This window comes from Oceanicola granulosus HTCC2516 (genome assembly GCF_000153305.1).
GTDB lineage: Bacteria > Pseudomonadota > Alphaproteobacteria > Rhodobacterales > Rhodobacteraceae > Oceanicola > Oceanicola granulosus.
On record NZ_CH724107.1, the window covers coordinates 630,511 to 686,288 of the forward strand.

General features: G+C 70.5%; 53 protein-coding genes (1 of these 53 running past the window's edge). 33 read left to right on the forward strand and 20 right to left on the reverse strand.

The genetic code is table 11. The annotated features are described in order from the left end of the window. Positions 1-451: 451 nt before the first annotated feature. The 5 genes from OG2516_RS20845 to mnmA all read right to left on the reverse strand — a co-directional run bounded on the left by OG2516_RS20845 (position 452) and on the right by mnmA (position 7,216). A complete protein-coding gene (locus OG2516_RS20845; protein ID WP_007254143.1) occupies positions 452-574 on the reverse strand; it encodes a hypothetical protein in 123 nt (40 codons plus the stop codon). A gap of 103 nt (positions 575-677) precedes the next feature. Beyond that, entirely contained in the window at positions 678-2,768 is a 2,091-nt protein-coding gene (gene recG / locus OG2516_RS03045) for an ATP-dependent DNA helicase RecG (RefSeq protein WP_007254144.1), read from the reverse strand. Continuing rightward, entirely contained in the window at positions 2,765-4,984 is a 2,220-nt protein-coding gene (gene ligA, locus OG2516_RS03050; protein ID WP_007254145.1) for an NAD-dependent DNA ligase LigA, read from the reverse strand. Before ligA ends, recG begins: the two co-directional genes overlap by 4 nt. Positions 4,985-5,164: 180 nt before the next feature. Continuing rightward, positions 5,165-6,028: a hypothetical protein gene (locus OG2516_RS03055; protein ID WP_007254146.1), complete on the reverse strand. Its 864-nt coding sequence runs from the start codon at positions 6,026-6,028 to the stop codon at positions 5,165-5,167. 48 nt (positions 6,029-6,076) lie between these two features. Further along, positions 6,077-7,216 carry a tRNA 2-thiouridine(34) synthase MnmA gene (gene mnmA, locus OG2516_RS03060; RefSeq protein ID WP_007254147.1) on the reverse strand — a complete coding sequence of 380 codons (1,140 nt, stop codon included), beginning with the start codon at positions 7,214-7,216 and terminating at the stop codon, positions 6,077-6,079. Positions 7,217-7,340: 124 nt separating this feature from the next. Here mnmA and sciP point away from each other — a divergent pair, with 124 nt between their 5' ends. From sciP to OG2516_RS03095, 7 genes are all read left to right on the forward strand, one after another. After that, positions 7,341-7,619: a CtrA inhibitor SciP gene (gene sciP / locus OG2516_RS03065; protein WP_040615402.1), complete on the forward strand. Its 279-nt coding sequence runs from the start codon at positions 7,341-7,343 to the stop codon at positions 7,617-7,619. Positions 7,620-7,710: 91 nt separating this feature from the next. After that, the gene (ctrA, locus tag OG2516_RS03070; RefSeq protein ID WP_007254149.1) at positions 7,711-8,427 is read left to right on the forward strand and encodes a response regulator transcription factor CtrA; all 717 of its coding nucleotides are present in this window, start codon (positions 7,711-7,713) and stop codon (positions 8,425-8,427) included. A 531-nt stretch (positions 8,428-8,958) separates the two neighbouring features. Next, on the forward strand, positions 8,959-9,903 hold the full coding sequence (locus OG2516_RS03075; RefSeq protein ID WP_007254150.1) for a homoserine O-succinyltransferase: 945 nt from the start codon (positions 8,959-8,961) through the stop codon (positions 9,901-9,903). Between the two features lie 49 nt (positions 9,904-9,952). Next, positions 9,953-10,894, forward strand: coding sequence for an alpha/beta fold hydrolase (locus tag OG2516_RS03080; protein ID WP_007254151.1), 942 nt, complete (start codon positions 9,953-9,955; stop codon positions 10,892-10,894). 46 nt (positions 10,895-10,940) lie between these two features. Further along, positions 10,941-11,810 (forward strand): polyphosphate kinase 2, encoded by an 870-nt coding sequence (gene ppk2 / locus OG2516_RS03085; RefSeq protein ID WP_007254152.1) that lies wholly within the window; start codon positions 10,941-10,943, stop codon positions 11,808-11,810. Beyond that, positions 11,803-12,420, forward strand: a complete 618-nt coding sequence (locus OG2516_RS03090) for a TetR/AcrR family transcriptional regulator (protein ID WP_007254153.1) — start codon at positions 11,803-11,805, stop codon at positions 12,418-12,420. Before ppk2 ends, OG2516_RS03090 begins: the two co-directional genes overlap by 8 nt. A 182-nt stretch (positions 12,421-12,602) precedes the next feature. Beyond that, positions 12,603-13,115: an acyloxyacyl hydrolase gene (locus OG2516_RS03095; RefSeq protein WP_007254154.1), complete on the forward strand. Its 513-nt coding sequence runs from the start codon at positions 12,603-12,605 to the stop codon at positions 13,113-13,115. Here OG2516_RS03095 and OG2516_RS03100 read toward each other — a convergent pair. From OG2516_RS03100 to OG2516_RS03130, 7 genes are all read right to left on the reverse strand, one after another. After that, positions 13,112-14,197, reverse strand: a complete 1,086-nt coding sequence (locus OG2516_RS03100; RefSeq protein WP_007254155.1) for an ABC transporter ATP-binding protein — start codon at positions 14,195-14,197, stop codon at positions 13,112-13,114. The genes OG2516_RS03095 and OG2516_RS03100 overlap by 4 nt on opposite strands. Continuing rightward, the gene (locus OG2516_RS03105) at positions 14,194-14,994 is read right to left on the reverse strand and encodes an ABC transporter permease (protein WP_007254156.1); all 801 of its coding nucleotides are present in this window, start codon (positions 14,992-14,994) and stop codon (positions 14,194-14,196) included. The genes OG2516_RS03100 and OG2516_RS03105 overlap by 4 nt, the downstream gene beginning before the upstream one ends. After that, on the reverse strand, positions 14,991-15,869 hold the full coding sequence (locus OG2516_RS03110; protein WP_007254157.1) for an ABC transporter permease: 879 nt from the start codon (positions 15,867-15,869) through the stop codon (positions 14,991-14,993). Before OG2516_RS03110 ends, OG2516_RS03105 begins: the two co-directional genes overlap by 4 nt. 127 nt (positions 15,870-15,996) lie before the next feature. After that, positions 15,997-17,331, reverse strand: coding sequence for a dimethylsulfonioproprionate lyase DddP (gene dddP / locus OG2516_RS03115; RefSeq protein WP_007254158.1), 1,335 nt, complete (start codon positions 17,329-17,331; stop codon positions 15,997-15,999). Positions 17,332-17,483: 152 nt separating this feature from the next. Beyond that, positions 17,484-17,984, reverse strand: a complete 501-nt coding sequence (rpsI, locus tag OG2516_RS03120) for a 30S ribosomal protein S9 (RefSeq protein WP_007254159.1) — start codon at positions 17,982-17,984, stop codon at positions 17,484-17,486. Next, positions 17,984-18,445, reverse strand: a complete 462-nt coding sequence (gene rplM / locus OG2516_RS03125) for a 50S ribosomal protein L13 (protein ID WP_007254160.1) — start codon at positions 18,443-18,445, stop codon at positions 17,984-17,986. Before rplM ends, rpsI begins: the two co-directional genes overlap by 1 nt. 148 nt (positions 18,446-18,593) lie before the next feature. Beyond that, complete coding sequence (locus tag OG2516_RS03130) at positions 18,594-19,019, reverse strand: PaaI family thioesterase (RefSeq protein WP_007254161.1); 426 nt, start codon at positions 19,017-19,019, stop codon at positions 18,594-18,596. A gap of 76 nt (positions 19,020-19,095) precedes the next feature. Between OG2516_RS03130 and OG2516_RS03135 the strand changes: the two genes are divergently transcribed. The 4 genes from OG2516_RS03135 to trpE are packed head-to-tail and all read left to right on the forward strand — an operon-like array spanning position 19,096 to position 24,106. Continuing rightward, positions 19,096-19,497 (forward strand): DoxX family protein, encoded by a 402-nt coding sequence (locus OG2516_RS03135; RefSeq protein WP_007254162.1) that lies wholly within the window; start codon positions 19,096-19,098, stop codon positions 19,495-19,497. A gap of 31 nt (positions 19,498-19,528) precedes the next feature. After that, positions 19,529-20,695 (forward strand): aminotransferase, encoded by a 1,167-nt coding sequence (locus OG2516_RS03140; RefSeq protein WP_040614932.1) that lies wholly within the window; start codon positions 19,529-19,531, stop codon positions 20,693-20,695. 53 nt (positions 20,696-20,748) lie between these two features. Then, entirely contained in the window at positions 20,749-22,590 is a 1,842-nt protein-coding gene (locus tag OG2516_RS03145; RefSeq protein WP_007254164.1) for a peptidylprolyl isomerase, read from the forward strand. A gap of 4 nt (positions 22,591-22,594) precedes the next feature. Beyond that, on the forward strand, positions 22,595-24,106 hold the full coding sequence (gene trpE, locus OG2516_RS03150; RefSeq protein WP_007254165.1) for an anthranilate synthase component I: 1,512 nt from the start codon (positions 22,595-22,597) through the stop codon (positions 24,104-24,106). A 47-nt stretch (positions 24,107-24,153) separates the two neighbouring features. Here the strand turns inward: trpE and OG2516_RS03155 are convergent, their stop codons facing one another. Both OG2516_RS03155 and OG2516_RS18850 read right to left on the reverse strand, forming a co-directional pair. Continuing rightward, entirely contained in the window at positions 24,154-24,723 is a 570-nt protein-coding gene (locus tag OG2516_RS03155; protein WP_007254166.1) for a hypothetical protein, read from the reverse strand. Between the two features lie 160 nt (positions 24,724-24,883). Continuing rightward, the gene (locus tag OG2516_RS18850; protein ID WP_007254167.1) at positions 24,884-27,016 is read right to left on the reverse strand and encodes a divergent polysaccharide deacteylase family protein; all 2,133 of its coding nucleotides are present in this window, start codon (positions 27,014-27,016) and stop codon (positions 24,884-24,886) included. A gap of 124 nt (positions 27,017-27,140) precedes the next feature. Between OG2516_RS18850 and OG2516_RS03165 the strand changes: the two genes are divergently transcribed. The 6 genes from OG2516_RS03165 to lexA all read left to right on the forward strand — a co-directional run bounded on the left by OG2516_RS03165 (position 27,141) and on the right by lexA (position 31,958). Beyond that, positions 27,141-27,722 carry an anthranilate synthase component II gene (locus OG2516_RS03165; protein ID WP_007254168.1) on the forward strand — a complete coding sequence of 194 codons (582 nt, stop codon included), beginning with the start codon at positions 27,141-27,143 and terminating at the stop codon, positions 27,720-27,722. Continuing rightward, positions 27,719-28,738, forward strand: coding sequence for an anthranilate phosphoribosyltransferase (gene trpD / locus OG2516_RS03170; RefSeq protein ID WP_040614934.1), 1,020 nt, complete (start codon positions 27,719-27,721; stop codon positions 28,736-28,738). Before OG2516_RS03165 ends, trpD begins: the two co-directional genes overlap by 4 nt. Beyond that, complete coding sequence (trpC, locus tag OG2516_RS03175; RefSeq protein ID WP_007254170.1) at positions 28,735-29,547, forward strand: indole-3-glycerol phosphate synthase TrpC; 813 nt, start codon at positions 28,735-28,737, stop codon at positions 29,545-29,547. The genes trpD and trpC overlap by 4 nt, the downstream gene beginning before the upstream one ends. Next, positions 29,548-30,021: a cyclic pyranopterin monophosphate synthase MoaC gene (gene moaC / locus OG2516_RS03180; protein WP_007254171.1), complete on the forward strand. Its 474-nt coding sequence runs from the start codon at positions 29,548-29,550 to the stop codon at positions 30,019-30,021. Then, positions 30,018-31,187 carry a molybdopterin molybdotransferase MoeA gene (locus OG2516_RS03185; RefSeq protein WP_007254172.1) on the forward strand — a complete coding sequence of 390 codons (1,170 nt, stop codon included), beginning with the start codon at positions 30,018-30,020 and terminating at the stop codon, positions 31,185-31,187. The genes moaC and OG2516_RS03185 overlap by 4 nt, the downstream gene beginning before the upstream one ends. A gap of 81 nt (positions 31,188-31,268) precedes the next feature. After that, positions 31,269-31,958: a transcriptional repressor LexA gene (gene lexA / locus OG2516_RS03190; protein ID WP_007254173.1), complete on the forward strand. Its 690-nt coding sequence runs from the start codon at positions 31,269-31,271 to the stop codon at positions 31,956-31,958. A 40-nt stretch (positions 31,959-31,998) separates the two neighbouring features. Here the strand turns inward: lexA and OG2516_RS03195 are convergent, their stop codons facing one another. Both OG2516_RS03195 and OG2516_RS03200 read right to left on the reverse strand, forming a co-directional pair. Then, entirely contained in the window at positions 31,999-32,658 is a 660-nt protein-coding gene (locus tag OG2516_RS03195; RefSeq protein ID WP_007254174.1) for a peptidylprolyl isomerase, read from the reverse strand. Further along, on the reverse strand, positions 32,651-33,157 hold the full coding sequence (locus OG2516_RS03200) for a peptidylprolyl isomerase (protein ID WP_007254175.1): 507 nt from the start codon (positions 33,155-33,157) through the stop codon (positions 32,651-32,653). Before OG2516_RS03200 ends, OG2516_RS03195 begins: the two co-directional genes overlap by 8 nt. A 156-nt stretch (positions 33,158-33,313) precedes the next feature. Here OG2516_RS03200 and OG2516_RS03205 point away from each other — a divergent pair, with 156 nt between their 5' ends. The 3 genes from OG2516_RS03205 to OG2516_RS03215 all read left to right on the forward strand — a co-directional run bounded on the left by OG2516_RS03205 (position 33,314) and on the right by OG2516_RS03215 (position 35,891). Beyond that, positions 33,314-34,489 (forward strand): phosphoglycerate kinase, encoded by a 1,176-nt coding sequence (locus tag OG2516_RS03205; protein ID WP_007254176.1) that lies wholly within the window; start codon positions 33,314-33,316, stop codon positions 34,487-34,489. 93 nt (positions 34,490-34,582) lie between these two features. Then, complete coding sequence (locus tag OG2516_RS03210) at positions 34,583-35,473, forward strand: fructose bisphosphate aldolase (RefSeq protein WP_007254177.1); 891 nt, start codon at positions 34,583-34,585, stop codon at positions 35,471-35,473. A 118-nt stretch (positions 35,474-35,591) separates the two neighbouring features. Beyond that, on the forward strand, positions 35,592-35,891 hold the full coding sequence (locus OG2516_RS03215) for an FtsB family cell division protein (protein WP_007254178.1): 300 nt from the start codon (positions 35,592-35,594) through the stop codon (positions 35,889-35,891). On the opposite strand, the gene OG2516_RS20625 is transcribed toward OG2516_RS03215, so the two are convergent. After that, positions 35,888-36,613: a hypothetical protein gene (locus OG2516_RS20625; protein ID WP_007254179.1), complete on the reverse strand. Its 726-nt coding sequence runs from the start codon at positions 36,611-36,613 to the stop codon at positions 35,888-35,890. The two genes, OG2516_RS03215 and OG2516_RS20625, sit on opposite strands and share 4 nt — an antisense overlap. Before the next feature lie 154 nt (positions 36,614-36,767). Here OG2516_RS20625 and pdhA point away from each other — a divergent pair, with 154 nt between their 5' ends. The 5 genes from pdhA to OG2516_RS03245 are packed head-to-tail and all read left to right on the forward strand — an operon-like array spanning position 36,768 to position 41,046. Beyond that, the gene (gene pdhA, locus OG2516_RS03225) at positions 36,768-37,784 is read left to right on the forward strand and encodes a pyruvate dehydrogenase (acetyl-transferring) E1 component subunit alpha (RefSeq protein WP_007254180.1); all 1,017 of its coding nucleotides are present in this window, start codon (positions 36,768-36,770) and stop codon (positions 37,782-37,784) included. Beyond that, positions 37,785-39,173, forward strand: a complete 1,389-nt coding sequence (locus OG2516_RS03230) for a pyruvate dehydrogenase complex E1 component subunit beta (RefSeq protein ID WP_007254181.1) — start codon at positions 37,785-37,787, stop codon at positions 39,171-39,173. Positions 39,174-39,177: 4 nt separating this feature from the next. Continuing rightward, on the forward strand, positions 39,178-39,435 hold the full coding sequence (locus OG2516_RS03235; protein WP_007254182.1) for a hypothetical protein: 258 nt from the start codon (positions 39,178-39,180) through the stop codon (positions 39,433-39,435). Further along, positions 39,422-39,688, forward strand: coding sequence for a hypothetical protein (locus OG2516_RS03240; protein ID WP_007254183.1), 267 nt, complete (start codon positions 39,422-39,424; stop codon positions 39,686-39,688). Before OG2516_RS03235 ends, OG2516_RS03240 begins: the two co-directional genes overlap by 14 nt. Then, a complete protein-coding gene (locus OG2516_RS03245; protein WP_007254184.1) occupies positions 39,688-41,046 on the forward strand; it encodes a pyruvate dehydrogenase complex dihydrolipoamide acetyltransferase in 1,359 nt (452 codons plus the stop codon). Before OG2516_RS03240 ends, OG2516_RS03245 begins: the two co-directional genes overlap by 1 nt. Before the next feature lie 98 nt (positions 41,047-41,144). Here OG2516_RS03245 and OG2516_RS18855 read toward each other — a convergent pair whose 3' ends face one another. Further along, positions 41,145-44,294: an ExeM/NucH family extracellular endonuclease gene (locus OG2516_RS18855; RefSeq protein ID WP_007254185.1), complete on the reverse strand. Its 3,150-nt coding sequence runs from the start codon at positions 44,292-44,294 to the stop codon at positions 41,145-41,147. Between the two features lie 146 nt (positions 44,295-44,440). Continuing rightward, on the reverse strand, positions 44,441-45,166 hold the full coding sequence (gene pyrH, locus OG2516_RS03255) for a UMP kinase (protein WP_007254186.1): 726 nt from the start codon (positions 45,164-45,166) through the stop codon (positions 44,441-44,443). Between the two features lie 108 nt (positions 45,167-45,274). On the opposite strand from pyrH, the gene miaA reads away from it, so the two are divergent. The 7 genes from miaA (at position 45,275) to OG2516_RS03290 (ending at position 54,832) form a co-directional block, all read left to right on the forward strand. Next, positions 45,275-46,147, forward strand: coding sequence for a tRNA (adenosine(37)-N6)-dimethylallyltransferase MiaA (gene miaA, locus OG2516_RS03260; protein ID WP_007254187.1), 873 nt, complete (start codon positions 45,275-45,277; stop codon positions 46,145-46,147). Between the two features lie 111 nt (positions 46,148-46,258). Continuing rightward, a complete protein-coding gene (locus OG2516_RS03265) occupies positions 46,259-47,083 on the forward strand; it encodes a helix-turn-helix domain-containing protein (protein ID WP_007254188.1) in 825 nt (274 codons plus the stop codon). A gap of 182 nt (positions 47,084-47,265) precedes the next feature. Next, positions 47,266-48,933, forward strand: coding sequence for an ABC transporter substrate-binding protein (locus OG2516_RS03270; RefSeq protein WP_007254189.1), 1,668 nt, complete (start codon positions 47,266-47,268; stop codon positions 48,931-48,933). Between the two features lie 102 nt (positions 48,934-49,035). Next, positions 49,036-50,094 carry an ABC transporter permease gene (locus OG2516_RS03275; RefSeq protein WP_007254190.1) on the forward strand — a complete coding sequence of 353 codons (1,059 nt, stop codon included), beginning with the start codon at positions 49,036-49,038 and terminating at the stop codon, positions 50,092-50,094. A 301-nt stretch (positions 50,095-50,395) separates the two neighbouring features. Next, positions 50,396-51,763, forward strand: a complete 1,368-nt coding sequence (locus OG2516_RS03280) for an ABC transporter permease (protein WP_156799332.1) — start codon at positions 50,396-50,398, stop codon at positions 51,761-51,763. 66 nt (positions 51,764-51,829) lie between these two features. Then, entirely contained in the window at positions 51,830-53,917 is a 2,088-nt protein-coding gene (locus tag OG2516_RS03285; protein WP_007254192.1) for a dipeptide ABC transporter ATP-binding protein, read from the forward strand. A 60-nt stretch (positions 53,918-53,977) separates the two neighbouring features. Beyond that, entirely contained in the window at positions 53,978-54,832 is an 855-nt protein-coding gene (locus OG2516_RS03290; RefSeq protein ID WP_007254193.1) for a DUF1206 domain-containing protein, read from the forward strand. Between the two features lie 4 nt (positions 54,833-54,836). Here the strand turns inward: OG2516_RS03290 and OG2516_RS03295 are convergent, their stop codons facing one another. Next, positions 54,837-55,430 carry a lytic transglycosylase domain-containing protein gene (locus OG2516_RS03295; RefSeq protein WP_007254194.1) on the reverse strand — a complete coding sequence of 198 codons (594 nt, stop codon included), beginning with the start codon at positions 55,428-55,430 and terminating at the stop codon, positions 54,837-54,839. Between the two features lie 148 nt (positions 55,431-55,578). Here OG2516_RS03295 and ssb point away from each other — a divergent pair, with 148 nt between their 5' ends. Then, on the forward strand, positions 55,579-55,778 hold the 5' portion of the coding sequence (ssb, locus tag OG2516_RS03300; protein ID WP_007254195.1) for a single-stranded DNA-binding protein. It continues 310 nt past the right edge of the window; 200 of the gene's 510 nt are visible here — the first part of the coding sequence; it begins with the start codon at positions 55,579-55,581; its stop codon lies off the right edge, out of view.

The following is a 55,778-nucleotide window of genomic DNA, read 5'->3' on the forward strand; positions in this document are numbered from 1 at the left end:
CGAACCCCGGCCTACGCAGGCTTGTCACCCGGCCGCCGCGCGCGGCCCACCGTCCGCCGCCGGGCTGAAGCCCGGCCTACGCACACGAGTCGCGTCGGCCACCGTACGCGGCCCACCGTCGGCGGCCGGGCTGAAGCCCGGCCTACGCACGCGGGGCACCCCGGCCGCCGCCGGGCTGAAGCCCGGCCTACGCGCGCGTGGTGCCCCGGCCGCCACCGTCCGCCGCTCGGTCTACGGGCGCCGCGCACGCCGGCGCCAAAGAAAAAGCCGCCGCGCATCACGAGGGATGGCGGCGGCAGGGAAAGCCGTCTCGCGTGGGACCCGGACCCGCCGGCGGGGGAGGCAACCCCGTGGACCGACGGGACAGGCAGGTCGGTCCGATGGGCACGCGCCCGGGACAGGTGGGCGGCGTGCGGTGGCGGGTCGGCGCGAGAGGCCGGGCAGTCGGCAGTCAGACCAGTCCGGGCAGGGACAGGGCGACGAACAGGATCACCATGAGGGAAGCCGCGCCGAGACTGTCGGCAAGCAGCGTGTCTCTGCTGTGGAACACCGCGCGCTTGAGGTCCTTGGCCATTGGTGCGTCTCCCTCCGTGTCTGTTGCCGCTTTGTTCCCATACCCCGGCGTCAGTGTAAAGAACTAAATGGGAACAAACGCGAACAAATTGCTCCCGGGTCTCTTAGCCGACCGTAATTAGCCGGATCGCCTTGTCCTGCTCCATCAGCCACAGGAGCATCCTGACCGCCTGCCCGCGCTCGCTCGACAGGTCGGGATCGTCATGCAGCAGCTTGCGCGCATCCGACTGCGCGACGGCCATCAGCGCCGCCTGCCGCTCGACATCGCCGATGCGGAAGCGCGGCAGGCCAGACTGGGCGGTGCCGATCAGGTCGCCCGCGCCGCGCATGGCGAGATCCTCCTCGGCGATGCGGAAGCCGTCCTCCGTCTCGCGCAGGATCTCGAGGCGGCGGCGGCCGGTCTCGGAGAGCGGCGGGCGGTAGAGGAGCAGGCAGGTCGAGGCCGCCGCGCCGCGCCCGACCCGGCCGCGCAGCTGGTGGAGCTGGGCGAGGCCGAAGCTCTCGGCGCCCTCGATCACCATGATCGACGCCTCGGGCACGTCGACCCCCACCTCGATCACCGTCGTCGCCACCAGCACCTGCGCGCGCCCGGCGGCGAAGTCGGCCATGGCGGCATCCTTCTGCGCCGGGGGCATCTGGCCGTGCACCAGGGTCACCACCCCCTCGCCGAGCGCCGCGCGCAGCATCTTGTGGCGCGCCTCGGCGGCGGTGAGCTCGGAGACCTCGCTCTCGTCGACCAGCGGGCACACCCAGTAGGCCCGCCGCCCCTCGGCGAGCGCCCGGCGCAGCGACACCACGACCTCGTCGATGCGCCCCGCCGAGATCATCGAGGTCTTGATCGGCAGCCGGCCGGCGGGCTTCTCGTCGAGGATCGAAACGTCCATGTCGCCATACTGGGCCAGCGACAGCGAGCGCGGGATCGGGGTCGCGGTCATCACCAGCACGTCGGCGCGCGCGCCCTTCGCGCCGAGTTCCATCCGCTGCGCGACGCCGAAGCGGTGCTGTTCGTCGACCACCGCGAGGCGCAGGTCGGCGAAGGTGACGTCCTTCTGGAACACGGCGTGGGTGCCGACCAGCACGTCGATCTCGCCGGCGGCCAGCGCCGTGAGCTTGTCGTCCCGCACGCGCCCCTTGTCGCGGCCGGTGAGCAGCTCGAGCCGGATCCCCGCCGAGGCGGCGAGCGGGCGCAGGCCCTCGTGGTGCTGGCGGGCGAGGATCTCGGTGGGGGCCATCATCACCCCCTGCCCGCCCGCCTCGACCGCGACCAGCAGCGCCATCAGCGCCACCAGCGTCTTGCCGGCGCCGACGTCGCCCTGGAGCAGGCGGTTCATCCGGGTCTCGGCGGCCATGTCGGCGGCGATCTCCGAGATGGCGCGGGTCTGGGCGCCGGTGGGCGCGTAGGGCAGCGCGGCGAGCACCCGCTCGCGCAGCGCGCCGTCGCCCGCCGTCGCACGGCCCCGGCCCCGGCGCATCGAGGCGCGGGCGAGCGCGAGGGTGATCTGGTGGGCGAGGAACTCGTCGTACGCCAGCCGCCGGCGCGCCGGATCGGTCGGCGCGAGCGCCGCGCCGGAGGCGGGCGCGTGGGCGGCATGGAGCGCGGCGTGCCAGCTCGGCCAGCCCTCGCGCAGCATCAGGCCGGGATCGATCCACTCCGCCAGCCGGGGCGCCCGCTCGAGCGCCGAGCGGGTGGCGCGCCACATCAGCTTCTGCGTCACCCCGCCAGAGAGCGGGTAGACCGGCTCGTAGGACGGCAGCGCCTCGGCCTCGGCGCGGGTGACGATGTGGTCGGGATGGACCATCTGCGCTATGCCGTCGAACAGCTCGACCTTGCCCGACACGATCCGCCGCTGCCCGGTCGGAAGCTGCTTGCGCATCCACTCGCCGCGGGCGCGGAAGAACACGAGCTGGAAGTCGGTCTCCGCGTCGCGCACGGTAACGCGGTAGGGCCGCGACGGCCCGGAGGGCGGGTGGTGCGCGCCGATCTCCACCTCGACCGTCGCGGTGGCCGGCGGCACCACCTCGCGCACCGTGGCGCGCAGGGTGCGGTCGATGCCCGAATGGGGCAGCGTGAAGAGCATGTCGCGCGGCTTCCCGATCCCCGCGCCGGCGAGCGCCTTGGCGGTCTTCGGGCCGATGCCGTCGAGCTCGGAGAGGTCGGCGAACAGCGGCCAGAGCGGCTCGGGCCGGCCGCTCACGCCCCGATCAGCGCGAGCCACGCGTCCTCGTCAATGGTCTCGATGCCGAGCTCTGCGGCCTTCTTGCCCTTGCTCCCCGCCCCCGGCCCCGCGACGACGAGATCGGTCTTGGCGCTGACCGAGCCCGAGACCTTAGCGCCGAGCGCCTCGGCGCGGGCCTTCGCCTCGGCGCGGGTCATCTTCTCGAGGCTGCCGGTGAAGACGATGGTCTTGCCGGCGACGGGGCTGTCGGTCGCCACCTGCTCGGCGGGCTCGATGGTCAGCCCGGCGGCGAGGCGGTCGATGGAGGCGCGCTCGGCCTCCTGCGCCATGGTCAGCACCAGGCTCCGGGCGACGGTGGCGCCGATGCCCTCGATGCCGACGATCTCGTCCCACGCGGCGCGCGCCCCCTCGGGCAGCGGCGGCTCGGCCCAGACCCTGTCGCGCACCTCCGCCAGCCGCGCGCGGCGGCCCTCGTCCCTGGCCGCCGCGCGCTCGGCGAGCAGCGCGGCCTCGGCGGCCTGCACCCGGTGGGCGGCGGGGGCGGCGGCGTCGACGGTGGCGACGAGCGCCTCCCAGGTGGAGAAGTGGCGCGCGAGATCGGAGGCGGCGACCTCGCCCACGTGGCGGATGCCGAGCGCGAAGACCAGCCGGGCGAGCGCGATGGTGCGCCGCTCCTCGATGGCGTCGAACAGGTTCTCGGCCGACTTCTCGCCCCAGCCCTCGCGGTTCTTGAGCTGGGTCAGCTTGCCCGGCCCGTAGCGGTCGCGCAGGGTGAAGATGTCGGCGGGCTCGGTGATCCACTCGTCGTGGTAGAACTGCTCGACCTGCTTGGCGCCCAGCCCCTCGATGTCGAAGGCGGCGCGGGAGACGAAGTGCTTGAGCTTCTCGACCGCCTGGGCCGGGCAGACCAGCCCGCCGGTGCAGCGCCGCACCGCGTCGCCCTCCTCGCGCACCGCCTCCGAGCCGCATTCCGGACAGGTCTCGGGGAAGACGTAAGGCGCGGCGTCGGCGGGCCGCTGCGCCAGGTCGACGTCGGCGACCTTCGGGATCACGTCACCGGCGCGGTAGACCTGCACCCAGTCGCCCTCGCGGATGTCCTTGCCGCCGCGGATCTCGTCGCCCGAGGCGGCGCGGCCGGCGATGTAGTCCTCGTTGTGCAGCGTCGCGTTGGAGACGACGACGCCGCCCACCGTCACCGGCGTCAGCCGCGCGACCGGGCTCAGCGCGCCGGTGCGGCCGACCTGGATCTCGATTCGCTCAAGCCGGGTCCAGGCCAGTTCGGCGGGGAACTTGTGGGCCGTCGCCCAACGCGGGGTGGTCGAGCGGAAGCCGAGCCGGGACTGCAGGGCGAGGTCGTCGACCTTGTAGACGACGCCGTCGATGTCGTAGCCGAGCGTGGCGCGCTGCGCCTCGATGGCGCGGTAGTGGGCGATCATCTTGTCGGGCCCGTCGCAGAGCCGGGTCAGCGGGTTCACCTGGAAACCCAGCGCGCCGAGCCGCTCGATCGCGCCCATCTGGGTCTCGGCCAGCGGCGCCGACAGCTCGCCCCACGCATAGGCGAAGAAGCGCAGCGGACGCGCGCGGGTGATCTCCGGGTCGAGCTGGCGCAGCGAGCCGGCGGCGGCGTTCCTCGGGTTGGCGAAGGTCTTGCCCGCCGCCTCGGACTGGCGGGCGTTGAGGGCGGCGAAGTCGGCGTGGCTCATGTAGACCTCGCCGCGCACCTCGAGCACGTCGGGCGCGCCCTCTAGCCGATCGGGGATGTCGTCGATGGTGCGGGCGTTGTCGGTGACGTTCTCGCCCGTCGTGCCGTCGCCGCGCGTCGCCGCCTGCACGAGCCGGCCGTCCTCGTAGCGCAGCGACAGCGACAGCCCGTCGATCTTGGGCTCGGCGGTGTAGCGCAGGGGGGCGTCGGCGGCGAGGCCGAGGTAGCGGCGCACGCCGTCGTCGAAGTCGCGGATGTCGGCCTCCTCGAAGGCGTTTAACAGCGACAGCATCCGCACCCGGTGCGTCACCTTGCCGAACCCCGCCGCCGGGGCCGCGCCGACCTGCCCGGTGGGGCTGTCGGCCCGCATCAGCTCGGGAAAGCGCGCCTCGAGGGCGGCGTTGCGCCGCTTGAGCGCGTCGTAGGCGGCGTCGTCCATGATCGGCGCGTCGGCGCCGTGGTAGGCGGCGTCGGCGGCGGCGAGTTCGGCGGCGAGCCGCGCCAGTTCCGCCGTGGCCTCCTCGGGGCTCATCCGGTCGAGATCGTCGTCAGCGCTCAAGGTGGCCTCCCGGCGGCGTTTCGGGGCTCATGGTTAGGTCGCCCCGCCGGCGCCGTCCAGTCCGGGCGCGCCGCGCCGCGGGGGCGGCGGGGGGTGGCGAGGGCGGAGCCTCCGGCGGGGATATTTGCAGGACAGAGACGGGGGCGGCGGCGCTCAACTCGCGCGGCGGTCGAGGGCGTCGGCGACGAGGGCGGTGATGTCGGCCTCGTCGCGCACCTCGGCGACGTCGGAGGCCTCCAGCGTGACGCCCCAGCGCGCCATGCCCGCGTAGAGCGGCTCGCGGTGCGCCATGGCGCGGGCGTAGGTCCAGCGGATGAAGGCGTCCGGGTCGACCGCCCCCGGGGCGGTGCCGGTCTCGGCGAGGTAGGCCGACCAGCAGGCCTCGAGGAAGGCCGGGGCGTAGTACATCGGCTTGGGCGCCCTGTCGAAGCGGCGCACCAGCGCGTCGGTGTGGGCCTCGCTGCCACGGATCCAGACCATGAGCAGGCGCTCGGAAAGATGGGTCAGGATCGGATCGGCCGGGTCGTCGGGGTCGACGACCTCGCAGATCGAGCCGCCGGTGTCGCAGACGAAGTGCGGATAGCCGTAGAGGCTCCCGGCGCGGTCGATGAAGTGGCCGGTGTCGAGCAGGGCGGCAGTCTCGGCGTCGCGGTGCTCGGCCTGGCGGCGGACGTAGTCGGCGAACGGCAGCCCGCCGCGGGCCGGGTCGCCGGGCTTGCCGAGATAGGTGGAGAGCGGGGCGAGGTTGTCGAAGGTGATGTTGGAGCCGATGTAGATCGAATCGGTCATCAGCAGCTCGCGCAGCAGCGGCACCCTCATCGCCTCGCGCTTGGCGTTGTCAGCGATCAGCTCGCCCATGTAGCGGGTGCCGATGCGGTAGTCGATCGAGTAGTGGAACCAGTCGCCCCCCTCGCGCAGCATCGCCGCGAGGCGGGTCTTGCCGAGGCCGGACATGCCGAAGAACAGCAGGCGCTTGTGGGCGGCACCGCGCCAGGCGGCGGAGGAATCGTAGATCATGCCCCGAGGGTTAGGGGCGCGGGCGGCGCTGCGCCAGTGCGAAGTTGCTTAGTGGCCGCGCCAGATCCAGCCGCCGCCGAGCACCCGGGTGCCGCCGGTCTCGTAGAACACGCAGGCCTGCCCCGGCGAGACGCCTTCCTCGGGCGTCAGCAGCTCGACCTCGGCCTCGGTGGCGCTGATCGGGCGCAGCAGCGCCTCGGTCGGCGGGCGGGTGGAGCGGACCTTGACCGAGATCTCGCGCGGGCCGCCCTCGAGGAAGCCGCCATCGCCGAGCCAGTTGATCTCGCGCACCGGCACCGTGCGGGTGGCGAGCAGCTCCTTGGGGCCCACGACCACGCGGCGGGTGTCGACGTCGAGCTTCACCACGTAGAGCGGATCGGCGAGGCCGCCGATGCCGAGCCCGCGCCGCTGGCCGATCGTGTAGTGGATCAGCCCGCGGTGGGTGCCGAGCACGCGTCCCTCGGTGTCGACGATGTCGCCCGGCTCGGCCGCGCCCGGGCGCAGCTTCTCGATGACGCTGGCGTAATTGCCGTTGGGCACGAAGCAGATGTCCTGGCTGTCGGGCTTGTCGGCGACCGGCAGGCCGTGGCGGCCGGCGAGCGCGCGGGTCTCGGCCTTGGAGGCGAGGTGGCCGAGCGGGAAGCGCAGGTAGGCGAGCTGCTCGGGGGTGGTCGAGAACAGGAAGTAGGACTGGTCGCGCGCGGCATCGGCGGCGCTGTGCAGCTCGGGGCCGTGGGCGCCCATCTTGCGCTGGATGTAGTGGCCCGTCGCCATGCAGTCGGCGTCGAGATCGCGGGCGGTCTCGAGCAGGTCCTTGAACTTCACGCGCTCGTTGCAGCGGATGCAGGGCACCGGCGTCGCCCCGGCGAGGTAGCTGTCGGCGAACTCGTCGATCACCGCGTCCTTGAAGACGTTCTCGTAGTCGAGCACGTAGTGGGGAAAGCCCATCTCCTCGGCCACGCGGCGCGCGTCGTGGATGTCGCGGCCGGCGCAGCAGGCGCCCTTCCTGGCCAGCGCCGCGCCGTGATCGTAGAGCTGCAGCGTCACGCCGACCACGTCGTAGCCCTCGCGGGCGAGCTCGGCGGCGACGACGGACGAATCCACGCCGCCCGACATCGCCACGACGACGCGCGTCTGGGCCGGCGGCTTGGCGAAACCGAGCGAATTCAGGGGCTGATCGAGGGGCATGGACGACTCCGCGGCGAAGAGCGCGGAATATAGGAAAATGCAAGACATTCTCAACCCCCCGCTTCACGCCTGCTTAAGGCTGCTGCGGCATGGTGGCCGCGAGACGAAGGAGCGGGAGTGCGGGATGTATCTGCGCAAGATCGAGGGGCCGAGATCGGTCCGGCTGCCGGACGGCACGGTGATGACACGGGCGGACCTGCCGCCGGAGACGACGGTGCGCTGGGTCGCGTCGCGCAAGGCGGCGGTGGTCCGGGCGGTTGCCTTCGGGCTGGTCACGCGCGAGCATGCGCTGGAGACCTACGGGCTGTCGGAGGAGGAGTTCGAGGGGTGGGAGCGTGCGGTGGAGGCGCACGGGGAGGCCGCCCTGCGCACCACGGCGTTGCAGAAGTATAGACAACTCTAGGTAGATCGTGCCATCGTGTACCACACGGTAACGTTGGGTTAACCTCTTTGCGCGATGAAGGGGCTCGGGACCGGAGAAGAGGAGATAGCGGATGCGTGTCTTGCTTGTTGAAGACGATCCGACCACGTCGCGGAGCATCGAGCTGATGCTCACCCACGCCAACCTGAACGTCTACGCGACGGACCTCGGCGAAGAGGGTATCGATCTTGCCAAGCTCTACGACTACGACCTGATCCTGCTCGACCTCAACCTGCCCGACATGAACGGGCTCGAGGTCCTGCGCCAGCTGCGCCTCGCGCGGATCGAGACGCCGATCCTGGTGCTCACCGGCGACGACGGCACCGAGAGCAAGCTGCGCAGCTTCGGTTTCGGGGCCGACGATTACCTCACCAAGCCGTTCCACCGCGAAGAGCTCGTCGCGCGCATCCACGCCATCATCCGCCGCTCGAAGGGGCACGCCCAGTCGATCATCAAGACGGGGCGCATCCTGGTGAATCTCGACGCCAAGACGGTGGAGGTCGACGGCGTGCCGGTCCACCTGACGGGCAAGGAATACCAGATGTTCGAGCTGCTCTCGCTGCGCAAGGGCACCACGCTGACGAAGGAGATGTTCCTCAACCACCTCTACGGCGGCATGGACGAGCCCGAGCTGAAGATCATCGACGTCTTCATCTGCAAGCTGCGCAAGAAGCTCGCCACCGCCACCGACGGCGAGAACTACATCGAGACGGTCTGGGGCCGCGGCTACGTCCTGCGCGACCCCGAGCCCGAGGCGTTCACCCCCGAGCGGGTGGCGATCGGCGCGTGACGCGGGCGGGGCCGGGCTGTCGTGCGCGGCGCGGAGCGGCGCGGCGGGGAGCGGTTCCTCGGGCCGGGCCGTAGGGCGGGCTTCAGCCCGCCTCCCCCTGCGCCACCAATTATACGCGGGTCGTTCATCACAGACCGGGATCAGGAGCAGACGACGCCGCTCGTCGAGCTAGCCCGGATGACGGGCTTCGGCCCACCTTCCCCTCCGCCACCCGTGATCGGCGGGTCGTCCATCAGAGACCGGATCAGGAGGAGATGACGCGGCCCGTCGATATACCCTGTCTGGCGGCTTCCGCCCGCCTCCCCCGAGGCCACCGGGCATCGGCGCATCGTCCATAAGAGACCGAAACCAGAGATACGGCGGCCCGTCACTGCACCCGGCTGGCGGGCTGAAGCCCGCCCTACGGCGGCCCGACAGCCCACCCTCAGCCGCCAGTCGCCTCCGGCTCCACGCGCGCCGCCGTCTCCACCCCGTCCCTTGAGACCTCCCGCACTTTTGCCTACCTCTCCGAGGGCCCATCCGGAGAGACCGATGCCCATCACCCTGCCGTCCGACCTGCCCGCCTACAACGTCCTCTCGCGCGAGGGGGTGATGGTGATGGACGAGGGCCAGGCCGCGCACCAGGATATCCGTCCGCTCCGGATCGGCCTGCTCAACCTGATGCCCAAGAAGATCCAGACCGAGACGCAGTTCGCCCGGCTGATCGGCGCGACGCCGCTGCAGATCGACTTCCAGCTCATCCGCATGAGCGCGCACCAGGCCAAGACCACCGCCGCCGAGCACATGGAGGCCTTCTACCGCCCCTTCGACGAGGTCGCGGCGAGCGGCGAGACCTACGACGGGCTCGTCATCACCGGCGCGCCCATCGAGCACCTGCCGTTCGAGGAGGTGACCTACTGGGACGAGCTGAAACAGGTCTTCGACTGGACCCAGACCAACGTCCACTCCACCTTCGGCGTCTGCTGGGGCGGGATGGCGATGATCAACCACTTCCACGGCGTGAAGAAGCACATGCTGCCGGCGAAGTCCTTCGGCTGCTACCGCCACCAGACCCTCGCCCCCGACAGCCCCTACCTGCGCGGCTTCTCCGACGATTGCGTCATCCCCGTCTCGCGCTGGACGGAGGTGCGGCGCGAGGAGATCGCGGCGCGGCCGGGGCTCGAGATCCTGATCGACAGCACCGACACCGGCCCCTGCCTCGTGCAGGACAAGGCGCACCGCGCGCTCTACATCTTCAATCACCTCGAGTATGACAGCCACACCCTCAAGGAGGAGTACGACCGCGACGCCGCGCGCGGCGAGGTGGTCGGGGTGCCGTGCAACTACTATCCCGGCGACGACCCCGCGCAGGTGCCGCTCAACCGCTGGCGCAGCCACGCACACCTGCTGTTCGGCAACTGGATCTCCGAGATCTACCTTACCACCCCGTTCGACATGACCCAGATCGGCCGCAGCACCACCGATCTGCGCGGCTGAGGAAACTTCCCGGCCCCGCCCTCGTGGCTGTGCGCGAAAGGAGCCTGTGATGAAGCTCGCCCTGTTGCTGCTGCTGGCCGTCGTCGCCGCCGGCCTCGCCACCCGCTACCGCGCCTCCGAGCGCGAGTCCGCCGCCGAAGCGGCCTATCCGCCGACGGGCGAGCTGGTGGAGATCGACGACACCACCGTACACGCCGTGATCATGGGCGAGGGCCCGGACCTCGTGCTGATCCACGGCTCGTCGGGAAACACGCGCGACTTCACCTTCCGGCTCGCGCCGATGCTCGCCGAGCGCTACCGCGTCATCATCTTCGACCGCCCCGGCCTCGGCTACACCGACCGGCTCGAGGGCGACGAGGGCATCGTCGCGCAGGCCGCGCTGCTGCAGCAGGCCGCCGCGGCGCTGGGCGCCGAGCGCCCAATCGTGCTCGGCCAGAGCTACGGCGGCGCGGTGGCGCTCGCCTGGGGCGTGACGCGGCCCGACAGCCTCGCCGCGCTGGTCACCGTCTCGGCCCCCTCGCAGCGCTGGGACGGCCCCCTGCCCTGGCTCTACCGGATCAATTCGTCCGCGCTCGGCCGCATCGCCGTGCCGCTCATCACCGCCTGGGTGCCGCGCAGCTATGTCACCGAGGCCATCGAGTCGATCTTCGCCCCGCAGGACATGCCCGAGGGCTACGCCGAGCACATCGGCGCCGGGCTGACTCTGCGGCGCGAGTCGCTGCGCGCTAACGCCGCCCACCGCGCGACGCTGAAGGAAGAGCTCGCCGCCCTCGCCCCGCGCTACGGCGAGATCGACGTGCCGCTCGAGATCGTCCACGGCACCGCCGACAACACCGTCCCCTTCCGCATCCACGCCACCCCGCTCGCCGAGGCCGTCGACGGTGCCAACCTCGTCGCGCTCGAGGGGATCGGCCACGTGCCCCACAACGTTGTGCCCGACGCTGTCGCCGCCGCCGTCGACCGCGCCGCGGCGCGCGCCGGATTGCGCTGAGGAGGCTGGGCCGCAATAAGGGACGAGGACCGCACGGAGTGACCCCATGAGCCTGCCCTTCGACGGCGCCATCACCGCCTTCCTCGAAGACGATGCCCCCGGCGAGATCCGCGAGGCGATCCGCCGCGCCGGCAAGAAGGACATCCTGTCCGACCGCTACCCCTACGACAGCGCCATGCCGCGCGCCGCCTACGAGGACGCGATGGCCGACCTGCAGGAGGAGCTGGTGCGGCTGCAGGCGGCGGTGAAGGCCGAAGGCAAGCGCGTCGTCGTGGTCTTCGAGGGCCGCGACGCCGCCGGCAAGGGCGGCACGATCAAGCGGCTGCGCGAGAACCTCAACCCGCGCGTCGCCCGGCTCGTCGCGCTGGGCAAGCCGTCCGACACCGAGGCCGGTCAATGGTACTTCCAGCGTTACGTGGAGCACCTGCCGACGGCGGGTGAGCTGGTGCTGTTCGACCGCTCCTGGTACAATCGCGGGGTGGTGGAGAAGGTCTTCGGCTTCTGCACCGACGCTGAGCGCGAGCGCTTCTTCCACCAGCTCCCCGATTTCGAGTCGATGCTCGTCGACGAGGGCATCACGCTGGTCAAGCTCTGGCTCAACGTGGGCCGCGCCGAGCAGCTGCGCCGCTTCCTCAAGCGCGAGCGCGATCCGCTGAAGCAGTGGAAGCTGTCGTGGATCGACGTGGAGGGGCTGAAGAAGTGGGACGCCTACAGCGCCGCCATCGGCGAGACGCTGGAGCGCTCGCACACGCAGGCCGCGCCCTGGACCATCGTGCGCTCCGACGACAAGCGCCGGGCGCGGCTGGCGGCGATCCGCACGGTGCTGAGCGCGATCGACTACACCGGGAAGCGGCCCGAGAAGATCGGCGACATCGACGCCCGGATCTGCGGCGGTCCCGACATCTGGGATGCCTAAGCGCGGCTATCACCACGGCAATCTGCGCCAGGCGCTCGTCGACGCCAGCCTGACCCTCATCGAGGAGAAGGGTCCGACCGGCTTCACCCTGTCGGAGGCCGCCAAGCAGGCCGGCGTCACGCCCGCCGCCGTCTACCGCCATTTCGAGGGCCGCGAAGACCTGATCGCCGAGGCGGCGCGGCAGGGCTACGAGATCTTCGCCGACCTCATGGAGCACGCCTACGAGTCCGGCCAGCCCTCGGCGCTGGGCGCGTTCGAGGCGACGGGGCGGGCCTACCTCGCCTTCGCGCGCAAGTTCCCGGGCCACTACGTGGCGATGTTCGAGAGCGGCATCTCGATCCAGCGCAACGCCGAGCTGCACGCGGTCGCGGTGCGCGGGCTCGGGGTTCTCGAGCGCGCCGCGGCGGACCTGTCGCGCCATATCCCCGAAGACCGCCGCCCGCCGCCGCAGATGTTCTCGGCGCATATCTGGGCGATGAGCCACGGGGTCGTGGAGCTGTTCGCGCGCGGCTCGCCGGGGACCCGGTCGCCGTTTCCGCCGGAGGACCTGCTGGAGACCGGGATCGGGGTCTACCTGCGCGGGCTGGGGCTGTTGGAGCGGGATGCCTGAGGGGGGCGCGGGCCGAGGCGTGGGGCCGGCCTCCGGCGGGGATATTTGCAGGACAGAGATTTGGGCCGCGCGCGCGGGCGACGCGGGCGGGACACAGCCGGGCGGGGGGACGTCCGGGGGTGCTTGCGGGCGGGAGGCGCTGCGCCTTAAGTCGCCGGTGACTTCGGATTTGGAGACTCGTCATGGACGGAACGATCGCGCTCGTCTTCCTGCTCACCGGCCTCGCCGACATGAGGCTGAACCACTGCGCAACCGGCTGCCTCGCGCCTGAGCCGGTGACGCCGCGGCTGTCGTTCCAGGTTGCGAACCTCGAGTTCCAGGAGGAGAGCATCGGCGGCGAGATCTTCGCCGACTACGCCACCGGCGAGGCGCGCGGGCCGTTCCAGCCCGTCGTCGGGTTCTCCTATTCCAGCGAGAACAGCGCCTGGCTCGGCTTCGGGCTGCGCACGGCCATGCCGCTCTTCGACACCGGGCTCGTCGCCGAGGGCGCGCTGATGCCGGGCTTCCACGCCACCGGCGACGGGCCCTATCTCGGCGGCAGCCTGCAATTCCGCTCCTCGCTCGGGATGTCCTACGAGTTCATCAACGAGGCGCGGGTGGGGGTGTACTACGACCACCGCTCCAACGCCGACATCAACCGGGTCAACCCGGGGCTGGAGACGTTCGGCTTCCGGCTGTCGGTGCCGCTGAACTAGCGCGCGAGCAGCACCAGCGCGCGCTCGTCCCAGGCGACGCGCGCGGGCGCGCCGACCTCGAGCACCGGGCGTCCGATCAGGTTCTTCATGGAGATGTTGAGCGGCGCATCGTGGCCGGGGATGCGCACGTCGTAGTAGGTCATGTCGCCGTAATAGACGACCTCGTCGACCACGCCATCGACGACCCGGCCCGGCGCGCTCTCGCCCTCGAACAGGATCGCCAGCGTCTCGGGCCGGATGCCGACCGTCGCCGCGCCGGCGGGCACGCCGCCGGGGGCCTGGCTGGCGGGCACCTCGCAGCGGCCGAGGCCGGCGACGTCGAGCGCGACGCGCGCGCCCGCGGGGGCGATGGTGGCGTCGAGGAAATTCATCATCCCGATGAAGGCCGCGACGCGGCGGCTCACGGGGCGGCGGTAGAGCGTCTCGGGGTCGTCGAGCTGGCCGATCTCGCCCTCGAACATCACCGCGATGCGGTCCGACATCACCAGCGCCTCCTCCTGGTCGTGGGTCACCAGGATGAAGGTGATCCCGACCTCGCGCTGCAGCCGCATCAGCTCGACCTGCATCTGCTCGCGCATCTTCTTGTCGAGCGCCGAGAGCGGCTCGTCGAGCAGCAGCACCTTGGGCTCGAGGATCAGCGCGCGGGCCAGCGCCACCCGCTGGCGCTGGCCGCCCGAGAGCGCGTTGGCGCGGCGGTTGCCGTAGCCCGCGAGCCCGACCATCTCGAGCGCCTCGCCCACCGCGCGGGCCTTGTCGGCGCGCGCGCGCTTGTCCCGGCGCAGGCCGAAGCCCACGTTCTCGGCGACGGAGAGGTGCGGGAAGATCGCGTAGGACTGGAACACCATGTTGGTGGGCCGGTGATGCGCCTCGACCCGCTTCATGTCGCGCCCGTCGATGGTCAGGCTGCCGCTGCTGGCGTCCTCGAAGCCGGCGATGGTGCGCAGCAGGGTGGTCTTGCCGCAGCCCGACGGCCCGAGCAGCGAGAAGAACTCGCCCTGCCGGATGGTCAGGTCGATGCCGCGCAGGGCGTGGTAGTCGCCGTAATACTTGTGGACGCCCGAGAGCGTGATCAGGTCGGTCAAAGGAACCCTCCGGTGTCCCTGAGCCCCGCCCGGGCGAGGCCTCGGCGGCGGTAGAACTCGGCGATGGTCAGAAGCAGGATCGACAGCGCGACGAGGATGGTGCCGAGCGCCATCACCACCGGCAGTTTCTCGGGAAAGCGCAGCAGCCCCCAGATGTAGACCGGCATCGTCGGCGTGTTGCCCGACAGGAAGAAGGCGATGATGAACTCGTCGAGTGAGATGGTGAAGGAGATCAGCAGCGACGACACGATCCCCGGCGTCACCAGCGGCAGGGTGATCAGCCGGAACGCCCCCCAGCGGGTCTCGCCGAGGTCGATCGCCGCCTCCTCCATCGAGGGGTCGAGATTGGCGAAGGCGCCGTTGAGGATGGCGATGCAGAACGGCGTGCAGATCAGCGTGTGGGCCAGGATGATGGTCCAGTTCGACAGGCCGAGGTCGAGCACCTGCACCACCACGACCAGCAGCGAGACCGCGACGATGATCTCGGGCAGCACCAGCGGCAGCATGATGAAGCCCATCACCCCGCGCTTGCCGGGAAAGCTCGCCATGGTGCCGGCGCGGGCGGCGCAGAGGCCGAGGCAGGTGGCGAGGATCGCCGACAGCACCGCGATGAACAGCGACGCCTGCACCGCGTCGTGCAGCGCCGCGGTGCGGCCGAGCTCGCCGAACCACTCGGTGGTGAAGCCCTGCAGCGGGAAGGCGATGATGGTGCCGTCGTTGAAGGCGAAGACCGGCAGCAGCAGGATCGGCGCGTAGAGGAACACCAGGTAGGCGATGGCGTAGAGGCGCAGGCTCATTTTCCGTCTCCCCCGAGCCAGCGCCGGTTCAGCCACACGAAGCCGAGCGCGATCACGGTGACGCAGACCATCGCGATCAGCGCCAGGGCCGCGCCGAGCGGGGCGTTGTTGAGCCGCAGGAACTGGGTCTGGATCATGTTGGCGATCATCAGCCCGTCGGGCCCGCCGACGAGGCGCGGGGTGACGTAGTCGCCGATCGTGGGGATGAACACGATCAGCACCGCCGCCACCACGCCGGGCATCGCCAGCGGCAGCGTCACCCGGAAGAACGTCGTCGACCGGCTCTCGCCGAGATCGCGGCTCGCCTCGAGCAGCGAGCGGTCGATCTTCTCCAGCGCCACGAAGATCGGCAGGATCGCGAAGGGCGCGAAGGCGTGGGCGAGCGTGATCACCACTGCGTTGGCGTTGTAGAGGATGAAGGTCAGCGGCTCGTCGATCAGCCCGAGCCCGGTGAGCGAGGTGTTGAGCACGCCGTTGTAGCCGAGGATCACCTTCCAGAGGAACACCCGGATCAGGTAGCTGGTCCAGAACGGGATGGTGATCAGGAACAGCCACAGCGACTTGCGGTGCGGCGGCAGGTGGAAGCTGACGAAATAGGCGATTGGAAAGGCCAGCACCACCGTCGCCACGGTCACCGTCGCCGAGATCGCCAGGCTGCGGAGGATCAGCTGGGTGTAGATCGGCTGGGTCAGCGCCTCGCGGTAGTTGGCGAGGGTGAAGCTCGTGTCGATGGTCAGGAAGTCCTGGGTCCAGAACGAGAACAGCACGATGGCGCCGAGCGGCAGCGCCAGCAGCAGGATCGCGTAGAGGAACGGCACCGAGATCAGCGCCACGCTGCGCCGGACCTCGCGAGTCACCCCGAACCTCTGCGCCATCTCGTCTCCCCGGCCAAAGCGTGGGGGGAAGGAAATCTCGCTGGCGCAGAAAGATCAATGGCAAACGCGGCGGGAGGGCCGAGGGCGGCCCCTGCCCTCGCATGCAGTACCGGCGCGGCGGGGCGCGCTAGCCGCCGAGGCGGGGGTCGAAGGGATAGCGCGTGAGGTTCTCGACGCCGGTCTCGGTGATCAGCACCTGGTCCTCGAGCTTGATCGAGAAATTCGCCCCCGGCGCGCTCACCAGCGCCTCGACGCAGAGGGTCATCCCCGGCTCGAGCGGGTAGTCGAACGCGCCCTCGACCAGGGCGTCGGGATAGGCGACGAGGGGCCACTCGTCGCACAGGCCCACGCCGTGCATCAGGCAGCCGTATTTCTGCGCCTGGTATTGCTCGGGCAGCACGTGCGCGGCGCGGCTGATGTCGGGCAGGTTCGCCCCGGGGCGCAGCAGCGCCATGTTGGCGGCGAGGTGCTCGCGCGCGACGCGGTAGGCCTCGACCATGTCGGGCCGCGCCGGGCCGTCGCCGATCCACCAGCTGCGCGAGATGTCCGAGCAGATGCCGTAGGCGCCGACGAGGTCCGTGTCGAAGGCGACGATCTCGTTCTCGCGCACGATGCGGGGGCCGCATTCCTGAAACCAGGGGTTGGTGCGCGGGCCGGAGGTGAGCAGCCGGGTCTCGATCCACTCGCCGCCGCGGCGGATGTTCTCGGCGTGCAGCACCGCCCAGATGTCGTCCTCGCTGACCCCGCCGCGCGGCACCTCGGTGCGGGCGAAGTCCTCCATCCGCGCCACGGCGGCCTCGCAGGCATGGAGCGCGCAGCGCATGGCGCGGATCTCGTCGGGCCCCTTCACCGCGCGGCTCTTCTCGGTGACCTCCTCGCCGGGCACCACCTCCAGGCCTTGCGCCTCGAGCGCCCGCAGCCCGTGCAGCATCACCTTGTCCACCGCCAGCCGCCGGCCCTCGCCGTGGGCGGCGAGCAGCAGCCGCACCTCGTTGGCGAAGCTGTCGGCGGCGAGGTCGATGCGGTCGCCGCGGTCGAAGTAGAACAGGTCCGCCCCCGAGCGCGCCTCGCGCACCAGCGGGTTGAAGGCCGACAGGAACGGCGAGTTGCGGTAATCCCAGATCACCATGTAGCCGTCGGCGCAGAGCAGCACCGCGCGGAACGGGTTGTGGCTGTTCCAGAGCTGCATGTTGGTGGAATCGGTGGCGTAGCGGATGTTGAGCGGGTCGAACATCAGCAGCCCCGCGAGGCCCCGCGCCTGCACGTGTGCGGTGAGCCGCTCCCAGCGGTAGCGGCGCATCGCCGGCAGGTCGGGCAGCTCCAGCCCCGCCGCCGCCCATTCCGCGCAGGCGAGCCGGGTCGGGCCGATCTCGATGCGGTCGTCGTCGTCGGGCGTGTCGTCGCCGGGCCGGGGAGCGCAGCTGGGATCGATCTTGCGGCTGTCGCGGTAATGCAGGTTCATCGCGGCCCTCCCGTCCTTCCCCGAGGCTGCGCCCGGGGCGGCGGGCCCGTCCGGCCGGTTTGCGACGCCGCGCGCCGCGAACGGACCTCGGGCGGCGCAAAGAAGAAGGGCGGCCCCGAGGGACCGCCCTTCTCGAACAGATGTCGTACCGATCAGCGCTTGGAGAACTGGAACGAGCGGCGGGCCTTGGCCTTGCCGTACTTCTTGCGCTCGACCACGCGGCTGTCGCGGGTGAGGAAGCCGGCGGCCTTGAGCGCGCCGCGCAGGGACGGGTCGTAGAGCTGCAGGGCCTTGGAGATGCCGTGCTTGACCGCGCCGGCCTGGCCGGAGAGGCCGCCGCCCTTGACGGTGGCCTGGACGTCGAACTGGCCTTCGACGCCGGCGACCTGGAACGGCTGGCGCAGGATCATCTGCAGCACCGGGCGCGCGAAATACTCGCTGTAGTCGATGAAGTTCCCCTTGTGGTCGCGGATCAGGAACTTGCCGGAGCCCGGCTTGATCCAGACGCGGGCGACGGCGTCCTTGCGCTTGCCGGTCGCGTAGGAGCGGCCGTACTCGTCGCGGACGGGCTCGCGCGGGGTTTCCGGCTCGGCCTGGGGCAGGCCCTCGGCGACCTGGCCGAGCTCTTCGAGGGAAGTGACTTGTTCGGCCATTACGCGGTCCTCGTGTTCTTCTTGTTCATGGACTTGACGTCCAGAACTTCGGGCTTCTGGGCCTCCATGCCGTGCTCGGCACCGGCGAAGACGCGCAGGTGGGTCATCTGCTTGCGGCTCAGGCGGTTGCCCGGGAGCATGCGCTTGACGGCCTGCATGACGACGCGCTCGGGGTGGGCGCCTTCGAGGATCTGGCCCGTGGTGCGCGACTTGATGCCGCCCGGGTAGCCGGTGTGCCAGTAGTTGGGCTTGTTGCGCTTGTTGCCCGTCAGCTGCACCTTGTCGGCGTTGATGACGATGACGTTGTCGCCCATGTCCATGTGCGGGGTGAAGCTCGGCTTGTGCTTGCCGCGCAGCCGGGTGGCGACGATCGACGCGAGACGGCCGAGGACGACGCCTTCGGCGTCGATCACGATCCACTTCTTGTCGATGTCCGCCGGGGTAGCGGTGAAAGTTTTCATGTCGGGTCCTGGATGTGGCAAGCGCGCCTCGTGGGAGACGCGCGGGTACGTTCGGATGAGCGGGTTATAGCCATGCCTTCGCGCCAGTCAAGCGGCGCGACGCCGGAAATACGAAGCCAAAACAACAGCTTGAGATTATGGTACCATTTTACCCCATCGCGGGTGGGATCGAGTAGGTCAGCGACGCCCGCGCCACCGGGGCGGCGACGCCGTCGGAGTGGATAAGCGCGTCGCCCACCGCCAGCACCCGGCCGAGCTTGAGCAGCCGCACCTCGGCGACGAGGTCGGCGCCGGCGGCGGGCTTGCGCATGAAGTCCACCGAGCAACTCGTCGTCACCGCCAGCGCCACCGGCCCGACCATCGCCAGGATCGCGAGGTAGACGCCGACGTCGGCGAGGCCGAACATCGCCGGCCCCGACACCGTGCCACCCGGCCGCAGGTGGCGCTCGTCGATCAGCATGCGCAGCCGCAGCGCCATCGGCGCGACCGACTCGATGCGCAGCTGGTCGGCGACCTGCGGAAAGTCGCGGGCGAGAAAGGCGGTGAGCCCGTCGGCGTCCAGTTGCAGCTCCATGGCGCGGACCTTGCCGGGCGATCACCGTCTCGGCAAGCGGCCTCGACGCGCGGGCGCGGCGGCATATCTCGGCCCCATGCACACCCCCTCCCCCGACTGGCGCGACGCCGCCGCCCTCGCCGCCCGCCTGCTGCTGGCGGTGCTGTTCCTGGGCGGTGCCGTGCAGAAGCTGGTCAGCCCCGGCGACGCGATCGGGCTGCTCACCGACCGGGGCCTGCCGACGCTGCTCGTCTGGCCCGCCCTCGCCTTCAATGCCGCCGCCGGGCTGGCGCTGGTGCTCGGCGTGGCGGTGACGCCGACGGCGCTCGCCCTCGCCGCCTATTGCGGCGCGACGAGCCTGTTCCACTTCCTGCCCGACGATCCGTGGCAGATGACGATCTTCGTCAAGAACTGGGCGGTCGCCGGCGGCTGCCTGGCGCTCGCGGCGCTCGGGCCGGGCCGCTTCGCGCTGCCCTTGCGGATCCCGCGCGGGCGGTGAACAAGGGCCTCGCAGCAGGGAGGCCCGCCAGATGTCGAGAACCGAACAGACCTTCGCCCCACCGGTCATGGAAGCCCGTCGCTGGCTTCAGGGCGCGACCTTCCCGCCCGAGCGGCCGCTGCTGAACGTCAGCCAGGCCGCGCCGGTCGATCCGCCCCCAGAGCCGATGCGGCGGGCGATGGCGGAGATGGTGCTCAACGAAGCCGGTTCGCACCTCTACGGCCCCGTCCTCGGCCTGCCCGCCCTGCGCGAGAGGATCGCCGAGACCTGGAGCCGCGCCTACGGCGGCGCCGTCGCGCCCGCGCAGGTGGCGATCACCGCCGGCTGCAACCAGGCCTTCAGCGCCGCGATGTCGGCGATCTGCGGCGAGGGCGACGAGGTGCTGCTGCCGGTGCCCTACTATTTCAACCACGCCATGTGGCTCGAGATGGACGGGCTGCGCCTGGTGCCGCTGCCCACCGGCGACGACCTGCTGCCCGACCCCGAGGACGCCGCGCGCCGCATCACCGAGCGCACCCGCGCCATCGTCCTCGTCACGCCCAACAACCCCGGCGGCGTCGAGTACCCGGCCGACCTGGTGCGCGAATTCTACGAGCTGGCCCGGGCGCGCGGGCTGAAGCTGGTGGTCGACGAGACCTACCGCGACTTCGACAGCCGCAGCGAGGCGCCGCACGACCTCTTCACCGATGCCGACTGGCCCGACACGCTCGTGCAGCTCTACTCCTTCTCGAAGGCCTACCGCCTCACCGGCCACCGCACCGGCGCGATGGTGGCGAGCGAGGCGCTGCTGGCGGAGGCGGAGAAGTTCCTCGACACGGTCGCGATCTGCGCGCCGCAGCTCGGACAGATGGGGGCGCTCTGGGGGATGGAGCACCTCGGCCAGTGGCTCGCTGGCGAGCGCGCCGAGATCCTCGACCGCCGCGCGGCGATGGAGGAGCACTTCTCCGACCTGCCCGGCTGGCGGCTCAGGGGCTGCGGCGCCTATTTCGCCTATGTCGAGCACCCGTTCGACCTGCCCAGCAACGAGGCCGCGCGCCGGCTGGTGAGGGAGGCCGGGGTGCTGCTGCTGCCGGGCACGATGTTCCGCCCCGCCGACGACGGCGCGGGCGCGCGCGAGATGCGCATCGCCTTCGCCAACGTCGACCGCACCGGCATCGCCACGCTGGCCGAGCGCCTCGCGGCGGTGCGGCTCACTTGAACACCCCGCACGCGCACCATAGAGAAGTCCGGACGCGCGAAGGAGACAAGCAAATGGCGAAGAATTCCGCGAAGACCGTCGCGACCTGGGTGATCCTGGGTCTGCTGTTCTTTGGCCTGATCGGCTTCGGGGCGACGGGGCTGAGCGGCAACGTGCGCACCCTCGGCAGCGTCGGCGAGAAGGAAATCGCCATCCAGGATTACGCCCGCGAGCTGAACCGCCAGATCAACCAGCTCCAGCAGCAGACCGGCCAGACCCTCACCTTCTCCGAGGTCGAGCAGTTCGGCATCGACCGCATGGTGCTGTCGTCGCTGATCTCGCGCCGCACCCTCGACAACGAGGCCGCCGAGCTCGGCCTGTCCGCCGGCGACGGCCGCGTCGCCGCCGAGGTGCGCGCCAGCCCCGCCTTCCAGGGCCTCGACGGCAGCTTCGACCGGGAGGGCTACAAGTTCGCGCTCGACCGCAACGGCCTGACCGAGGGCGAGTACGAAAGCGAGATCCGCGAGCAGCTCGCCCGCGGCCTGCTGCAGCGCGCCGTCGTCGCCGCCATCCCCGAATCCGACACCTACGCCGACGTCATCGCCGCCTATCTCGGCGAGACCCGTAGCTTCGTCTGGGCCGAACTCGACGAGGACGACCTCGCCGAGCCGATCCCCGAGCCGACCGATGCCGAGCTGCAGGCCTACTACGAGGCCAACCTCGACGCCTTCACCCGCCCCGAGACCCGCGAGATCACCTACGCGGCGCTCACGCCCGACATGATCCTCGACGACGTGGAGGTCGACCGGGCCGACCTGCAGGCGCTCTACGACGAGCGCATCGACGACTACGTCCGCCCCGAGCGGCGCCTCGTCGAGCGGCTGATCTTCCCCGACGAGGACGCCGCCGCGGCCGCCCTGGCGCGCATCGAGAGCGGCGAGAGCGACTTCGACAGCGAGGTGCGCGCCCGCGGCCTCGACCTCGCCGACATCGACCTCGGCGACGTGGCGCAGGACCGGCTCGGCGCGGCCGGCGAGGCGGTGTTCGCCGCCCGGCCCGGCGACGTCGTCGGCCCGCACCCGACCGATCTCGGCCCGGCTCTGTTCCGCATGAACGCGGTGCTGCCCGCCCAGGAGGTGCCGCTCGAGGAGGCCGAGGCCGACCTGCGCGTCGAGCTCGCCGCCGACGTGGCGCGGCGCCGGGTCCAGTCGGTCGGCGAGGAGATCGCCGACCTCATCGCCGGCGGCGCCACCCTCGAGGACCTCTCCGAGCGCACCGACCTCGAGCTCGGCACCCTAACCTATACCGACGACAGCCGCGACGGCCTCGCCGCCTACGCCGCGTTCCGCGCCGAGGCCGCCTCGGCCCGGCCAGAAGACTTCCCCGAGCTGGTCGAGCTCGAGGACGGCGGCATCTTCGCGCTGCGCGTCGACGAGGTTCGCGAGCCCGCGCCGATCCCGCTCGAGGAGACCCGCGAGGCGGTTGCCGCCGCCTGGCGCGAGGCGCAGCGCAGCGAGCGCCTGCTCGCCCGCGCCGAGGAAATGGCCGCCACCATCGAGGAGACCGGCCGCTTCACCGACCAGATGCCCGCCCCCATCGCCGAGATCGGCGTCGACCGCCGCGCGGTCATCGGCGGCACGCCGCCGGGCTTCGTCGCGCAGGTGTTCGAGATGGAAGAGGGCGAGGCCCGGGCCGTCGAGACGGAAAGCGGCGCCATCGTGGTCCAGCTGCGCGGCACCCGCGCCGCCTACCCCGACAACGCCCGCGTCGCCGCCGACGCCGCGACGCTCGCCGAGCGCGCCCAGGGCGGCGTGGTGCAGGACATCTTCGACGTCTTCACCCGCGCCGTGCAGACCTCGACGGAGGTCCGGCTCGACCAGTCCGCCGTCGAGGCGGTCAACGCCACCTTCCGCTGAGACCATGGCCCTGACCCCCGACTTCGAGACCTTCCGCGCCGGCTTCGAGGCGGGGCGGAACCAGCTGATCTACACCCGCCTCGCGGCCGATCTCGACACGCCGGTGTCGCTGATGCTCAAGCTGTCGGACGCGGGCAGGCACGCCTTCATGCTCGAGAGCGTCACCGGCGGCGAGGTCCGCGGGCGCTACTCGATCATCGGCATGAACCCCGACCTGATCTGGGAGTGCCGCGGCGAGACCTCGCGGCTCAACCGCGCCGCCCGCTACGACGACGACGCCTTCGAGACGCTCGACGGCCACCCGCTCGACACCCTGCGCGCGTTGCTCGCCGAGAGCCGCATCGAGCTGCCCGACGACCTGCCCGCCGCCTCGGCCGGGCTGTTCGGCTACCTGGGCTACGACATGATCCGCCTCGTCGAGCGCCTGCCCGACGTCCCCGCCGACCCGCTCGGCCTGCCCGACGCGCTGCTGCTGCGCCCCTCGGTGATCGCGGTGCTCGACGGGGTGAAGGGCGAAGTCATCCTCTGCGCCCCCGCCTGGGCCGGCGGCGAGCAGTCGGCGCGCGCCGCCTACGCCCAGGCCGCCGAGCGGGTAATGGACGCGCAGCGCGCGCTCGACCGGCCCGTCGCGCTCGCCGGCCGTGCCCTCGGCGACACCCGGCCCGCCGCGCCGCCGCGCTCGAACTTCACGCCCGAGGGCTACCGGGCGGCGGTGGAGAAGGCCAAGGACTACATCCGTGCCGGCGACATCTTCCAGGTGGTGCCGTCGCAACGCTGGGCGCAGGAATTCCGCGAGCCGCCCTTCGCGCTCTACCGCTCGCTGCGCCGCACCAACCCGTCGCCGTTCATGTTCTTCTTCAACTTCGGCGGCTTCCAGGTCGTCGGCGCGAGCCCCGAGATCCTCGTGCGGGTCTTCGGCGACGAGGTCACCGTACGCCCCATCGCCGGCACCCGCCCGCGCGGCGCGACGCCCGAGGAAGACCGCGCCAACGAGGCCGAGCTGCTCGCCGACAAGAAGGAGCTGGCCGAGCACCTGATGCTCCTCGACCTGGGCCGCAACGACGCCGGCCGGGTGTCGAAGATCGGCACCGTGCGCCCGACCGAACAATTCGTCATCGAGCGCTACAGCCACGTGATGCACATCGTGTCCAACGTCGTCGGCGAGCTCGCCGAGGGCGAGGACGCGCTGTCGGCCCTGCTCGCCGGCCTGCCGGCGGGCACGGTGTCGGGCGCGCCCAAGGTGCGGGCGATGGAGATCATCGACGAACTGGAGCCGGAGAAGCGCGGCGTCTACGGCGGCGGCGTCGGCTACTTCAGCGCCGGCGGCGACATGGACATGTGCATCGCGCTGCGCACTGCGGTGGTGCAGGACGAGACGCTCTACATCCAGGCCGGCGGCGGGGTGGTCTACGACAGCGACCCGGAGGCCGAGTACCAGGAGACGGTGCACAAATCCAACGCCATCCGCCGCGCCGCCGAAGACGCCACCAAGTTCCGCGGCGACGGCAACCGTTAGTCCCGCGGCTCCGTAGGCCGGGCTTCAGCCCGGCCCACCGCCCCAACTTATCCCCGCAGGAACATCACCGGCGCCACGTCCGCCTCGTTCGTCGTCGTCTCGAGCAGCCCCTTGTAGGGCGCGAGGGTGAGGCGCGGGGCCGCCGGATCGGCCAGCACGATGCCGCAGCGCCCGGGCGGCGCCGGCAGCAGCACCCAGCGCCCATCGGGCTCGTCTTCGCCCGCCGGCCCCGTCTGCACCGCCTGGTTCCATCCGCTTCCGGCGCGCCGCAGCCACAGGTCCGGCCCGGCCCCGGCGCGCTTCAGCCGCACCACGTCGCCCGGCGCGAGGCATTGGCCGAGCCGCGCGGCATCCTCGGGCACGATGATCCAGCCCGCCCCGCGTGCGGGGTCCATGACGACGGCCTCCGGCGCGCCGAACCCGGCCGCGGCGAGCCCGGCGGAGGGCGCCTCGCCCCAGAACAGGTTCCAGCCGGGAAACCACGCCTTCACCGTCTCGCCGTGCCGCGCCGCCCGCCAGGCGCTGGCCTCGCCGAGCGGCAGCCGCGGGAGCGCCCGGCAGGTCACCATGCCCGGCACGAGGAATGCCTCGCGCCGTATCTCCGTCGTGCTCTTCATCGTGATCCCCCTCCTCGGTCGGGCGGCGAAACTGGCAGCAGCGCCGTGTGAGGAGGTTTGGGGAGGCTGGCGGAGCTATCCAAGCTCCGCACCAGGCTATCGGGTAGCGCGGCGACTGCTATGGGATAGCAGTCAGTGAAGACCTCAAGAAATCAATTTCTTATCCGTCGTTCTTCAACAAGGCCGACACGGGCGCGACGGCGACCTGCCCCTCGCGCTGCGCGGTGCCCCAGAGGTTCAGCGCCGAGATCGTGTCGGGCCGGACCCGCGCCATGACCACGACACCGCTCTCCTGCCGCGCCCGGAAGGCGGCCTGTTCGAGGAAGCGGCGGATGACCCGGGCCTCCTGTCCGTCGCCGTCGAGGTCGCGGTAGACCTCGATCGCCGGCACCCCCGCCCGCTCCGCCGCGCGTACGCCGCTGTTGAGCCCTTCGGCGTAGGCCACCAGTCCGCGTCCGTCGGCGGCGAGCGCGGCCGTCGTCTGCTCCAGCGCGGCGCGGTTGCCCTGCAGCCCGTCGCCCCCCGCGTCGAACAGGATCACCGCCTCCGGCACCGCCGAGAACGCGACTTCCATCGCCACCTCGACATCCTGCGGCGTCGCCCCCGGCGGCACCCGCGCCAGCACTCCGACCTCGAAGCCCTGCGCGCGGTAGGTCGCCGCCAGCGCCGCCGCATCCGCATGGGCGGGGTCGACGGCGACGGTCACCGCGACCGGCAGGCCAGCCAGCGCCGCCGCCGCGCCCGGCAGCGCGCCGTCGTCGAGCAGGATTATCGACATCATCGGCCGACCGTCCGGCTCGTAGGGCGCGGCGTAGGCTTCGAGCGCGGTGGCGTCCGCCTCCGGCTCCGGCGTTTCGGTGACGGGCGTGACGGGCTGGCCCGGCAGCGTCGAGCCGGACTCCGACAGCAAGGCGAAGCGGCTGGCCGGGGTCTCGGGCTCGTCCGGCACGGCGGGCTCGGCGGGCGCGACCTCGACGACGATCGTCTCCACCTGTTCCTCGTCGGGCGGTGGCGGCGCGGCGGGCGCGGTGGCGACGTCGGCGGGCGCGTCCTCGGCAGGCGCAGCGAGGCCCGGCGGCGCGGTCGCCGCAGGCGCGCCAGCCTCGGGCGCGGCGTCGAGCGTGTCGTCCTCGGTGCCGGGCGTGGTCAGCCCGCCGGTCACGTCGGCGACATCCGGCGCGGGCAAGCTGCGCCCCGGCACGGCGGCCCCGGGCGCGTCCTGCGCCGCCAGCGGCCCCGGCGCGGCCGCCGTGCGCACGTCCTCGTCGGCGCGCGGCGCGACGACACCCTCGCCCGCCTCCGGCTCGCCCAGCCGCTCGGCTGCGATCGCCACGTCGGGCGCGGCCTCCGGCTCTTCAGGGCGGTCATACGCCGCGCCCTCGCTCGCCGCCGCCAGTCCGTTCGGCGCCGCGCCCGTCCGCACGGCCGCCTCGCCCTCCGGGACCTGGACCCCTTCGCCCACCTCGGGCGCCGTCGGCCCCTGCGCCGCTGTCGACACCTCGGGCGCGAGGTCGGGCGCATCGGGAGCGGCGAAGTCTTCGCTCTCCCCCACGTCGGCCAGCCCCGCCGGAGCCGCGCCGGCGCGCACCTCGGCCTCCGCCGCCGGAGCCGCGACGCCCGCCCCGTCCTGCGGCGCGCCGGGCGCAGCCACGTCCAGGGCCACCTCGGGCTCCAGCGCCTGCGCCACCTCGGGTGCGGCTTGCGCGTTCTCCTCGGCGGCGAGGGCCACCGGTGCGGTCCGCTCCGGCGCGCCCGCGTCGGCCTCGAGAATTTCCGCAGCGCTGTCCGGACCAGGCGCCGCCGGCGTCTCGGGGGCCGCGCCGCCCACCTCCGGCAGCCTCCCCGGCGCGCCGCCGGGCGCGACGCCGTCCGGATCGCCCTGCGGCGCCAGTGGCTCCGGCGTCACGGCCCTCGGCGCGTCGCCGTCGGAGGCGACAGGTACCCCTGCGCCCCCCTCGTCCGGCGCGTCGGGCTGCTCGGGCAGCACCACGTCGAGCCCCGGCGCCTCCGGCGCAGGCTCGCGCGGCGCCATCTCGACCGGCCCTTCGAGGATCACGCCGTCGTCGCCCCCGGGCAGCGCCACCGCCACGTCGCTGGCGTCCACTCCCGCGTCCTGCCGCGGCGCCATCTCGACCGGGCCCGCGCCGCTCGCCCCGGCTTCCGCCCCCTCGATCTGCGGCGGCACGGACGGTCCGTCGCCCGCCGGCGGCTCGCTGAGCAGCGACGCCGCCGAGAGCCCCGCCGCCGACACGACCAGCCCCCAGAAAACTCCGGATCCGAACCCTTGCGCCATCACCCTGCCTTGCCTGCCGATCGCCTGCGCGGACCTTGACGCCCTTGCGCATTGCGGCCCATGTATGGCCCCGACTATACCGGTTTCCGCACCGCGGACGGTAGCCCCCAATTCGGCCTGCCACATGCTCCTGTTGATCGACAATTACGACAGCTTCACCTACAACCTCGTGCACTATCTCGGCGAACTCGGGGCGCAGGCCGAGGTCCGCCGCAACGATGCGATCGACGTGCAGGAAGCGATGGCGCTGCGGCCGTCGGCCATCGTCTTGTCGCCCGGCCCGTGCGATCCCGACCAGGCCGGCATCTGCCTGTCGCTCATCGCCGCCGCCGCCGAGGCGCGCATCCCGCTCCTCGGCGTCTGCCTCGGTCACCAGGCCATCGGGCAGGCCTTCGGCGGCAAGGTCGTGCGCTGCCACGAGATCGTCCACGGCAAGCTCGGCGCGGTCGGCCACGAGGGCCGGAGCGTCTTCGCCGGCCTGCCCTCGCCGTTCGACGCCACGCGCTACCACTCGCTCGTCGTCGAGCGCGAGACCCTGCCCGATACGCTCGAGATCACCGCGAGCCTCGCCGACGGCACGATCATGGGCCTCGCCCACCGCGAACTGCCGATCCACGGGGTGCAGTTCCACCCCGAGAGCATCGCCTCCGAACATGGCCACAAGCTGTTGAAAAACTTCCTCGACATGTCGCTGGTCGCCGCATGAGCGACGCCATGAAGCCGCTGATCTTCGCCGCCTCCGAGGGCCCGCTGTCGCGCGCCCAGGCCGAGGCCGCGTTCACCCACCTGTTCGAGGGAACGGCCACTCCGGCGCAGATGGGCGGGCTGCTCATGGCCCTGCGCGCGCGCGGCGAAAGCGTCTCCGAGTACGCCGCCGCCGCCGCGGTGATGCGCGCCCACTGCATCCCCGTGCAGGCGCCCGAGGGCGCGATGGACATCGTCGGCACCGGCGGCGACGGCAAGCACACCCTCAACATCTCCACCGCCACCGCCTTCGTCGTGGCCGGCGCAGGGGTTCCGGTCGCCAAGCACGGCAACCGCAACCTGTCCTCCAAGTCCGGCACCGCCGACGTGCAAGGCGCGCTCGGCATCGACGTGATGGTCGGCCCGCAGGTGGTGGAGCGCGCCATCCGCGAGGCCGGGATCGGCTTCATGATGGCCCCGATGCACCACCCGGCGATGAAGCACGTCGGCCCCGTCCGCGCCGAGCTTGGTTGCAAGACGATCTTCAACATCCTGGGACCGCTCACGAATCCTGCCGGGGTCAGGCGCCAGCTCACCGGCGCCTTCGCGATCGACCTGATCTTTCCGATGGCCGAGACCCTGCAGGCGCTCGGCACCGAGAAGGCCTGGCTGGTGCACGGCGCCGACGGCACCGACGAGATCTCCATCGCCGGCCCCACCTCCGTCGCCGTGCTGGAGGGCGACCGCATCACCGCCCACGAGATCCACCCCGAGGACGCGGGCCTGCCCGAGCACCCGTTCCGCGACATCATCGGCGGCTCGCCCGAGGACAACGCCACCGCGTTCCGCGCGCTGCTCACCGGCGAGGCGGGCGCCTACCGCGACGCGGTGCTGTTCAACGCGGCCGCCGCGCTCGTCATCGCAGATCGCGCGAACAACCTGAAGGAAGGTGTTGAGATAGCACAGGAAAGCATAGACGGGGGCGCGGCACTGCGGGCGCTCGAGGCCCTCGCCCGCGTGACGTCGGAGGCGGCATGACCGAGACCGTGCTCGACCGGATCAAGGCCTACAAGCTCGAGGACGTGGCCGTGCGCAAGCGCGAGGTGCCGCTCGGCGACGTCGAGGCACGCGCCCGCGCCGCCTCGCCCGTGCGCGGCTTCGCCGAACGCCTGCACGCGGCCTCCATCGAGGGCTACGGGCTAATCGCGGAGATCAAGAAAGCTTCGCCCTCCAAGGGCTTGATCCGCGAGGATTTCGACCCGCCGGCCCTCGCCCGCGCCTACGCCGACGGCGGCGCCGCCTGCCTCTCGGTGCTGACCGACGGACCGTCGTTCCAGGGCCACGACGACTACCTCGTCGCGGCGCGCGAGGCGGTCGACCTGCCGGTGCTGCGCAAGGACTTCCTCTACGACCCCTACCAGGTCGCCGAGGCGCGCGCGCTCGGGGCGGATTGCATCCTCATCATCATGGCGTCCGTCTCCGACGCGCAAGCGCTCGAGCTCGAGCAGGCGGCGCAGGGCTGGGGCATGGACGTGCTCGTCGAGGTGCACGACGCCGCCGAGCTCGAGCGTGCCAGCCAGCTTCAGACGACCCTGCTCGGCATCAACAACCGAGATCTGCGCACCTTCGCCACGTCGCTCGACGTGACCCGGACGCTCGCCAAGATGGTGCCGCCGGACAAGATGATCGTCGCCGAAAGCGGCCTCGCCGCGCCGGCCGACCTCGCCGACCTCGCCCGCTACGGCGCGCGCGCGTTCCTCATCGGTGAGAGCCTGATGCGGCAGGCGGACGTCACCGCGGCCACGCGTGCCATCCTCGCCAATCCGCCCGTGCCCACGGGGCTTTAGATGCCGAAGCTCACGCACTTCGATGCGAGCGGTCAGGCGCACATGGTCGACGTTACCGACAAGGACGTCACCCCCCGCACCGCCGTCGCCGAGGGGTGGATCCGGATGAGCGTCGACACGCTCGCGCTGATCGAGGCGGGCGACGCCGCGAAGGGCGACGTGCTCGGCATCGCCCGCATCGCCGGGATCACCGGCGCCAAGCGCACCGCCGACCTGATCCCGCTCTGCCACCCGCTTCCGCTGAGCAAGGTCGCGCTCGACCTCGTCGCCGACGCCGACCTGCCCGGCATCCGCATCGCCGCCACGGTGCGCACCACGGGCCGCACCGGCGTCGAGATGGAAGCGCTGACGGCGGTCTCCGTGGCCGCGCTGACGGTCTACGACATGGTGAAGGCGGCGCAGAAAGACATGGAGATCGGGGGGTTGCAGCTCGTCTCGAAGGAAGGCGGCAAGTCGGGCCGCTACGCCCGGTGATCTCGGTCGCCGAGGCGCTCGCGGAGCTGTTCCGCCTCGTCCGCCCCACCGGGATCGAGCACGTCCCGCTCGCCGAGGCCGCCGACCGCTCCCTCGCCCGACCGCTCGCGGCCCGCCGCGACCAGCCGCCGTTCGCCGCCTCCGCCATGGACGGCTACGCCATCCGCGACGCCGATGCGCGGCCGGGCGCGTGCCTGCGCGTGGTGGGCGAGGCCGCGGCGGGGAGTGCTTTCCGGGGCGTGGTCGAGCCGGGGAGCGCCGTTCGCATCTTCACCGGCGCGCCGCTTCCGGAGGGCGCGGAGCGCGTGGTGATCCAGGAGGACGTGACGCGGGACGACGCCGAGATCACCCTGGGCAAAGATATCGAAGACAGCCGCAACGTCAGACCGTTAGGCGGTGACTTTCACGCAGGAGATGAACTTTCGCCGCGCCGGCTCCGTCCTTCCGACATCGCGCTCCTTGCCGCGATGAACCACGGGGAAGTGCCGGTCCACCGCAAGCCGGTGGTGGCCATCCTGCCGACTGGCGACGAGCTGGTGCAGCCGGGCGAGGAGCCGGGACCGGACCAGATCGTCGCGTCGAACAGCTACGGCCTCCACGCCCTGCTGCGCGAGGCCGGCGCCGAGCCACGGCTGCTGCCCATCGCGAGAGACGACGTCGCCTCTCTGCAAGCCGCGTTGCGGCTCGCGCAGGACGCCGACCTCATCCTCACCATCGGCGGCGCCTCTGTCGGTGACCACGACCTCGTCGCCCCCGCCGCCGAGGCGCTGGGGCTCGAGCGGGCGTTCTACAAGATCGCGATGCGCCCCGGCAAGCCGCTCATGGCCGGGCGCATCGGCGATGCGGCGATGGTCGGCCTGCCGGGAAATCCTGTGTCGGCAATGGTTTGCGGGCATGTCTTCATCCTGCCGATGATCGCCGCCTATCTCGGCCACCCCGCCGCGCCCGCGCCTCGCCGCACTGCGCCGCTGGCTGCACCTCTGGCGGCGAACGGCCCGCGCGAGCACTACATGCGGGCGCGGATCGGCCCCGCCGGCCTGACGCCCTTCGAGCGGCAGGACAGCGCGCTGCTGACGGTGCTGGCAGAGGCGAACGCGCTGCTCGTGCGGCCGCCCCATGACGGCGCGCGGCAGGCCGGCGAGGAGGTGGAGTACCTCGCGCTCTAGCTGCGGGGTTGACACAAAACGGGAACATCCATAGAACATCCTCGAACGCGCATCACGCGTGGCGAGAGGAGACCCATCCGGATGCTGACGAAGAAACAGCTGGATCTGCTTGAATTCATTCACAAGCGGCTGCAGGCCGACGGTGTGCCGCCCTCGTTCGACGAGATGAAGGAGGCGCTGGACCTGCGGTCGAAGTCGGGAATCCACCGGCTCATCACCGCGCTGGAAGAGCGCGGCTTCATCCGCCGCCTCGCCCATCGGGCCCGGGCGCTGGAGATCGTGAAGCTGCCCGACGCCCTGCAAGGCCGGGGCTTTACCCCGCGGGTGATCGAGGGCGACCGCCCCGATGCGTCGCCGCCGCCCGCGGCGAAGCCGGTCGAGGCCGCCGGTGCGGTCGAGTTGCCGGTGATGGGGCGCATCGCCGCGGGTGTGCCCATCGCCGCGATCAGCGAGGAGAGTTCGCGCGTGGCGGTGCCGCAGGGGATGATCGGGCGCGGGCCGCACTACGCGCTCGAGGTGCGCGGGGATTCGATGATCGACATGGGGATCAACGACGGCGACGTCGTGGTGATCCGCGAGACGGCGACGGCAGACGACGGCGACGTGGTCGTCGCGCTGGTCGAGGAGCAGGAGGCGACGCTGAAGCGCTTCCGCCGCCAGGGCTCGTCGATCGCGCTCGAAGCGGCGAATCCGGCCTACGAGACACGGATACTTCCGGCGGCGATGGTGAAGGTGCAGGGCTGCCTCGTCGGCCTGATCCGCACCTACTGACAAGCCGCGCCGCCCCCGTCCGCGGGGACGGCGCGAAGGATCACTCCTCGGCGGCCCGCACCTCGACGTCTTCCATGACGTCGGGCGCGCCGACGATGGCGCCGTTGCCGCCGGTGCCGAGCTTGATGGCGTCGACGACGTCCATCCCCTCAACCACTTCGCCGACCACTGTGTACTGCCCGTTCAGGTGCCCCGCCGGGCCGAACATGATGAAGAACTGCGAGTTGGCGGAGTCAGGGTTGTTGCTGCGGGCCATGCCGACGACGCCGCGTTCGAAGGCGATGTCGGAGAACTCGGCCTCCAGATCGGGCAGGTGCGAGCCGCCGGTGCCGGCGCGGGCGATGTTGGCGCCCGTCTTGCCGTACTCGACATCGCCGGTCTGGGCCATGAAGCCCTCGATCACCCGGTGGAACACCACCCCGTCGTAGGCCCCGTTCTCGGCCAGCGCCTGAAGGCGCGCGGCGTGCTTGGGCGCGGCCTCCTCGTTCAGGTCGATGACGACTTCGCCCTCCGCCTCGCCCGCGACCTGGATCACCAGGTACGGCCCCGGCGCGCCGGCGGCCCCGCCCCCGGCCGTCGCATCGGCGGGCGCGGCGGGCGCGGTCTCGTCGGTCTGCGCGCCCACCGGCAGCAACGTCCAGCCGAGCGCCAGCGCCGCGGCGGCGGCACCGGCCGCCAGAAGTCCGCCGCGCCTATGCATCCGCGGCGACCTTGACGGAGATCATGCGGTCCGGGTTCGCCGGCGGCTCGCCGCGGGTGATCGCGTCGACATGCTCCATCCCCGCGATGACGCGGCCGTAGACGGTGTATTGCCGGTTGAGGAAGTGGTTGTCGGAAAAGTTGATGAAGAACTGCGAGTTGGCCGAGTTCGGGTTCTGCGAGCGCGCGGCGCCGAGGGTGCCGCGATCGTGCGGGATGCCGGAGAACTCGGCCGGCAGGTCGGGCTTGTCCGAGCTGCCGGTGCCGGCGCGGCCCGGATTGTAGTCCTTCTCCATGTTGGCGTGCTCGACATCGCCCGTCTGGGCCATGAAGCCGTCGATGACGCGGTGGAAGGCGACGTTGTCGTAGGCGCCGTCGCGGGCGAGCTCCTTCATCCGCTCGACATGCTTGGGCGCGATGTCGGGCAGCAGCTCGATGGTGACGGTGCCGTCCTTCAGCTCCATCAGGATGGTGTTCTCGGGGTCCTTGATCTCGGCCATGGTGTCCTCATGCATGTGTCGCGCGGACCCTATTGCGCCCGCGCGCCGTTGTGAAGCGGCAGGCCCGGTCGCGCGCCGCCATGCGCCGGGTGCCGCCGGTTGACGCGGCGGCGCAAAGCGCTGACACCGGGGCCGACCGAGCACAGGAGTATCCCGATGAGCTGGAAGAGCCTCGACGACATGGACCTCGCGGGCAAGCGCGTGCTGACCCGCGTCGACATCAACGTGCCGATGGAAGACGGCCGCGTCACCGATGCCACCCGCATCGAGCGGATCGTGCCGACGGTGCGCGACATCCTCGACAAGGGCGGCCTGCCGATCCTGCTGGCGCATTTCGGCCGGCCCAAGGGGCAGGTCGTGCCCGAGATGTCGCTGCGCCACGTGGTGCCGGCGCTGGAGGAGGCGCTGGGGCGCTCCGTCACCTTCGTCGAGGGCGGTTACGGCGAGGCCGTCGCCGGGGCGGGCGACGGCGATGTGCTGCTGTTCGAGAACGTGCGCTTCAACCCCGGCGAGGAGAAGAACGACGAAGGCTTCGCCGAACGCCTCGCCAGCGTCGGCGACGTCTATTGCAATGACGCCTTCTCCGCCGCCCACCGCGCCCATGCCACGACGGAGGCCCTCGCCCACCTGCTCCCCGCCTGCGCCGGCCGGCTGATGGCGGCCGAGCTGAGGGCGCTCGAGGCCGCGCTCGGCGATCCCGAGCGGCCCGTGGTCGCCGTGGTCGGCGGCGCGAAGGTTTCCACCAAGCTCGACCTGCTGGGCAATCTCGTCACCCGCGTCGACACGCTGGTGATCGGCGGCGGCATGGCCAACACGTTCCTCGCCGCGCAGGGGCTCGACGTGGGCAAGTCGCTCTGCGAGCATGACCTCGCCGACACCGCCCGCGAGATCGCCGCCAAGGCCGCCGAGGCGGGCTGCGAGATCCTTCTGCCGCGCGACGTCGTCGTCGCGCGCGAGTTCAAGGCCGGGGCGGAGAGCGAGGTGGTGAAGGCCGAGGACGTCCCCGCCGACGCGATGATCCTCGATGCCGGGCCCGACAGCGTGGCCCATGTGGGGATGGTGTTCGAGCGCTCCCGAACCCTGGTCTGGAACGGCCCGCTCGGCGCCTTCGAGATCGAGCCGTTCGACGCCGCCTCCAACGCCGCCGCCCGGAAAGCCGCCGAGCTGACGCGCGCCGGCAAGCTCACGTCGGTCGCCGGGGGCGGCGACACCGTCTCGGCGCTCAACCAGGCGGGCGTGGCCGACGACTTCTCCTACATCTCGACGGCGGGCGGCGCCTTCCTCGAATGGATGGAGGGCAAGACCCTGCCCGGCGTCGCCGCGCTGAGGTGAGACGGCCCCTGCCCCGGTGGCGCTAACAGGTTTGCAACCGCGCCGGGGCTCTCTCATAAGCCGGTAAAGCGCAGACGAATTAGGGAGAAAGACATGGCGAACGAGGCGATGACGGCGCAGATGCGCGACGGCAAGGGGTTCATCGCGGCCCTCGACCAGAGCGGCGGCTCCACCCCGAAGGCGCTCAAGCTCTACGGCATCGAGGAGAGCGAGTATTCCTCCGACGCCGAGATGTTCGACCACATCCACGCCATGCGCACCCGCATCGTGCGCTCCCCCGCCTTCTCGGGCGACAAGGTGATCGGCGCGATCCTGTTCGAGGACACGATGAACCGCGAGATCGGCGGCATGTCGTCGGCGCAGTACCTGTGGCAGGAGCGCGGCGTGGTGCCGTTCCTGAAGGTCGACAAGGGCCTCGAGGCCGCGGCCGACGGCGTCAAGCTGATGAAGCCGATCCCCGGGCTCGACGACCTGCTCGAGAAGGCCGTCGGGCACGGCATCTTCGGCACCAAGATGCGCTCGGTCATCGACGCGGCCGATCGCAAGGGCATCGCCGAGATCGTCGCGCAGCAGTTCAAGATCGGCGCGCAGATCCTCGGCCACGGGCTGATGCCGATCCTCGAGCCGGAGGTGACGATCACCATCGACGACAAGGGCGAGGCCGAGGGCATCCTGCGCGAGGAGATCGAGAAGAACCTCGAGCAGCTCGGCGCGGACGAGCAGGTCATGCTCAAGCTGTCGCTGCCGACCTCGGACGACTTCTACCGCCCGCTGATCGAGCACCCGAAGGTGCTGCGCGTCGTCGCGCTCTCGGGCGGCTACTCGCGCGAGGAGGCGAACGCGCTGCTGGCGAAGAACCCGGGGCTGATCGCCTCGTTCTCGCGCGCGCTGACGGAGGGGCTCTCGGCGCAGCAGAGCGACGAGGAGTTCGACGCCAGGCTCGCCGAGGCGATCGACTCCATCTACACCGCCAGCATCACCTGAGGCGGCGCTGCCATTCGGCGCGGGCGCGGTGCGAAAGGGACTTCCCTTCCCGCCGCGCCCTGTGCCACCTTGCCCGCGAGCCCGCCCGACGAAAGAGGCGGCCGAACGAGGCACGAGCATGACCCGCAAGACCCGTATGCCTTATGGCGCGATCCTCTATTTCGTGGGGGCGCTGCTGTTGAGCTTCTACTTCGTCTTCGCCGCCGTGCAGGGCGATTACGGCGTGTTCCGCCGCGCGGAGGTGGATGCCGAGGCGCGCGAGTTGCGCGCCGAGCTGGCGCTGCTGCAGGCGGAGGTCGCCGAGATGGAGAACCTCGCCCGGCGGCTGTCCGACGCCTACCTCGATCTCGACCTCGTCGACGAGCGCGCCCGCGACGTGCTCGGCCTGATCCGCGCCGACGAGATCGTCGTCCGCTAAAGGACCGCGAAGAGCAGCGCGCCGTAGCCGGCCGCGCCGGCGAAGAACGGCAGGAAGCGGCTCTCCCGGTCTTCCGGCAGCTCTTCCTTCAGCACGTTCAGCACCACGCCTCCCACGAGGAACGCGCTCAGCGCGATGATCACCTGCTCGGGCAGCTCCACCATCAACGACAGCCCCAGCCCGCCCACGACGCCGCCGACCAGCAGCCAGCGGCCGATGCGGTCGTAGAGGTGGCGGTGGTCGTGGCGCAGGCCGATGTCGGTGGTGACGAAGTGCAGCGCCATGGCGACGGCGTAAAAGGTCTCGGAGCCGAGCGAGGTCTCCTCGCGGTGCAGCAGCAGGTAGCCGATCAGCAGGTTATAGGTCGCGAACGAGCCGAGATGCGCCCAGAAGATGCCGTCGCCCTCGTGCGGCGCGCCGCTGCCGTCCTGCGGGCGGCCGCCGCGGACGTGACGCTCGAGCGCGTAGAAGGCGGCCAGCCCGATCAGCGCCAGCACGTAGACCAGCTCGCCCGCGGCCCAATCGCTCTCGGCCAGCTCGTGTTCGTGCTCGGCGAGGTCCGGGAGCAGGTGGAGGAAGACGTAGGCCACCGCCACGCCGCCCGACGCCGAGACCCACCAGGCGCGGGGAATGTGGCCCAGCCGGTAGAGCGTGGGGGCGAACAGGTGGACGGCGGCGAACAGGGCCGCGGCGGCGACGGCGAGCAGGATATCGGCATTCATACCTCGCGAACCCGTCGTTTCGGCCGCGGGTTCCCCCGAAGCCGCGGTGTCTTGTCGGGCACGGCAGACGTGTTAGCTTTTCCGGGTGCAGGGGCGGGAGACCTCTGCTAGGGATAGTTTAGCTTTAAACGATCTGCCGCAGAGGGAGGATTCGATGGCCACCAAGAAAGCGGGTGCCAAGCCCAACGTGTCGGCCGAGGAGCTGCTCCACTACTACCGGGAGATGCTGCTCATCCGCCGCTTCGAGGAAAAGGCCGGCCAGCTCTACGGCATGGGCCTGATCGGCGGCTTCTGCCACCTCTACATCGGCCAGGAAGCCGTCGTCGTCGGGCTCGAGGCCGCGGCCGACGAGGGCGACAAGCGCGTCACCTCCTACCGCGACCACGGCCACATGCTCGCCTGCGGCATGGACCCGAAGGGGGTCATGGCCGAGCTCACCGGCCGCGAGGGCGGCTACTCCAAGGGCAAGGGCGGGAGCATGCACATGTTCTCCAAGGAGAAGCACTTCTACGGCGGCCACGGCATCGTCGCCGCCCAGGTGCCGATCGGGGCCGGCCTGGCGCTCGCCGACAAGTACCTCGGCAACGACCGCGTCACCTTCACCTACTTCGGCGACGGCGCCGCCAACCAGGGCCAGGTCTACGAGACCTACAACATGGCCCAGCTGTGGGACCTGCCCGTCGTCTTCGTGATCGAGAACAACCAGTACGCCATGGGCACCTCCGTCAAGCGCTCGACCAAGAGCCCGAGCCTGTGGGAGCGCGGCGCGGCCTACGGGATCAAGGGCGAGGAGGTCGACGGCATGGACGTGCTCGCGGTCAAGGCCGCCGGCGAAAAGGCCGTCGAGCACTGCCGCGCCGGCGACGGCCCTTACATCCTCGAGGTCAAGACCTACCGCTACCGCGGCCACTCGATGTCGGACCCGGCCAAGTACCGCACCCGCGAGGAAGTCCAGAAGATGCGCGACGAGCGCGACCCGATCGAGAGCGTGCGCACCATGCTGCTCGACGGCAAGCACGCCTCTGAGGACGACCTCAAGTCGATCGACAAGGAGGTGAAGGACCAGGTGAACGAGGCCGCCGAGTTCTCCAAGGAGAGCCCCGAGCCGGCCATGGAAGAGCTCTGGACCGACATCTACGCCAAGGAAATTCCGCAGGGGGAGGCCGTCTGAATGGCAACCGAGATCCTGATGCCCGCGCTCTCTCCGACGATGGAGGAAGGCACGCTGGCCAAGTGGCTGGTGAAGGAGGGCGACACCGTCTCCTCGGGTGACATCCTCGCCGAGATCGAGACCGACAAGGCGACGATGGAGTTCGAGGCCGTCGACGAGGGCACCATCGGCAAGATCCTCGTCGAGGAAGGCACCGAGGGGGTGAAGGTCAACCAGCCCATCGCCGTGCTGCTCGAGGAGGGCGAGGACGCCTCGGCCGCCGACGACGTGTCTTCCGGCGCCGCCGAGCCCGCCGCCGCGCCCGAGGGCGACACCGACACCCGCGAGGCCAAGGCCCCCGCCGCCGCCGCGCAGCCCGCCGATCCGCCCAAGGCCGACGCCAGCCCCGACTATCCCGAGGGCACCGAGACCAAGACGATGACCGTCCGCGAGGCGCTCAACAGCGCCATCGCCGAGGAGATGGAGCGCGACGAGAACGTCTTCATCATGGGCGAGGAGGTTGCCGAGTACCAGGGCGCCTACAAGATCACCCAAGGCCTGCTCGACCGCTTCGGCGACAAGCGCGTCATCGACACGCCGATCACCGAGCACGGCTTCGCCGGCATCGGCGTCGGCGCGGCCTTCGGCGGGTTGCGCCCGATCGTCGAGTTCATGACCTTCAACTTCGCCATGCAGGCGATGGACCAGATCATCAACTCCGCGGCCAAGACGCTCTACATGTCCGGCGGCCAGATGGGCTGCCCGATGGTGTTCCGCGGCCCCAACGGCGCCGCCGCCCGCGTCGGCGCGCAGCACAGCCAGGACTACGCCGCCTGGTATGCCTCGGTGCCAGGCCTCAAGGTGGTGATGCCCTACAGCGCCGCCGACTACAAAGGCCTCTTCAAGTCTGCGGTGCGCGACCCGAACCCGGTGATCTTCCTCGAGAACGAGATCCTCTACGGCCGCTCCTTCGAGGTGCCGGTGCTCGACGATTTCACCATCCCCTTCGGCAAGGCCAAGATCGCCCGCTCGGGCAGCGACGTCACCATCGTCAGCTGGGGCATCGGCATGTCCTACGCGCTCGAGGCGGCGGAGAAGCTCGCCGGCGAGGGCGTCGAGGCCGAGGTGATCGACCTGCGCACCCTGCGCCCGCTCGACTACGCCACGGTGATCGAGAGCGTGAAGAAGACCAACCGCTGCGTCACCGTCGAGGAGGGCTGGCCGGTGGCGTCGCTGTCCAACCACCTGTCGGCCTACATCATGGAGAACGCCTTCGACTGGCTCGACGCGCCCGTGCTGAACTGCACCGGCAAGGACGTGCCCATGCCCTACGCGGCCAACCTCGAGCGTCACGCGCTCATCACCACCGACGAGGTCGTCGAGGCGGTGAAGAAGGTCACCTACCGCTAGGCTCATGGAAGTGCTGGGCCATGACAGCGCGCGCGAGGCATACCGGATCAAGGCGCATGGCTTGACCGCGCTCGTGCCCGACGGCCTGATATCGGAGCGCCTGGCCCTCACCGGGGGCCGGGGACACCAGACCGCCTACGAGTGGCTCGCCCGGAACGCGGCGGCGCTCGAGCGGACGCTTCTAGACCTGCGCGAGGGACGGCCGGTGCGGCCGCCCTTCGACCGGGTGGACCTCGAGGAGGAAAGCGATGTCCGACACTGAGATCGAAATCGTCCGCTCCCGCGACGGCGGGCGCGCGTTCGACATCGTCGTCTTCGCCGGCGACGCCAAGTACTGGGGCACCGTCCCCGCCGAGGTGCTCGACAGCGAGGTCGGCCCGGACGCCGACGAGACGGCCCGCGCGGCCTGGATCGGCGCCAACGGCGACGCCATTTTAGCCGCCCTGCGCGCCGCAGCCGACGGCGGCACCGCCCCCGCCCCCTTTTCCAGCGTCGTCCTGACGGAGAAACAGTAATGCCCACCGAGATCCTGATGCCCGCCCTGTCGCCGACCATGGAGGAAGGCACGCTGGCCAAATGGCTGGTCAAGGAGGGCGACACCGTCTCCTCCGGCGATCTGCTCGCCGAGATCGAGACCGACAAGGCGACGATGGAATTCGAGGCCGTCGACGAGGGCGTGGTCGGCAAGATCCTCGTCGAGGCGGGCACCGAGGGGGTGAAGGTCAACCAGCCCATCGCCGTGCTGCTCGAGGAGGGCGAGAGCGCCGACGATATCTCCGACACCCCCGCCACCCCGAGCGGCGACGCCGATTCCCACGCCGAGCCCGCCGCCGCCTCCGAGGCGACCGAGCCGCAGAAGGGCTACGGCCGTGGCGACGCCCCTGCCCCTGCCCCGGCGCCGTCCGGCGGTGGCGAGGCCGCGCAGGAGAAGGGCGAGCGCATCTTCGCCTCGCCCCTGGCGCGCCGCATCGCCAAGGACAAGGGCCTCGACCTGGCCCAGCTGAAGGGCTCCGGCCCCAAGGGGCGCATCGTCAAGGCCGACGTGGAGAAGGCCGAGCCGGGCCAGCAGCAGGCCGCGCCGAAGGCCGAGGCGCCCAAGGCGGCGGCGACGGCGGGCGGCGAGAAGCCCCCGATGCCCGCCGGCATGGGCGCCGATGCGGTGCTCAAGATGTACGAGGGCCGCGAGTTCGAGGAGGTCAAGCTCGACGGCATGCGCAAGACCATCGGCGCGCGCCTGACCGAGGCCAAGCAGACCATCCCGCACTTCTACCTGCGCCGCGACATCCGGCTCGACGCGCTGCTGAAGTTCCGCTCGCAGCTCAACAAGCAGCTCGAGGCGAAGGGCGTGAAGCTGTCCGTCAACGACTTCATCATCAAGGCCGGCGCGCTGGCCCTGCAGGAAGTCCCCGACGCCAACGCCGTCTGGGCGGGCGACCGCATCCTCAAGCTCAAGCCCTCCGACGTGGCCGTCGCCGTGGCCATCGAGGGCGGGCTGTTCACGCCGGTGCTGAAGGACGCGCACCAGAAGTCGCTCTCGGCGCTGTCGGCCGAGATGAAGGACCTCGCCAAGCGCGCCCGCGACCGCAAGCTCGCGCCGCACGAGTACCAGGGCGGCTCCTTCGCGATCTCCAACCTCGGCATGTTCGGCGTGGAGAACTTCGACGCGGTCATCAACCCGCCGCACGGCTCGATCCTCGCCGTCGGCGCCGGGGTGAAGAAGCCGGTCGTCGGCGAGGACGGCGAGCTGGCCGTGGCGACGGTGATGTCGGTGACGCTCTCCGTCGATCACCGCGTCATCGACGGCGCCCTCGGCGCGCAGTTCCTCTCCGCCCTAAAGGCCAATCTCGAGGCCCCGATGACCATGCTCGCCTGACGGCGCCCCGCCCCGGACGAGCCAACGCCCCCGCAGGCAATTGCGGGGGCGTTTTCGTGCCCGGACCCGCGTGCGGGCCCGGGCAGGAGCGCGAGGCCTCAGACGAAGGCGAACGTGTCGTCGGCGAACTGGATGTCGTCGAAGTCCGACACGCCGCGCAGCTCGATCCTGTCGCCGTCGCCCTCGAGCGTGAGGGTGACCTTCTTCTTGCTCTCCCTGACCTTCTCGATCTCGATGCCCTGCAGGTCGAGCAGGTCCATCTCGGTGTCGAAGTCCCTGATGCGCAGCTTGTCCTTGCTGCCGTCGTCGGCGAGGCCGGCGGCGAAGATGATGGTATCGGCCCCGCTCCCGGTCCAGGCACGGTCCTTGCCGCCGCCGATCTCGAAGGTGTCGTCGCCCGCGCCGCCGTACAAGCGGTCGTTGCCGGCGCCGTCCATCAGCAGGTCGTCGCCCGCCCCGCCGTAGGCGCGGTCGTTGCCCGCGCCGGCGTCGATGTCGTCGTCGCCGCCCGCGCCCCGGAGCCGGTCGTTGCCGCCGAGCCCCTCGATCAGGTCACGCTCCCCGGTGCCGGTGAGACGGTCGTTCCTGTCGGTACCGGCGAAGCGGTTGTCGTAGCCGTCGAGGTCGAGACCGACGAGGATCGGGTCGTGGTCGGACGACGCGAAGGGCGAGTCGGCGTCGAACAGCGCCTCCTGCGGGTCGGGCACCACCTGGAAGGACCGCTCTTCCGGGTCGAGGACGTTGTCGTTGTAGGAGAGGTAGCTCGGCTCGTCGGAGTTGATGTGCCACTCCGTCACGCCGGTCACCGACTCCAGCAGCGGCTGGTTGGCGAGGGCGTAGTCGAGCGTGCCCCACTGGCCGGAAAAGCGGTAGGAGTACGCCTCCTCGCCGAGGAAGCTGGTGGCGAGATCGGTGAAGTCGTCGGCCGTGCCGATCATGTCGTCCGCGCCGGCCTTGATCTCGTCGATCGGGTCTTCCTTGGCGTAGGCGTTGAGGTCGCCGAGGATCAGCTGATCGGCGTCGCTCGTGCCGGTCGGGTTGGTGGCGAGCCACTTCACGAGCTCGTCGGCGGCCATCTTGCGGGTCAGCGCGCCGTTGCCCTGCCCGTCGTCGAGGTTCGGATCGCCATCGACGGGCGAGCCCTTCGACTTCAGGTGGTTGTTCACGGCGGTGAACTGCTCGCCGGTCGCCTTCTCCTCGAAGGTCACGGCCAGCGCCGGGCGGTTCTTGGGCCCGGTCTCGAGCGGCGCGACGAAGGCGTCGGTGTCGAGAATCGCGGCCGAGGTGCCGTCGGCGATCTTCATCGTCTCGGTATCGTAGATGAAGGCCACCTTGATCGCGTCGGTGCCGATCACGCCGGTGTCGACCGCCGCGTAGGTGCGGTCGGAGACGGCGTTGAGAGCGGCGACGAGCGCGTCGGTCGCGGCGCCGTCGTCGTTCTCGATCTCGATCAGCCCGACCACGTCGGCATCCAGCGCATCGAGGGCGGCGACGATCTTCGACGTCTGGCGCGCGAGTTCGGCCTCGCTGTTGGCGCCGCGCGGGTCCTGGCCGTTGACCGTGCTGCTGCCGTCGTCGAGCGTGGTGAAGTAGTTGAGCACGTTGAAGCTCGCCACCTTCACGTCACCGCCCACATCGGCGGGCGCCTCCTCGCGCGGGTTGGTGTTCTCGAACTCCACCGGCACCGCCTCGGTCGGCTGCAGCTTCCAGTCGCCGAAGCTGTAGGACATCACGCCGGTCAGGCCGGTGATCGTGTCGCCCGCGCCGAACTCCTCCACGTCGAGGAACGGCAGCTCGTCCGGGTTCTGCGCGGTGCTTCCGTCGTCGAGGATGATGCGCGTCGCCAGGTCCTGCGCCTGCCAGGCAGCGTATCCGTCCGGGTCGGGCTCGTGGATCTGGGTGAATTGCGGCACCTGACCCTGTGTGGAGAGCTGCACCTCGCCGTAGCGTTCGTAGTTGAACAGCTGGGTGATGGTGAGCTCCTGCTCGAACGTCACCCGCATCCCCTCCAGCGCCTCGAAGGACTCGCCGTCCATCAGCGGAAGTTCGACCGAGATGGCCTTCGGGAGCTTCACGTCGCTCTTGAGGACATCGATTTTGGCGACGGAGGTGAGCTGGGTCAGTCCGTAGAACTCGTCGACGGTGCCGCTCACCGAGACGAGATCGCCCTCTGACACGACGGCATTAGGCGCATAGACGAAGATGCCTTCGGAGGTGCTGGCGTCGTGGTCCTGATCGCGCTTCTCCTCCTGCACGTAAAAGCCGCGCATCCCGTCGACGTAGACGCCGGTGACGACGCCCTCGATGGTGACGAGATCCCCCTCGATCTCCGAGGCGCTGCCGCTGCCCTGGATCTCGCTGATGAGCACGTCGCGGTAGTCGTCGTTCTCGATGGTCAACGTGCCGGTGTCCTTGGCGATGGTCGCATCGGTCGTGCCGGTGATGCCGGAAAGGACGACGCTGAGGCTCTCGGCCGTCTCGCTCACCTCGTCGCCGGCGACGGCGACGGTGATGGTGCGCGTCTCGCCCTGCGTGCCGGCGAAGCTCAGCACACCGGACTGCGCCACGTAGTCCTCGCCCGCGGTCGCAGTGCCGTCGGCGGTGTCGAAGTCGACGGTGAACGGTCCCGAGGCCGCGCCGGCCAGCGTCACCGTCAGCTCGACGAGCGTCTCGCCGTCGTCGCCCTCGATGACGGACGCATCGGAGATGGTCAGCTCCGGCGCGGGCGGGCCGGAGACGTAGGTGCCGATGGGGAACGGCGTTCCGGCGTCGGCGTTGCTCGACTCACCGTCGAGGGCGTTCTTGCCGGAGAAGGTCCAGTCGGCGATGTCGAAGGTCGTCGAGGCCGAGCTGTCGTCGGCGCGGTAGGCCCAGCCGTCGAGGTATTCCCAGGGCTGGTTGGTGCCGTCGACGTCGATATCGCCGAAGACGTCGATCACCGCGCCGTCCTGGAACAGCTCGATGGCGTCGTCGCCGTTGATGGACGCAGCGCTGGTCGTGTAGTCGGGCGCGAAGCCGAAGAAGGCCTCGAAGCCGGGCGTCTCGCTGGCGATGTAGATCTTGTCACCGGCCGAGGCCGAGACGGCCGAAAAGGTGAATTCCTCGCCGTCGCTGCCGCCGCCGTTGTTCGCCGAGCCGATCCCGTAGATCGACAGATCGGCGATGTCTTCCGTCACCGTGAGCTCGATCGCCTTCGGCACGCCTCCCGAGCGAGGTCCGTCGATGATTCCCGTGATGATGATGGCCATGTATCCCCCGCCAGCATGTGTTTGAACGGCCGGGGCTGCCCTCTTCAGCGGCCCCGGCCGTCAGCATGGGGGAGATTTTTGACCAGAGGATCAAAATCACGAAACGATTTGTTAACTTCCGTCGCGGCACAGTGCCCGACGGGGGCTCACCCGTGGACGCGGGTATAGGTGCCCTCGCCGGCCAGGATGCCGCGGAAGCCGCCGGGTTCGTCGAGGGAGAAGACGATGATCGGCAGGTTGTTGTCGCGGGCCAGCGCGATGGCGGAGGCATCCATGACGCCGAGGTGCTTCTGCAGGCATTCGTCGTAGCTCACCGTCTCGTAGCGGCGGGCGTCGGCGAACTTCTTGGGGTCCTTATCGTAGACCCCGTCGACCTTGGTGCCCTTGAAGATCGCCTCGCAGTTCATCTCGTTGGCGCGCAGCGTGGCCGCGGTGTCGGTGGTGAAGTAGGGGTTGCCGGTGCCGGCGGCGAAGATGCAGACGCGCTTCTTCTCGAGGTGGCGCACGGCGCGGCGGCGGATGTAGGGCTCGGCCACCTCGTCCATGCGGATCGCGCTGATCACCCGGGTGAAGACGTTGAGCTCTTCCAGCGCCGACTGCATCGCCAGCGCGTTCATCACCGTGGCCAGCATGCCCATGTAGTCGGCGGTGGTGCGCTCCATCCCCTGGGCCGAGCCGGCGAGGCCGCGGAAGATGTTGCCGCCGCCGATCACCATGCAGATCTCCACCCCGAGATCGTGGACCGACTTCACCTCCTGCGCGATCCGCGCAACCGTCGGCGGGTGCAGGCCGTAGCCCTGGTCGCCCATGAGGGCCTCGCCGGAGATCTTCAGCAGCACCCTCTTGAACGTCGAATTCTGGCTGTCGGCCATCGGGATGCTCCTCTTTATGCCGCCGGCAAAATGTCGGAAAAGCCGGGGTGGTTCAATGGCGGCGGAGGCAGAAATCGTGGGCATCCTCACGGCAGGCGACGGCTCGGCGTGATCCGGCCCGAGGAGGTTCCCGCCGACCGCCCGGTGCTGATCGCCGGACCGACGGCGAGCGGCAAGTCGGGCCTGGCGCTCGCGATCGCCGAGGCGGGCGGCGGGGTCGTCGTGAATGCCGACGCGCTGCAGGTGTTCGACGGCTGGCGGCTGCTCACCGCGCGGCCCTCGCCGGAGGACGAGGCGCGCGCGCCGCACCGGCTCTACGGGCACGTCCCGCGCGACGCGGCCTACTCGGTGGGCGACTGGCTGCGCGAGGTCGCGCCGCTGCTCGGGGGGCAGGAGCGGCCGATCATCGTCGGCGGCACCGGGCTCTACTTCGCCGCGCTCACCGAGGGGCTGGCGGAGATCCCGCCGACGCCGCCCGGGCTGCGCGCCGAGGCCGATGCCCTGCCCCTGCCCGTCCTGCGCGACGGGCTCGACCCGGCGACGGCGGCGGGCCTCGATCTCGCCAACCGCGCCCGCGTGCAGCGCGCCTGGGAGGTGCTGCACGCGACCGGGCGCGGCATGGCGGCGTGGCAGGCGGAGACGCCGCCGCCGCTGCTACCGCTGGAGGCCGCGACGCCGCTGGTGCTGCGGCCCGAGCGGGACTGGCTGGCCGAGCGCATCGCGCGGCGCTTCGATTCGATGCTCGAGGCGGGTCTCGTCGAGGAGGCCCGCGCGATGGAGCCAGCGTGGGATTCGGCACATCAGAGCGCGCGCGCCATCGGGGCGGCGGAGATGATCGCCCATGTCCGCGGCGAGTTGTCCCTGCGTCAGGCCCGCGACGCCGCGATCGTCGCGTCGCGCCAGTATGCCAAGCGGCAAAGGACCTGGATGCGCAAGAGGATGGCGGATTGGCGCCCGATCCCGCTCCCGCAGCCGGACTGACCACAGACTTATCCACAACTCCCTCGCCTTCCCCCTGCGGCAAGGGGTTGATCCTGCCCGCCGCACCGACGACCTTACGCTACGACAAGCAGCCACCGTGGGGGGACGGAGATGTTCGATCAGCTGCCACACGACGCGTCGGAGAACCGCCTCGATCTGCGCGCGCTCTCGCACGGCCACGGCGAGAGCCGCTGGCGCACCGAGGCCATGCGCAGCCACCGCAGCCCGCGGCTGATCTTCGTCGGCCGGGGCCAGGGGCGGATCACCGTCGCCGGGCTGACCTCGGGCTACGGGCCCAACAACCTGATCTTCCTGCCCGCCGGCACGATGTACGGGATGGAGGTCGGCTCGACGGTCTACGCCCAAATCCTGACGATCCCCAACGCGATGGCCACGGAGTGGCCCGACGAGCCCGTGCACCTGCGGCTGCGCGACGTGGTGCAGCAGAAGCAGTTCGCGCTGATCTTCGACCATCTCGAGGCCGAGCTGCGCTCCGACGCCACCGCCCACACCCGCGCCGCGCACTACCAGCTCGGGCTGCTGTCGGTGTTCTTCGAGCGCCAGATGCAGAGCTACGCCGAGGAGGAGCGCCGCCAGACGGCGCAGGCCCGCCTCGTCGCCGCCTATACGGACCTCGTCGAGCGGCACTACCGCAGCCGCCGCACCGTCGCCGACTACGCCGCCGCGCTCGGGGTGACGCCGACGCACCTGACCCGCTGCTGCAACCGCACCTGCGGCCGCTCCGCCCACACCATCCTGAGCGACCGGGTGCTCTACGAGGCGCGGCTGATGCTGCGCCAGACCCGTCTGCCGATGAAGCGCATCGCCGAGGACCTGGGCTACACCACCGCCGCCTACTTCAGCCGCGCCTTCACCAGCGAGACCGGCATGACCCCCTCCGCCTTCCGCCGGATGGGCCCGCTTCCCGCCGGCTGAGGGCGACGCGCCCGATCCGGTCGCGTCGGCCGCCGAGTCGTTTTCGTTGCAGGAAGCGGCGGATCTAGCCGTTGACCTCGGCTGCGCAAACATGCGCAAATGTTCGCCGAAGCGCGGCGCGCCGGCCCCGAGCGACGGGATCGCCTTCGCCCCGCTGTCCAAATTCGCCAGGGAGGCATTCCATGATCGACACGCACAAGCCGCTCCATCCGGCCGCCGAGATGTACGCCCGCGAGGTTGCCGAGGGCAAACTCGACCGCCGCGAGTTCCTGACCCGCACCACCGCGCTCGGCGTCAGTGCCGCCACCGCCTACGCGCTGATCGGGGCCGAGCCCGCCGCCGCCGAGGCGCACGCGATGGCGCAGGACGGCGGCACCATGCGCATCCTGACCGAGGTGATCGCGCTCAAGGATCCGCGCTCCGCCGACTGGTCGGAGATCGCCAACTTCTACCGCGGTTGGCTCGAGTACATGGTCGAGTACAACCGCGACGGCACCCTGCGCGGCATGCTGCTCGAGGATTGGGAAGCGAACGCCGACGCCACCGAGTACACGCTCCACGTCCGCCCCGGCGTGACCTGGAACAACGGCGACGAGTTCAACGCCGACGACGTGGTGCGGATGTTCGAGTACTGGTGCGACGCCGATGTCGAGGGCAACTCGATGGCCGGCCGCTTCTCGAACCTGATCGACCCCGAGACCAACCAGCTCCGCGAGGGCGCGGTGACGAAGGTGGACGACATGACCGTCAAGGTCACCACCCAGGAGCCGGACATCTCGATCATCGTGTCGATGTCCGACTACCCGGCCGCCGTCGTCCACGAGAGCCACGACCCGGCGAACATGATCGAGAACGCCATCGGCACCGGCCCCTTCCTGCCCGTCAGCCTCGAGCCCGGCGTCAAGGGCGTGCTGGTGCGCAACGAGGATCACGACTGGTGGGGCAAGGAGGCCGAGGGCTTCGGCGGCGCCTACGTGGAGCGGGTCGAGTTCATCGACTACGGCTCCGACCCGGCGGCCTGGATCGCGGCGATCGAGTCCGACGAAGTCGACATGCTCTACGAGAACGTCAACGAGTTCATCGACATCGCCGACGCGCTCGGCTGGGAGAAAAGCGAGGTGGTCACCGGCTCGACGGTGGTGCTGCGCTTCAACCAGGAAACTCCGGTGGGCGATATGGTGCCCTACGCCGACCAGCGCGTCCGCATGGCGCTGGTCAAGGCGGTGGACAACGCCGTGCTGCTCGAGCTCGGCTACAGCGGCCTCGGCGTCGTGGCCGCCAACCACCACGTCGCGCCGGTGCATCCCGAATACGTCGACATCGGCCCCGCCCCCTACGCGCCCGAGGAGTCGATGGCGATGCTCGAGGAGGCCGGCATGGCCGATTTCGTGCACGAGCTGGTCTCGCTCGACGACGGCTTCAATCGCAACACCGCCGACGCCTGCGCCGCGCAGATCCGCGACGCCGGCATCGCCATCGAGCGCACGGTCATGCCCGGCTCGACCTTCTGGAACGACTGGACCAAGTACCCGTTCTCGCTGACCGAGTGGAACCACCGCCCGCTCGGCGTGCAGGTGCTCTCGCTCGCCTACCGCACCGGCGAGGCGTGGAACGAGTCGGCCTATTCGAACCCCGAGTTCGACGCCAAGCTCAACCAGGCGCTGTCGATCGCCGACGCCGAGGAGCGTGCGGTCGTGATGGCGGAGCTCGAGACCATCCTCCAGAACGACGCGGTGATGATCCAGCCCTACTGGCGCTCGCTCTACCGCCACTTCCGCCCGGGCGTGGTCGGGGCCGAGATGCACCCCGCGTTCGAGATTCACGTCTACAAACTCGGATTTACCGGCTAAAGTTACAGAACGGGCCGCCCCCGGGCGGCCCGGTCCAAGCCCCGCGCGGGCGCGCGCGGTAAGAGCAGGCGGGCCAACCCGTCGCAGGAAACAGGGAACCCGATGGGACTGTTCATACTGAGGCGGCTGGGGCTGATGGTGCTCACGGCCCTATGCCTGACCTTCATCGTCTTCTTCCTCACCAACCTCTACCCCAACCTCGAGAAGCTCGCGAAGACGGAAGGCAACTTCCGCATGACCGACGAGCAGGTCGAAACGTACCTGGGCAACCGGGGCTACCTGCAGCCCACGATCACCAAGTACGGCCAGTGGCTCGGGGTGCTGCCGGGCTATGTAATCGAGGGCACCGACGGCATCTGGCGCTCGCGCTGCGCGGGCGAGCTCGGCGAGACGGCCAGCCTGCCCGAGGACGCGGCGCGCTTCTGCGGCGTGCTGCAGGGCAACTGGGGCTTCTCGTCGGTCTTCCGGGACGATGTCGAGAACATCATCGCCACGCGCCTCGCGCTCACCGGCAAGCTCATGTTCTGGGTGATGGTGGTGATGGTGCCCGGCGCGCTGATCATCGGCGTGCTGGCGGGGATGCGCGAGGGCTCGCGCACCGACCGCTCGCTGTCGACGGTGTCCATCCTGACCACGGCGACGCCGGAATACGTCTCCGGCGTGATCTTCATCGCCGTCTTCGCCTCGACCGCCGTGGGCCTGCGATGGTTCAACGGCTCGGCGACCTCGGCCATGGACGACGCCAACTTCACCAACTTCACCCTGCCGGTGCTGACCATCGCGCTCTACGGTATGGGCTACATCGCGCGGATGACGCGGGCGTCGATGACCGAGGTGATGACCGCGCAATACATCCGCACGGCGCGGCTCAAGGGGGTGAGCTTCCAGAACATCGTGCTGAAGCATGCGCTGAGAAACGCGCTGATCGCGCCGTTCACGGTGATCATGCTGCAGTTTCCGTGGCTTCTGAACGGCGTGGTGATCGTCGAGACCATCTTCAACTACAAGGGCTTTGGCTGGACGCTGGTGCAGGCGGCGGGCAACAACGACATCGAGCTGCTGCTCGGCGTCTCCGTGGTCTCCGTCTTCGTGGTGCTGGTGACGCAGCTGATCTCCGACATCGGCTACGTCTACCTCAACCCCCGTATCCGGATCAGCTGAGGGGCATGACATGGATCCTTTGACCTGGACTGGTGAACTCGGCGGCGTGCTCGACCCGCTCCTGCGCTGGGCGGCGATGGCCTGGGGCTTCGGCGTGCTCGGCTACCTCGCCGCGACGATGGTGACGCCGGGCGACGTGCCCGTCTCCGTCGCCGGGCGCAACTTCGGCGACATGTTCAACCAGGTGCCGACCTCGGTGGCCCAGCTGTTCTTTCCCGCGCTCGTCATCGGGCTGGCGCTCTACGGGCTGGAATACGCCTGGTCGGCGCCGACGCTGAGGACATGGCTGACCGAGACCGGCATGCCGGGCTGGACGGCGGCGGTGCTGACGGCGGTCGCCTTCCTCGCGCTCGGGGCGGTGCTGGCCTGGCTGTTCCAGCGCCTGACCATCGACGTCTACACCACGATCATCCGCTGGGCCTTCCTCGCGATCGTCCTGCTGGCACTGCTCTACCTGCTGGGCGGCGTGCTGATGCCCTACGGCGAGACCGGCATCGTCGGCGCCATCGCCGCGCGCTTCACCCCGGTCTGGATCGCGCTGGTCGTCACCTTCGCGCTGTCGATCCTGACCAAGCGGCGCACCGGGCTCTACGGCAAGCTCTTCGACTCGACCATCGGGATGATCGGCTTCGGCCTGGTGATGTTCTGGGTCTTCACCGCGATCTTCGCCGGGCTCTTCGACATGATCGCCACCCACGATCCGCTGACCCAGATCGTGCAGCTGAAGAACGAGCTGCCGGGCGTGGCGGTGCCGGACGCGGCCGAGGACGGGCTGTTCCCGCACTACCTGCTGGGCGGCGACAACCTGGCGCGCGACATCTTCAGCCGGATGGTCGACGGCGCCTGGGTGGTGATCGGCATCGCGCCGCTGGCGACGGTCTTCGCCTTCATGGTCGGCATCACCCTGGGCCTGCCGGCGGGCTATTACGGCGGCAAGCTCGACACGGTGCTGAGCTTCCTCGCAAACCTGATCCTCGCCTTCCCGGTGATCCTGCTGTTCTACCTGCTGGTGACGCCCGAGATCATCGCCACCGGCATCCCGAACTACATGGCGACGTTCCTGTTCGTCTTCCCGATCATCTTCCTCGCGGTGCTGCTGAATTCGCGCTACCACACGCGCCCCGCGCTGCGGCTGCCGCTGCTGGCGGCGGTGCTCGGCGTGACGGGGTGGATCTACCTGTCGCTGATCAGCGAGGTCGGCTCGCCGGTGTCGATCCTGCCGGGCTGGCTCGACGCCTTCGACGTGCCGGGCGGCATCCTCGTGGTCTTTGTCTCGGTGGTCTTCGTGAACTCGCCCACGGTGTTCCGCATCGTCCGGGGCCTGGCGCTCGACATCAAGACGCGCGACTACGTCGCCGCCGCGCAGACCCGTGGCGAGGGGCCGTGGTACATCATGCTCTGGGAGATCCTGCCCAACGCGCGGGGGCCGCTGATCGTCGATTTCTGCCTGCGCATCGGCTACACCACGATCCTGCTCGGCACCCTCGGCTTCTTCGGCCTCGGCCTGCCGCCCGAGAGCCCCGACTGGGGCACGACGATCAACGACGGCCGCCGCCTGCTGTCGATCTACCCCCACCCCGCCCTGCCGCCCGCCTTCGCGCTGCTGACGCTGGTGCTGGGGCTGAACCTGCTGGCGGACGGACTTCGCGAGGAAAGCCTCAAGGACTGACCGAGGGACCGGGGGCCAGCCCCCGGACCCCCGGGATACTTGACGAACAGAGACTGGGAGAGGCGCGTGCGCAAACCGAGCAAGTACAAGGGCCCGATCCTCGAGATCGACAACCTGTCCATCTCCTTCTTCACGCGCCTGCGCGAGATCCCGGCGGTGATGGACTTCTCCTGCACCGTCCAGCCCGGCGAGGCGATGGGCCTCGTCGGCGAATCGGGCTGCGGCAAGTCGACGGTGGCGCTCGGCGTGATGCAGGACCTCGGCGTCAACGGGCGGGTCGTGGGCGGCTCGATCCGGTTCAAGGGGCGCGACCTCAACGAGATGACCGCCGAGGAGCTGCGCCACATCCGCGGCCGCGAGATCGCGATGATCTACCAGGAGCCGATGGCCTCGCTGAACCCGGCGATGAAGATCGGCCGCCAGCTCATGGAAGTGCCGATGATCCACGAGGGCGTCAGCGAGAAGGAGGCCTGGCGGCGCGCGCTCGAGGTGGTGGCCGACGTCAAGCTGCCCGACCCAGAGCGAATGCTGCGCTCCTACCCGCACCAGCTCTCGGGCGGCCAGCAGCAGCGCATCGTCATCGCCATGGCGCTGATGGCCAACCCCTCGCTGCTGATCCTCGACGAGCCCACCACCGCGCTCGACGTGACCGTGGAGGCGGCCGTGGTCGAGCTGGTGAAGGATCTGGGCAAGAAGTACGGCACCTCGATGCTGTTCATCAGCCACAATCTCGGCCTCGTGCTCGAGACCTGCGACCGGATCTGCGTGATGTATTCCGGCGAGGCGGTGGAGACCGGCTCGATCGAGGATGTCTTCGACAAGATGCGCCACCCCTACACGCAGGCGCTGTTCCGCTCGATCCCGCTGCCGGGCGCCGACAAGAACGCCAAGCCGCTCGTCGCCATCCCCGGCAATTTCCCCCTGCCCCACGAGCGCCCGCCGGGCTGCAACTTCGGGCCGCGCTGCGACTACTTCGTCAAGGGCCGCTGCGACGCGCAGGAGATCCCGATGTTCGACGTGGAGGGCAACGACCGCCACGAGACGCGCTGCATCCGCTATGACGAGATCGACTGGTCGATGATGCCGCTCGGCGGCGCCGGCAAGGAGAAGTCGGCGCCCGGGCAGGTCGTGCTCAGGATGGACAACCTCAAGAAGTACTACGAGGTCGCCGCCAACGCGCTCTTCGGCGGCGGCGAGACCAAGGTGGTCAAGGCCAACGAGAGCCTCAGCTTCGAGGCGCGCGAGAGCGAGACGCTGGCCATCGTCGGCGAGTCGGGCTGCGGCAAGTCGACCTTCGCCAAGGTGCTGATGGGGCTGGAGACGGCGACCGACGGGGAAATCCTGCTTGACAACAGCAACATCGAGCAGATCCCGATCGAGCAGCGCGACACGCGCACCATCGCGGACGTGCAGATGGTGTTCCAGAACCCGTTCGACACGCTGAACCCGTCGATGAGCGTGGGCAGCCAGATCATGCGCGCGCTCGAGCTGTTCGGCGTGGGCGACACCCAGCAGGAGCGGCGCGAGCGGATGCTCGAGCTGCTCGACCTCGTCAAGCTGCCCCGCGCCTTCGCCGAGCGCATGCCGCGCCAGCTCTCGGGCGGCCAGAAGCAGCGCGTCGGCATCGCCCGCGCCTTCGCCGGCGGCGCGCGCATCGTCGTGGCCGACGAGCCGGTCTCGGCCCTCGACGTGAGCGTGCAGGCGGCGGTGACCGACCTGCTCATGGACATCCAGCGCGAGCAGAAGACGACCCTGCTCTTCATCTCGCACGACCTCTCCATCGTGCGCTACCTGTCGGATCGCGTCGTGGTCATGTATCTCGGCCACATCGTCGAGACGGGCACCACCGAGCAGGTCTTCGCGCCGCCCTACCACCCCTACACCGAGGCGCTGCTCTCGGCCGTGCCCATCGCCGACACGCGCGTCGAGAAGAAGCACATCGTGCTCGAGGGCGACATCCCCTCGGCGATGAACCCGCCGCCCGGCTGCCCCTTCCAGACCCGCTGCCGCTGGAAGGACCGGGTCCCGGGCAACAAGTGCGAGACGGAGCTGCCGCCATACCGCGACCTCGGCGACGGGCACCGCTCGCTCTGCTGGCTCGACGACGCCGAGCTCGCATCGATGGAGCCGGTGATCAAGGTCGCCGCCGAGTAGGCGGGAACCGGCCGCGCCGCCGCGGCATTGGCCCTCTGAAGCATCAAGAGGAACAAGCCGATGTCGAAGACCGATCTGTCCTGGGCCGTGCCCGTCATGCGGGCGGGCTATGCCGGCCGCGGGCTGGTCTACGTCGTGGTCGCCGGCTTCTCGCTCTGGGCGATCTGGCGAGGCGGGCAGGCGGAGGGCACCGGCACCGCGCTCCAGAGCCTCGAGACGACGACGGGCGGCGGCGTGGTGCTCGTGCTGATCGTGCTGGGGCTGCTGGCCTACATGGTCTGGCGGCTGGTCGACGCCTTCTGGGACCTCGAGGCCTACGGCACCGACGGCGAGGGCATGGTCGCGCGCACCGGCATGGTCGTCACCGGCCTGATCCACGGCGCCATCGGCGTCGGTGCGGCGGCGATCCTGTTCGGCTCCGGGTCGGGCGGGGGCGGCAGCTCGGCGACGACGCGCTGGCTGGAAGAGCTGATGTCGCAGCCCGGCGGCCGCTGGGCGGTGGGCATCGCCGGTCTCGTCACCATCGGCGCGGGGCTCTACTACCTGCACAAGGCGTGGAAGGAGACCTACCGCAAGGAGCTGCGCGCGAGCCGGTTCACCACCCGCTGGAACGGCCTGCTGAAGGCGGGCGTGGCGGCGCAGGGCGTCGTGGTGCTGATCGTCGGCGGGCTGATCCTCTCGGCGGCGCTGAGCAGCAACGCCAGCGAGGCCGGCGGGCTCGGCTCGGCCTTCGGCTGGCTCTATGAGCAGGCCTACGGGCGGATCCTCGTGACACTGCTCTGCGTGGGGCTGCTGATGTTCGCGCTGTTCTGCTTCGTCAACGCCGCCTACCGGATCGTGCCGAAGGTGGCCGGCGACGACATCGAGACCCTCGGCCACAGCCTCAAGGCCAAGGCCCGCGCGGCGGCGAGCTGAGCCGTCACTCGCCGAGGATCACCGCGACGTAGTTCCGTGTCTCGGCATAGGGAGGGATGCCGCCGTAGCGCTGCACCGCTCCCGGCCCGGCATTGTAGGCCGCGAGCGCCAGGCGCCACGAGCCGAAGGTGTCGAACTGCATCCGCAGGTAGCGCGCGCCGCCGTCCAGGTTCTGGTTTGGGTCGGCCGGGTCGACGCCGAGCTGGCGGGCTGTGGCCGGCATCAGCTGGGCGAGGCCGAGCGCGCCCTTGTGGCTCCGGGCGTTCACATTCCAGCGGCTCTCCTGGTTGACGAGGCGCAGGAACAGCTCCTCCGGCACCCCGTGCCGCCGAGCGACGGTGCGGGCCACGTCGGTCCAGGCGCCCCGGTAGCGGCCGTCGTAGGCGACGTTCAAGCCCTCGGCCTGCGGCGTGCCGGGCACCACCACGCGGGGCGGCTGAAGACGGACGGAGTTGGCGTATTGCGCCGCGGCGCGGCTGTCGAGCACGTCGAGCTGCGAGCGGAACAGGGCGCTGCGGTTGGAGGTGGAGAGCGTCTGCGCCTCCGCGACGCTTCCCAGCGTCAGCCCGAGCACAAGTGCCAGCTGGAATCCCCGCATCCCTCGTCCCTCTCGTCGATCCCTCGGGGCAGAATACCGGAAAACCGGGATTTGGCCAGCCAGCAAGGTAAGGCGTTGGCAACCGCTCCCGTGCGAGCCTAGGGTGGCCGACGATTCGAGACAGACACGGATACAGGAGGCGGGCGCCATGGCCGGCAGCGTGAACAAGGTGATCCTCATCGGCAATCTCGGGCGCGACCCGGAGACCCGCACCTTCCAGAACGGCGGCAAGGTCTGCAACCTGCGCATCGCGACGTCCGAGAACTGGAAGGACCGCAACACCGGCGAGCGCCGCGAGCGCACCGAGTGGCACTCCGTCGCGATCTTCTCCGAGCCCCTCGCGCGGAT

Excerpts from the sequence above, each read along its gene's own strand:
- OG2516_RS03280 (WP_156799332.1), top strand. The coding sequence starts at position 50,396 with ATGCCGGGCTGGACGGCGGCGGTGCTGACGGCGGTCGCCTTCCTCGCG.
- pyrH (WP_007254186.1), bottom strand. The coding sequence starts at position 45,166 with ATGGCCGACAGCCAGAATTCGACGTTCAAGAGGGTGCTGCTGAAGATC.
- OG2516_RS20845 (WP_007254143.1), bottom strand. The coding sequence starts at position 574 with ATGGCCAAGGACCTCAAGCGCGCGGTGTTCCACAGCAGAGACACGCTG.
- OG2516_RS03200 (WP_007254175.1), bottom strand. The coding sequence starts at position 33,157 with ATGGCCGAGATCAAGGACCCCGAGAACACCATCCTGATGGAGCTGAAG.
- OG2516_RS03090 (WP_007254153.1), top strand. The coding sequence starts at position 11,803 with ATGCCTAAGCGCGGCTATCACCACGGCAATCTGCGCCAGGCGCTCGTC.
- OG2516_RS03075 (WP_007254150.1), top strand. The coding sequence starts at position 8,959 with ATGCCCATCACCCTGCCGTCCGACCTGCCCGCCTACAACGTCCTCTCG.
- dddP (WP_007254158.1), bottom strand. The coding sequence starts at position 17,331 with ATGAACCTGCATTACCGCGACAGCCGCAAGATCGATCCCAGCTGCGCT.
- OG2516_RS03270 (WP_007254189.1), top strand. The coding sequence starts at position 47,266 with ATGATCGACACGCACAAGCCGCTCCATCCGGCCGCCGAGATGTACGCC.
- OG2516_RS03055 (WP_007254146.1), bottom strand. The coding sequence starts at position 6,028 with ATGATCTACGATTCCTCCGCCGCCTGGCGCGGTGCCGCCCACAAGCGC.
- OG2516_RS03215 (WP_007254178.1), top strand. The coding sequence starts at position 35,592 with ATGACCCGCAAGACCCGTATGCCTTATGGCGCGATCCTCTATTTCGTG.
- moaC (WP_007254171.1), top strand. The coding sequence starts at position 29,548 with ATGCCGAAGCTCACGCACTTCGATGCGAGCGGTCAGGCGCACATGGTC.
- pdhA (WP_007254180.1), top strand. The coding sequence starts at position 36,768 with ATGGCCACCAAGAAAGCGGGTGCCAAGCCCAACGTGTCGGCCGAGGAG.
- ligA (WP_007254145.1), bottom strand. The coding sequence starts at position 4,984 with ATGAGCCCCGAGGAGGCCACGGCGGAACTGGCGCGGCTCGCCGCCGAA.
- OG2516_RS03080 (WP_007254151.1), top strand. The coding sequence starts at position 9,953 with ATGAAGCTCGCCCTGTTGCTGCTGCTGGCCGTCGTCGCCGCCGGCCTC.
- OG2516_RS03145 (WP_007254164.1), top strand. The coding sequence starts at position 20,749 with ATGGCGAAGAATTCCGCGAAGACCGTCGCGACCTGGGTGATCCTGGGT.
- OG2516_RS03095 (WP_007254154.1), top strand. The coding sequence starts at position 12,603 with ATGGACGGAACGATCGCGCTCGTCTTCCTGCTCACCGGCCTCGCCGAC.
- OG2516_RS03210 (WP_007254177.1), top strand. The coding sequence starts at position 34,583 with ATGGCGAACGAGGCGATGACGGCGCAGATGCGCGACGGCAAGGGGTTC.
- ctrA (WP_007254149.1), top strand. The coding sequence starts at position 7,711 with ATGCGTGTCTTGCTTGTTGAAGACGATCCGACCACGTCGCGGAGCATC.
- OG2516_RS18850 (WP_007254167.1), bottom strand. The coding sequence starts at position 27,016 with ATGGCGCAAGGGTTCGGATCCGGAGTTTTCTGGGGGCTGGTCGTGTCG.
- OG2516_RS03230 (WP_007254181.1), top strand. The coding sequence starts at position 37,785 with ATGGCAACCGAGATCCTGATGCCCGCGCTCTCTCCGACGATGGAGGAA.
- OG2516_RS18855 (WP_007254185.1), bottom strand. The coding sequence starts at position 44,294 with ATGGCCATCATCATCACGGGAATCATCGACGGACCTCGCTCGGGAGGC.
- rplM (WP_007254160.1), bottom strand. The coding sequence starts at position 18,445 with ATGAAAACTTTCACCGCTACCCCGGCGGACATCGACAAGAAGTGGATC.
- OG2516_RS20625 (WP_007254179.1), bottom strand. The coding sequence starts at position 36,613 with ATGAATGCCGATATCCTGCTCGCCGTCGCCGCCGCGGCCCTGTTCGCC.
- trpC (WP_007254170.1), top strand. The coding sequence starts at position 28,735 with ATGACCGAGACCGTGCTCGACCGGATCAAGGCCTACAAGCTCGAGGAC.
- OG2516_RS03235 (WP_007254182.1), top strand. The coding sequence starts at position 39,178 with ATGGAAGTGCTGGGCCATGACAGCGCGCGCGAGGCATACCGGATCAAG.
- OG2516_RS03275 (WP_007254190.1), top strand. The coding sequence starts at position 49,036 with ATGGGACTGTTCATACTGAGGCGGCTGGGGCTGATGGTGCTCACGGCC.
- OG2516_RS03205 (WP_007254176.1), top strand. The coding sequence starts at position 33,314 with ATGAGCTGGAAGAGCCTCGACGACATGGACCTCGCGGGCAAGCGCGTG.
- lexA (WP_007254173.1), top strand. The coding sequence starts at position 31,269 with ATGCTGACGAAGAAACAGCTGGATCTGCTTGAATTCATTCACAAGCGG.
- OG2516_RS03140 (WP_040614932.1), top strand. The coding sequence starts at position 19,529 with ATGTCGAGAACCGAACAGACCTTCGCCCCACCGGTCATGGAAGCCCGT.
- ppk2 (WP_007254152.1), top strand. The coding sequence starts at position 10,941 with ATGAGCCTGCCCTTCGACGGCGCCATCACCGCCTTCCTCGAAGACGAT.
- OG2516_RS03290 (WP_007254193.1), top strand. The coding sequence starts at position 53,978 with ATGTCGAAGACCGATCTGTCCTGGGCCGTGCCCGTCATGCGGGCGGGC.
- trpD (WP_040614934.1), top strand. The coding sequence starts at position 27,719 with ATGAGCGACGCCATGAAGCCGCTGATCTTCGCCGCCTCCGAGGGCCCG.
- mnmA (WP_007254147.1), bottom strand. The coding sequence starts at position 7,216 with ATGCCCCTCGATCAGCCCCTGAATTCGCTCGGTTTCGCCAAGCCGCCG.
- OG2516_RS03295 (WP_007254194.1), bottom strand. The coding sequence starts at position 55,430 with ATGCGGGGATTCCAGCTGGCACTTGTGCTCGGGCTGACGCTGGGAAGC.
- OG2516_RS03165 (WP_007254168.1), top strand. The coding sequence starts at position 27,141 with ATGCTCCTGTTGATCGACAATTACGACAGCTTCACCTACAACCTCGTG.
- OG2516_RS03265 (WP_007254188.1), top strand. The coding sequence starts at position 46,259 with ATGTTCGATCAGCTGCCACACGACGCGTCGGAGAACCGCCTCGATCTG.
- OG2516_RS03195 (WP_007254174.1), bottom strand. The coding sequence starts at position 32,658 with ATGCATAGGCGCGGCGGACTTCTGGCGGCCGGTGCCGCCGCCGCGGCG.
- OG2516_RS03240 (WP_007254183.1), top strand. The coding sequence starts at position 39,422 with ATGTCCGACACTGAGATCGAAATCGTCCGCTCCCGCGACGGCGGGCGC.
- sciP (WP_040615402.1), top strand. The coding sequence starts at position 7,341 with ATGTATCTGCGCAAGATCGAGGGGCCGAGATCGGTCCGGCTGCCGGAC.
- OG2516_RS03155 (WP_007254166.1), bottom strand. The coding sequence starts at position 24,723 with ATGAAGAGCACGACGGAGATACGGCGCGAGGCATTCCTCGTGCCGGGC.
- rpsI (WP_007254159.1), bottom strand. The coding sequence starts at position 17,984 with ATGGCCGAACAAGTCACTTCCCTCGAAGAGCTCGGCCAGGTCGCCGAG.
- OG2516_RS03130 (WP_007254161.1), bottom strand. The coding sequence starts at position 19,019 with ATGGAGCTGCAACTGGACGCCGACGGGCTCACCGCCTTTCTCGCCCGC.
- trpE (WP_007254165.1), top strand. The coding sequence starts at position 22,595 with ATGGCCCTGACCCCCGACTTCGAGACCTTCCGCGCCGGCTTCGAGGCG.
- OG2516_RS03105 (WP_007254156.1), bottom strand. The coding sequence starts at position 14,994 with ATGAGCCTGCGCCTCTACGCCATCGCCTACCTGGTGTTCCTCTACGCG.
- OG2516_RS03110 (WP_007254157.1), bottom strand. The coding sequence starts at position 15,869 with ATGGCGCAGAGGTTCGGGGTGACTCGCGAGGTCCGGCGCAGCGTGGCG.
- OG2516_RS03245 (WP_007254184.1), top strand. The coding sequence starts at position 39,688 with ATGCCCACCGAGATCCTGATGCCCGCCCTGTCGCCGACCATGGAGGAA.
- OG2516_RS03135 (WP_007254162.1), top strand. The coding sequence starts at position 19,096 with ATGCACACCCCCTCCCCCGACTGGCGCGACGCCGCCGCCCTCGCCGCC.